This is a genomic window from Bythopirellula goksoeyrii (genome assembly GCF_008065115.1).
In the GTDB taxonomy this organism is placed as follows: domain Bacteria; phylum Planctomycetota; class Planctomycetia; order Pirellulales; family Lacipirellulaceae; genus Bythopirellula; species Bythopirellula goksoeyrii.
Genome location: NZ_CP042913.1, coordinates 4,237,586 through 4,295,256, shown reverse-complemented (window position 1 = coordinate 4,295,256; position 57,671 = coordinate 4,237,586). Strand labels below are relative to the sequence as shown.

45 protein-coding genes (2 of these 45 running past the window's edge) are annotated in these 57,671 nt (G+C 48.0%); 19 read left to right on the top strand and 26 right to left on the bottom strand.

The features are described from left to right. Window positions 1-476: the 3' portion of a hypothetical protein gene (locus tag Pr1d_RS17085; protein ID WP_148074659.1), read on the top strand. It extends 457 nt beyond the left edge of the window; 476 of the gene's 933 nt are visible here — the last part of the coding sequence; the start codon falls outside the window, past its left edge; it ends in the stop codon at window positions 474-476. Window positions 477-707: 231 nt separating this feature from the next. On the opposite strand, the gene Pr1d_RS17080 is transcribed toward Pr1d_RS17085, so the two are convergent. Continuing rightward, the gene (locus tag Pr1d_RS17080; RefSeq protein WP_238476528.1) at window positions 708-2,009 is read right to left on the bottom strand and encodes an IS256 family transposase; all 1,302 of its coding nucleotides are present in this window, start codon (window positions 2,007-2,009) and stop codon (window positions 708-710) included. A gap of 366 nt (window positions 2,010-2,375) precedes the next feature. Between Pr1d_RS17080 and Pr1d_RS17075 the strand changes: the two genes are divergently transcribed. The 4 genes from Pr1d_RS17075 to Pr1d_RS17060 all read left to right on the top strand — a co-directional run bounded on the left by Pr1d_RS17075 (window position 2,376) and on the right by Pr1d_RS17060 (window position 6,950). Then, window positions 2,376-3,422 carry a DUF1611 domain-containing protein gene (locus Pr1d_RS17075; protein WP_148074658.1) on the top strand — a complete coding sequence of 349 codons (1,047 nt, stop codon included), beginning with the start codon at window positions 2,376-2,378 and terminating at the stop codon, window positions 3,420-3,422. 9 nt (window positions 3,423-3,431) lie between these two features. Further along, window positions 3,432-4,463, top strand: coding sequence for a dipeptide epimerase (locus Pr1d_RS17070; protein WP_148074657.1), 1,032 nt, complete (start codon window positions 3,432-3,434; stop codon window positions 4,461-4,463). 189 nt (window positions 4,464-4,652) lie between these two features. Next, a complete protein-coding gene (gene tdh, locus Pr1d_RS17065) occupies window positions 4,653-5,681 on the top strand; it encodes an L-threonine 3-dehydrogenase (RefSeq protein ID WP_148074656.1) in 1,029 nt (342 codons plus the stop codon). A 72-nt stretch (window positions 5,682-5,753) separates the two neighbouring features. After that, window positions 5,754-6,950, top strand: coding sequence for a glycine C-acetyltransferase (locus Pr1d_RS17060; RefSeq protein ID WP_238476527.1), 1,197 nt, complete (start codon window positions 5,754-5,756; stop codon window positions 6,948-6,950). Here Pr1d_RS17060 and Pr1d_RS26110 read toward each other — a convergent pair. The 12 genes from Pr1d_RS26110 to Pr1d_RS17000 all read right to left on the bottom strand — a co-directional run bounded on the left by Pr1d_RS26110 (window position 6,904) and on the right by Pr1d_RS17000 (window position 22,825). Next, window positions 6,904-7,212 (bottom strand): hypothetical protein, encoded by a 309-nt coding sequence (locus Pr1d_RS26110; RefSeq protein WP_148074655.1) that lies wholly within the window; start codon window positions 7,210-7,212, stop codon window positions 6,904-6,906. The genes Pr1d_RS17060 and Pr1d_RS26110 overlap by 47 nt on opposite strands. A 261-nt stretch (window positions 7,213-7,473) precedes the next feature. Next, complete coding sequence (locus tag Pr1d_RS17050) at window positions 7,474-8,607, bottom strand: DUF1559 domain-containing protein (RefSeq protein ID WP_148074654.1); 1,134 nt, start codon at window positions 8,605-8,607, stop codon at window positions 7,474-7,476. A 307-nt stretch (window positions 8,608-8,914) separates the two neighbouring features. After that, window positions 8,915-9,793: a hypothetical protein gene (locus Pr1d_RS17045; protein WP_168205304.1), complete on the bottom strand. Its 879-nt coding sequence runs from the start codon at window positions 9,791-9,793 to the stop codon at window positions 8,915-8,917. Between the two features lie 770 nt (window positions 9,794-10,563). After that, entirely contained in the window at window positions 10,564-12,075 is a 1,512-nt protein-coding gene (locus tag Pr1d_RS17040) for a hypothetical protein (protein WP_210417752.1), read from the bottom strand. A gap of 280 nt (window positions 12,076-12,355) precedes the next feature. Next, a complete protein-coding gene (locus Pr1d_RS17035; RefSeq protein WP_168205303.1) occupies window positions 12,356-13,399 on the bottom strand; it encodes a Gfo/Idh/MocA family protein in 1,044 nt (347 codons plus the stop codon). Beyond that, window positions 13,396-14,721 (bottom strand): MFS transporter, encoded by a 1,326-nt coding sequence (locus Pr1d_RS17030; protein WP_148074650.1) that lies wholly within the window; start codon window positions 14,719-14,721, stop codon window positions 13,396-13,398. Before Pr1d_RS17030 ends, Pr1d_RS17035 begins: the two co-directional genes overlap by 4 nt. 8 nt (window positions 14,722-14,729) lie before the next feature. Continuing rightward, window positions 14,730-15,581 carry a sugar phosphate isomerase/epimerase family protein gene (locus tag Pr1d_RS17025; RefSeq protein WP_148074649.1) on the bottom strand — a complete coding sequence of 284 codons (852 nt, stop codon included), beginning with the start codon at window positions 15,579-15,581 and terminating at the stop codon, window positions 14,730-14,732. 35 nt (window positions 15,582-15,616) lie between these two features. Beyond that, on the bottom strand, window positions 15,617-16,774 hold the full coding sequence (locus Pr1d_RS17020) for a formylglycine-generating enzyme family protein (protein ID WP_148074648.1): 1,158 nt from the start codon (window positions 16,772-16,774) through the stop codon (window positions 15,617-15,619). 395 nt (window positions 16,775-17,169) lie between these two features. Continuing rightward, entirely contained in the window at window positions 17,170-19,728 is a 2,559-nt protein-coding gene (locus tag Pr1d_RS17015; protein WP_148074647.1) for a DUF4962 domain-containing protein, read from the bottom strand. A 35-nt stretch (window positions 19,729-19,763) separates the two neighbouring features. Next, on the bottom strand, window positions 19,764-21,080 hold the full coding sequence (locus Pr1d_RS17010; RefSeq protein ID WP_148074646.1) for a Gfo/Idh/MocA family protein: 1,317 nt from the start codon (window positions 21,078-21,080) through the stop codon (window positions 19,764-19,766). A 30-nt stretch (window positions 21,081-21,110) separates the two neighbouring features. Next, window positions 21,111-22,013 (bottom strand): 3-keto-disaccharide hydrolase, encoded by a 903-nt coding sequence (locus Pr1d_RS17005; protein ID WP_148074645.1) that lies wholly within the window; start codon window positions 22,011-22,013, stop codon window positions 21,111-21,113. Then, entirely contained in the window at window positions 22,010-22,825 is an 816-nt protein-coding gene (locus tag Pr1d_RS17000) for a sugar phosphate isomerase/epimerase family protein (protein ID WP_168205302.1), read from the bottom strand. The genes Pr1d_RS17005 and Pr1d_RS17000 overlap by 4 nt, the downstream gene beginning before the upstream one ends. 318 nt (window positions 22,826-23,143) lie before the next feature. On the opposite strand from Pr1d_RS17000, the gene Pr1d_RS16995 reads away from it, so the two are divergent. After that, the gene (locus Pr1d_RS16995) at window positions 23,144-24,349 is read left to right on the top strand and encodes a LacI family DNA-binding transcriptional regulator (RefSeq protein ID WP_148074643.1); all 1,206 of its coding nucleotides are present in this window, start codon (window positions 23,144-23,146) and stop codon (window positions 24,347-24,349) included. A gap of 295 nt (window positions 24,350-24,644) precedes the next feature. Beyond that, complete coding sequence (locus tag Pr1d_RS16990; RefSeq protein WP_148074642.1) at window positions 24,645-25,349, top strand: leucine-rich repeat domain-containing protein; 705 nt, start codon at window positions 24,645-24,647, stop codon at window positions 25,347-25,349. 80 nt (window positions 25,350-25,429) lie between these two features. Here Pr1d_RS16990 and Pr1d_RS16985 read toward each other — a convergent pair whose 3' ends face one another. From Pr1d_RS16985 to Pr1d_RS16960, 6 genes are all read right to left on the bottom strand, one after another. Beyond that, complete coding sequence (locus Pr1d_RS16985; protein WP_210417750.1) at window positions 25,430-27,043, bottom strand: alanine/glycine:cation symporter family protein; 1,614 nt, start codon at window positions 27,041-27,043, stop codon at window positions 25,430-25,432. 513 nt (window positions 27,044-27,556) lie between these two features. After that, the gene (locus Pr1d_RS16980; RefSeq protein WP_148074640.1) at window positions 27,557-28,063 is read right to left on the bottom strand and encodes an EF-hand domain-containing protein; all 507 of its coding nucleotides are present in this window, start codon (window positions 28,061-28,063) and stop codon (window positions 27,557-27,559) included. 212 nt (window positions 28,064-28,275) lie between these two features. Then, window positions 28,276-29,340: a DUF1559 domain-containing protein gene (locus Pr1d_RS16975; RefSeq protein ID WP_168205300.1), complete on the bottom strand. Its 1,065-nt coding sequence runs from the start codon at window positions 29,338-29,340 to the stop codon at window positions 28,276-28,278. Between the two features lie 378 nt (window positions 29,341-29,718). Beyond that, window positions 29,719-30,669 carry a sialate O-acetylesterase gene (locus tag Pr1d_RS16970; RefSeq protein ID WP_148074638.1) on the bottom strand — a complete coding sequence of 317 codons (951 nt, stop codon included), beginning with the start codon at window positions 30,667-30,669 and terminating at the stop codon, window positions 29,719-29,721. 69 nt (window positions 30,670-30,738) lie between these two features. Further along, a complete protein-coding gene (locus Pr1d_RS16965) occupies window positions 30,739-32,127 on the bottom strand; it encodes a PQQ-dependent sugar dehydrogenase (protein WP_148074637.1) in 1,389 nt (462 codons plus the stop codon). 710 nt (window positions 32,128-32,837) lie between these two features. After that, on the bottom strand, window positions 32,838-33,551 hold the full coding sequence (locus tag Pr1d_RS16960; RefSeq protein WP_168205298.1) for a PEP-CTERM sorting domain-containing protein: 714 nt from the start codon (window positions 33,549-33,551) through the stop codon (window positions 32,838-32,840). Between the two features lie 1,040 nt (window positions 33,552-34,591). Between Pr1d_RS16960 and Pr1d_RS16955 the strand changes: the two genes are divergently transcribed. The 5 genes from Pr1d_RS16955 to Pr1d_RS16935 all read left to right on the top strand — a co-directional run bounded on the left by Pr1d_RS16955 (window position 34,592) and on the right by Pr1d_RS16935 (window position 41,786). Continuing rightward, on the top strand, window positions 34,592-36,112 hold the full coding sequence (locus Pr1d_RS16955; protein WP_148074635.1) for a sialate O-acetylesterase: 1,521 nt from the start codon (window positions 34,592-34,594) through the stop codon (window positions 36,110-36,112). A 943-nt stretch (window positions 36,113-37,055) separates the two neighbouring features. Beyond that, window positions 37,056-38,663, top strand: coding sequence for a DUF7453 family protein (locus Pr1d_RS16950; protein ID WP_148074634.1), 1,608 nt, complete (start codon window positions 37,056-37,058; stop codon window positions 38,661-38,663). Between the two features lie 453 nt (window positions 38,664-39,116). Continuing rightward, a complete protein-coding gene (locus tag Pr1d_RS16945) occupies window positions 39,117-40,178 on the top strand; it encodes a Gfo/Idh/MocA family protein (RefSeq protein ID WP_148074633.1) in 1,062 nt (353 codons plus the stop codon). An 85-nt stretch (window positions 40,179-40,263) separates the two neighbouring features. Continuing rightward, a complete protein-coding gene (locus Pr1d_RS16940; RefSeq protein WP_148074632.1) occupies window positions 40,264-41,010 on the top strand; it encodes a glucosamine-6-phosphate deaminase in 747 nt (248 codons plus the stop codon). Window positions 41,011-41,540: 530 nt separating this feature from the next. Continuing rightward, window positions 41,541-41,786, top strand: a complete 246-nt coding sequence (locus Pr1d_RS16935; protein ID WP_238476526.1) for a ParA family protein — start codon at window positions 41,541-41,543, stop codon at window positions 41,784-41,786. Window positions 41,787-42,638: 852 nt separating this feature from the next. Here the strand turns inward: Pr1d_RS16935 and Pr1d_RS16930 are convergent. Next, the gene (locus Pr1d_RS16930) at window positions 42,639-42,941 is read right to left on the bottom strand and encodes a hypothetical protein (protein ID WP_148074631.1); all 303 of its coding nucleotides are present in this window, start codon (window positions 42,939-42,941) and stop codon (window positions 42,639-42,641) included. Between the two features lie 3 nt (window positions 42,942-42,944). Here Pr1d_RS16930 and Pr1d_RS25825 point away from each other — a divergent pair, with 3 nt between their 5' ends. Then, window positions 42,945-43,118: a hypothetical protein gene (locus Pr1d_RS25825; RefSeq protein WP_168205297.1), complete on the top strand. Its 174-nt coding sequence runs from the start codon at window positions 42,945-42,947 to the stop codon at window positions 43,116-43,118. Window positions 43,119-43,324: 206 nt separating this feature from the next. On the opposite strand, the gene Pr1d_RS16925 is transcribed toward Pr1d_RS25825, so the two are convergent. After that, window positions 43,325-44,122, bottom strand: a complete 798-nt coding sequence (locus Pr1d_RS16925) for a tyrosine-type recombinase/integrase (protein WP_148074630.1) — start codon at window positions 44,120-44,122, stop codon at window positions 43,325-43,327. A 3-nt stretch (window positions 44,123-44,125) separates the two neighbouring features. Further along, on the bottom strand, window positions 44,126-45,328 hold the full coding sequence (locus Pr1d_RS16920) for an ISH3 family transposase (protein WP_148074629.1): 1,203 nt from the start codon (window positions 45,326-45,328) through the stop codon (window positions 44,126-44,128). Window positions 45,329-45,969: 641 nt separating this feature from the next. On the opposite strand from Pr1d_RS16920, the gene Pr1d_RS16910 reads away from it, so the two are divergent. Beyond that, the gene (locus tag Pr1d_RS16910) at window positions 45,970-46,800 is read left to right on the top strand and encodes a hypothetical protein (protein WP_148074627.1); all 831 of its coding nucleotides are present in this window, start codon (window positions 45,970-45,972) and stop codon (window positions 46,798-46,800) included. Between the two features lie 25 nt (window positions 46,801-46,825). Here Pr1d_RS16910 and Pr1d_RS16905 read toward each other — a convergent pair whose 3' ends face one another. Further along, window positions 46,826-47,239: a hypothetical protein gene (locus tag Pr1d_RS16905; protein ID WP_148074626.1), complete on the bottom strand. Its 414-nt coding sequence runs from the start codon at window positions 47,237-47,239 to the stop codon at window positions 46,826-46,828. Between the two features lie 11 nt (window positions 47,240-47,250). Further along, window positions 47,251-47,958, bottom strand: a complete 708-nt coding sequence (locus Pr1d_RS16900) for a ParA family protein (RefSeq protein ID WP_168205296.1) — start codon at window positions 47,956-47,958, stop codon at window positions 47,251-47,253. An 864-nt stretch (window positions 47,959-48,822) separates the two neighbouring features. Here Pr1d_RS16900 and Pr1d_RS16895 point away from each other — a divergent pair. Then, on the top strand, window positions 48,823-50,283 hold the full coding sequence (locus tag Pr1d_RS16895; RefSeq protein ID WP_148074624.1) for a replication initiator protein A: 1,461 nt from the start codon (window positions 48,823-48,825) through the stop codon (window positions 50,281-50,283). 27 nt (window positions 50,284-50,310) lie between these two features. On the opposite strand, the gene Pr1d_RS16890 is transcribed toward Pr1d_RS16895, so the two are convergent. Then, window positions 50,311-50,631 (bottom strand): hypothetical protein, encoded by a 321-nt coding sequence (locus Pr1d_RS16890; RefSeq protein ID WP_148074623.1) that lies wholly within the window; start codon window positions 50,629-50,631, stop codon window positions 50,311-50,313. 2,154 nt (window positions 50,632-52,785) lie between these two features. Here Pr1d_RS16890 and Pr1d_RS16885 point away from each other — a divergent pair. The 4 genes from Pr1d_RS16885 (at window position 52,786) to Pr1d_RS16870 (ending at window position 57,418) form a co-directional block, all read left to right on the top strand. Beyond that, window positions 52,786-53,580, top strand: a complete 795-nt coding sequence (locus tag Pr1d_RS16885) for a hypothetical protein (protein ID WP_148074622.1) — start codon at window positions 52,786-52,788, stop codon at window positions 53,578-53,580. Window positions 53,581-53,908: 328 nt separating this feature from the next. Continuing rightward, window positions 53,909-55,117, top strand: a complete 1,209-nt coding sequence (locus Pr1d_RS16880; RefSeq protein ID WP_210417749.1) for a cyclic GMP-AMP synthase DncV-like nucleotidyltransferase — start codon at window positions 53,909-53,911, stop codon at window positions 55,115-55,117. Between the two features lie 10 nt (window positions 55,118-55,127). Next, window positions 55,128-56,924, top strand: coding sequence for a ThiF family adenylyltransferase (locus tag Pr1d_RS16875; RefSeq protein ID WP_168205295.1), 1,797 nt, complete (start codon window positions 55,128-55,130; stop codon window positions 56,922-56,924). Beyond that, window positions 56,921-57,418: a Mov34/MPN/PAD-1 family protein gene (locus Pr1d_RS16870; protein WP_148074619.1), complete on the top strand. Its 498-nt coding sequence runs from the start codon at window positions 56,921-56,923 to the stop codon at window positions 57,416-57,418. Before Pr1d_RS16875 ends, Pr1d_RS16870 begins: the two co-directional genes overlap by 4 nt. Here the strand turns inward: Pr1d_RS16870 and Pr1d_RS16865 are convergent. Next, window positions 57,415-57,671 carry the 3' end of an S-4TM family putative pore-forming effector gene (locus Pr1d_RS16865; RefSeq protein WP_148074618.1) on the bottom strand. Its footprint extends 712 nt past the window's final position, so the window shows 257 of its 969 coding nt (coding positions 713-969); the start codon falls outside the window, past its right edge — the gene reads right to left on this strand; its stop codon occupies window positions 57,415-57,417. The two genes, Pr1d_RS16870 and Pr1d_RS16865, sit on opposite strands and share 4 nt — an antisense overlap.

The following is a 57,671-nucleotide window of genomic DNA, read 5'->3' as shown; positions in this document are numbered from 1 at the left end:
ATAAACACGCGCAAATGGGAAAGGCAGGAATACTCCCTAATGGCGATGATCGGTTTGGGTCTAGTTTTGAACCGTGGCGTTTTGGAGGACGGTACCAACCTCCTGGAATCATGATGCTATATACCTATTGGATGGACATGAAACCGGGAGAGAGGGGAACGTATTATGGTAATGCCCTCCTCCCTTCGGTAGATCGTGTCGTCCAGCTTGAACGAGATAGATGGTATTGTCTTGAACACATGCTTCAGGCTAATACGATTGGCAAGGCGGACGGTGAAATTGCGGCATGGATTGATGGAGAACTGTACGTTCACTTCCAAGGTGTTCGGTGGCGTAGCTCAGCTGAAGTCTTGCTTAAACGATTTGACCTGGTGCTTTATGTCCATCACAGTCACAAAAAGAATCAGATGTGGTACGACGATGTCGCTCTTTCAACCGGATACATTGGGCCTATCAATGTAAATGTCGGGGAGTAGCTTCTAAAATGATACTAATTTCTTGACTTGGATGTGGCCCACTGGCCTGCCCCCATAGTGGTACCACTCGTTATTAGAGCAGAGGTTGAATAACTTAGCTGCAGTTCTGAAGTGAGACTGTGGGTCGAACGGTATCTATTCTCACGTCCACGACAGGAGGACGTAATGAACAGCTCCCTCCTGAATAAGTTGTCTTGAGCAACTGTCAATTGTTGTGTTTTGAGGAATTTTCTAAGCGGCAGATTCCTGCATGATTCCGTCTTTGAAGGACCGTCCTTCGATGACGAGTGTGATCTTCTCGTAGCTGCGTAGTCGTCTCCATTTCTTCTCGGCCGATTGGGCCAACTTGAACATCATCGCCAAGCTTGCGCGGCGTGTGCCATTGCCTTTGGTTTTGCGATGCCGCAGGCGAATCGTCGCGAATGTAGACTCGATAGGATTGGTTGTGCGCAAGTGGCCCCAGTGTTCAGCGGGGAAGTCATAGAAGGTGAGCAGCTCGCTGCGATCCTTCCTCAGGCATGCACACGCCTGCGGATACTTAGCGTCGTATTTTTCCAGGAAGTGTTTGAAGGCGGTTTCGGCATTCGCTTTCGTTTCCGCCTGCCAGATTTCGTGGAGATCGCCCTTGGCCTTTGGCTGCACGCTCTTGGGCATCTTGTTAAGCACATTGGCCGTCTTGTGGACCCAACAGCGTTGCTCTCGCGTCTCAGGAAAGACTTTTCGTAACGCTGCCCAGAAGCCCAGTGCACCGTCACCCACGGCGATCTTCGGAGCAATAGCAAGCCCACGTTGCTTCAAGTCCAAGAGCAACTCACTCCAACTCTGCTCGCTCTCGCGATAGCCATCGAGCACGGCAATCAATTCCTTCGTGCCATCAGCAGTCGCTCCCATAAGTACCAGAATGCACTGCTTCTTGTTGGCATCGTCTTCCAAACGGACTTTCACGTGGATGCCGTCCGCCCAGACGTAAACGTACTCTTTCTCGGAAAGATCACGTTGATTCCACTGGTCGTATTCCTCGGCCCATTGCTCTTTGAGTCGGACGACCACGTTGGCACTGAGCCCCTTGGCCTGCTCGCCCACCAGGGCATGCAGGGCCTCTCCAAAGTCATTCGTCGAAATGCCTTTGAGGTAGAGCCAGGGAATCAGTTCCTCGATCGATTCGGTCCTGCGAAGGTAAGCCGGCAACACGCTCGGGGAGAAAACAACTCGCCCCTTGGGATCAGACGAATTGTCGCGAACGCGTCCTTGTTTTACTTGGATGGCTCCTGCACCGGTGAGGACCTCCCTCGCGGGCAGGCTGCCATTCTTGACCACCAGACGTCGACCCTCCAAATCGCACCGATCCTGGTGCGTTTCGATGAAAGCATCGACTTCAGCATCAATGGCTGCTTGCAGCATTCTGCGAGCTCCTTCATGGATGATCTCATCCAGTAGGCTACGACTGTCGAAGACTTGTCGGAAGGCGAGTACTTCAGGATCAATCGTCTCGGTGGCTGGAATGTTCGGTTGCTTTGTCGTAGGCTTGCTCATGGCGTGTCCTTGTGCCCACGTCGGGCCGTTGAAGTGGTGATTTACCTCAACAGGATACGCCGCTTTTTATCTACCTTTCAAGAACACGACTTTTGACAATACCTCGTTGTCTTTCAATGAATCGTACAAAGTATTGACATTCTATGACATTAAGATTGTCTAATGGTTTTCGCGGAACAGTTGATGCTAGAGCGGGCATCGGAAATAATCAAACTGTAAGTGGCGATATTGAGTCTGGCAAAAAGTTGGTCATCCACCACAGTTCCAGCAAAAGTATACTTACGATACCGCTTTGTATCGCGCAAGTCGCATAGTCTATCTCTGAGTTTCATACCTCTTATGCCAAAGAAGAATGCGTCCCTTCCAATGCTGAGATCGAGTGAGCCCCGCCTGGTCATTTTGACAGAAGGGTATTCGGATCCGATTAATGCCAAAACTGCGACCTCCGTATTACGTTACGGTCAACACCCCACCGTTGCAATTATTGATTCCCTTCAGGTCGGGAAGACTGCTGAAGAAATATTGGGAGTAGGCGGAAACATTCCATTCGTAGCCAATTTGTCTGATGCCCCTACTGCAAATACGCTGATGATCGGCATCGCTCCTCCCGGCGGCAAGATACCTATGAGCTGGCGATCTGTAATCCGCGGGGCAATCGCTTTAGGAATGGACGTGATCTCAGGCCTCCATGACTTCTTGGTCGACGATGACGATTTTGTCATCGATGCTTCAAGATTTGGAGTGAATTTGATCGACATTCGCAAGAATGATGAACATGATGTCTGTAACCAAAAAGACATTCGAGTCGAATGCTTACGTATTCATACCGTAGGCCAAGACTGCTCGGTCGGCAAAATGGTGGCTTCGATCGAAGTTGCTCGAGCACTACAAGATCAAGGCTACGATGCCAAGTTTATCGCCACAGGCCAAACAGGCATAATGATCGAAGGGGATGGCTGCCCCATCGACTGTGTCGTAGGAGATTTTATTAGCGGTGCTATTGAAAAGCAAATCCTTGCACAACAGCACCATGAGATTTTGGTTATAGAAGGGCAAGGAAGTCTTGCGCACCCTCGATACTCAGCTGTCACTCTTGGACTACTTCATGGCTGCATTCCTCATGGCATGATACTGTGCTACGAAGTTGGGCGTTCTTGGGTTCGCGATATGCCACATGTGAATTTGAAATCGCTTCAAGAGTTGCGGACAATCTATGAAAACACCGCTTCGATTATGTTTCCTTCAAAGATTATTGGTGTTGCGATGAACTCTCGGCTGCTGTCTGAGCGTGAAGCCAATGCAGAACGGAAGAAAGTGCACCTGGAATTAGGTTTGCCTGTCTGTGATGTTCTTCGCGATGGGCCTCATGACTTGGTTAAAGCTGTCCAGAAGCTACACATGGAGTTGAGGTAATTTGGAACCATGAAGCTTTCCCTCTATCCGTTCAACTTGCAACTTAAGCACGTATTTAGGATTTCCCGAGACTCTCAAAGCGAGCAGGCTACACTGGTCATTGAACTCAATGATGGCCGGCATAACGGATTTGGTGAGGCGCCGACCGATCCGTTCTATGAAATAACAATTGAAAACTTAACGAACTCTCTGGAGTCAATCCGCACTCTTTTGGAACCAGTTCGACAAATTGAGCCAGAAATAATCTGGCAGCAAGCTTCCGAACTAATGCCAGATAACTTATTTGCCCTAAGTGCGTTAGACCAAGCAGCGTATGATCTGTGGGGAAAGCAGAAGGGGTTACCCGTGTACCAGCTTTGGGGGTTGGACAATGCGGATAACGTCCCTTCCTCTTTTACCATAGGCATCGATGAGATCTCACAAATGGTAGAGAGAATTGTGGAAGTACCTGATTGGCCAATTTACAAAATCAAACTTGGAACAGAAAACGACATAGAGATTGTCAGGGAACTTCGGGAGCATACGAAGTCTTTATTTCGAGTTGATGCGAACTGCGGATGGAACGCCGAGCAAACCGTTCATAATTCTCGTATATTGAGAACACTTGGAGTTGAGTTCATCGAACAACCTCTTGACCCAGAAGATTGGGATGGAGCGAAGTATGTCTTCGAGAATGCCATGCTGCCTATAATCGCCGACGAAAGTTGTGTTTCCGAAGATGATATTGAACGGTGCCACAAGTATTTTCATGGTGTCAATATTAAACTTTGCAAGTGTGGAGGAATTACACCAGCACGTCGCATGATCAAGGCTGCTCGAGAACTTTGCATGAAAACGATGATTGGCTGCATGGTAGAATCGAGCGTAGGGATTTCGGCAATAGCTCAACTTTTACCAATGTTAGATTATGTAGACATGGATGGCGCCGAACTATTGCGCGAAGACGTCGCCACCGGGGTAATTCTTGAAAAGGGCCACTGTCTTTACCCTGAGGAGAATGGAACTGGTGCTCAGCTTCTGCAGCATTGCTCGATTAGTTGATTAGATACTCTAATTTCTGATTTCCTTTTCAACTTGCTGCCAGAGATCTAGCTTCCACTATCACTAAATTTTTGTTTTTCAATCAAAGCTGAGCATTTCGTAGAGCAAACAATCGATGAATCTGGATTTCAGCTACCGATCTACTGGGGGACATGTGTTTTCAACCGAACCATACACTCAAGTGAGCCCATGCAAGCATTAATAAAAAAATTCCCCTGCGAAGGACTCTGGTTGGAGGAGGTTCCCGAGCCGACCGTAGGCGTAAACGATGTATTAATTCGAGTACATCGGACGGGCATTTGCGGTACGGACATTCATATTTACAACTGGGACAAATGGGCCGAGAAAACTGTACTTACTCCGCTGATAGTTGGTCATGAATTCGTGGGAGAAGTTGTAGAAACTGGCTCAAATGTGTCGGGATTCACATCCGGTGACATCGTCAGCGGAGAAGGTCATGTCGTGTGTGGGCAGTGCCGCAATTGCCTTGCTGGCAGAAGGCACTTATGTTCCGAAACAAGCAGCGTAGGCATCAATCGATCGGGTGCTTTTGCTGAGTATATCTCGATACCGTCTACCAATGTATGGCGACATGCCCCGAAGATCGACCTGGATATTGCCGCTATTTTTGATCCTTTTGGGAACGCTGTTCATTCTGCTTTAGCATTTCCACTAATAGGCGAAGATGTGGTGATTACTGGTGCAGGTCCCATTGGTGTAATGGCCACGGCCGTCGTTCGACATGCCGCGGCGCGGCACATTGTGGTGGTCGATCCCAACTCATACAGAAGGCAATTGGCTAGTATAATGGGAGCCACTCTAGTTATTGACCCACGTGAGCGAGACTTGAAGGAGATTCAAGCCGAATTGGGGATGGTCGAAGGTTTCGATGTTGGAATCGAAATGTCAGGCAGCACAGCTGCACTGCGAAGCATGATCTCGAATATGTGTCACGGAGGAAGTATCGCCATACTTGGTATTCCTGGTGCTGATTCGGAGATCGACTGGAGTACGATAGTGTTGAATATGCTCACGATTCGGGGGATCTGTGGTAGAGAAATGTATGAAACCTGGTACAAAATGACTGTAATGCTAAACAACGGTTTGGATATCAGTTCAGTCATAACTCACCGCTTTCATCACAGAGAGTATCAAAAGGCTTTCGAGGCGATGAAGTCCGGTGAATCAGGTAAGATTGTTCTCGATTGGTCAAAATGAGATACTTTTGATGAGGTGGCTCATCCATCAAGTGCAAGACTTGGCAGGGCAGGTTTTATCATGTACGGATCAATGCAAGAGAAATTAAGGACTTATATTAGCGAGCTGCGGCACGGTGGCTTGTACAAGTCAGAACGTGCGCTTCTTTCCAAGCAAAGTTCCCAAATTCTTGTCGCGGATAACACCCAAACACTTAATTTGTGTGCAAATAATTACTTAGGCCTTGCTAGCCACCCTGAAATCATTCGAGCAGCACATGAAGCACTTGATCGCTGGGGTTACGGCCTTTCTTCAGTACGATTTATTTGTGGTACTCAGGAGATCCATAAGGAGCTTGAAGCAAGATTAAGTCACTTTCTAGGTACCGAAGACACAATTCTTTACGGTTCGTGTTTTGACGCCAATGGAGGACTTTTTGAAACACTACTTTCTGATGAAGATGCGGTAATCTCAGATGCATTGAATCATGCGAGTATTATCGATGGCATTCGTTTGAGCAAAGCAAAGCGATATCGTTATAGAAACAACGACATGTGCGATCTTGAAGCAAAGCTTAAATTGGCGTTATCAGCCAAGCATCGCCTGATCGCGACAGATGGGGTATTCTCAATGGATGGCACCATTGCCAATCTATTTGAGATATGCCAATTAGCTGAACAATATGACGCAATGGTCATGATTGATGATTCACACGCAGTCGGCTTCATTGGCCCTACAGGGAGGGGAACACACGAATATCATAACGTGATAGACCGTGTCGACATTATTACTGGTACACTCGGCAAGGCTCTTGGAGGGGCAGGTGGAGGCTACACGAGCGGGCGCAAAGAGATAATAGATTTCCTCCGTCAACGATCACGTCCATATTTATTCTCTAATTCAGTTGCCCCGCCGGTCGTTGCAGCATCGCTGCGCGCTTTGGAATTAATAACAGAATCGACACAGCTGAGAGACCAACTGGAATTAAACACACGATTCTTTCGTTGTTCGATAGAAAAAATTGGTCTCGAAACAGTTCCTGGTGAACATCCGATTGTGCCTATCATGCTAGGAGATGCTTCCATTGCTTCAGCAATGGCTGATGCTTTGTTGAAAAAAGGTGTTTATGTAGTTGGATTTTCATATCCTGTGGTCCCGCGCGGCATGGCACGAATTAGAACTCAGATATCAGCGGCACATTCCCTAGACGAGTTGTCAAGAGCTGTCGATGCGTTTACTCAGGTCAAGGAGGACTTAATTCAAAACTCAATATATCCTCTTCGCCCGTAATCTTAGCAGTCAGCGGTGTAGTTTCTCTATTTCGATACCTATCCGGAATCCTCTCCTCGCCCGTAAGAACAATTTCAATATCTGACCCTTCTTGGCTTTCAACTTGTTTGTAGTCTCTTAAGGGAGTTACCATGACTTTATAGGCACCAACCGAAAGACCACTTTTAGGTTGAGTAAGTGTGTATGCTCCCCCATTTCCAAGAATCCCTACTGAAACCTCGCCAGTGCCTGGACGAAAGAAGGTAATATTTCCATGAACCACAGGAGTTCCTTGATACGTTACGACTCCCGAAACTGACCCAATATTCTTTCCCTCATTGCAACCGAAAGCACCAAAGCATAATAATAATGATATGCATGTTAGGAATCTTAGGCTGAGTTGATTTATAACCATCGATGTCGAAGTGATTAGTTTCCTTTTGCATCTGCGCATGCTGGAATTATCCAGGCTGTCTTAAATAATAACAATACGTTTTTCCTACAAGAGATATCATGAATGGTAGCGAATTCTAGAGTAGATGCCTTATAGCCCGCTCAGGATATTTCCATCATCACGGTTTGCAAGATTGCTAAATGTCTGTAAATCGGTAGCGTCCTGCAACAAACTGACATGCCCGTCGGCAAATAGTGCCATCGCACCACCGGGATGTGCTGACCGTATAGGCTTATTGCAGCCTAAATAACCCATAGTTTGAGGATCCCACACCTTGCTGTTGATCGGATACAAAACTGTGGTCATGTTGTAACAACGAGCACAATTTTTGCTAGCGCATCCATTAAATCCTTTAAATCGCATCGATTTTGGGCCATTGGGTTCAAAGTGGTGAGAGTTTCCTGTAAAGGCACTGTGCCGATTGGAAGATCTCAGGTCTATCTGCCCGGGGCCTTCCACAACTTGATAGCTTACGACAGCTTCGGTAAGTGCTTGAGTATAATCGGATTCTTCGCCAACCATAATAGTATTTGACGTACCATCGGTGCATTCAGAAATCTTTACATTATGTTGAATTCCGAGCATGCCTCCTGCGGAAACTGGACCATGATTCTCCTGAGGACTTGGATCCGTTTTCGGATGATAAACATTCAAGCTCGGATCATTCTCATCCACCCTAACGTAGGCAGCACCACTAATACCTACATAGCAAGTCTCGGCAAACTCCACGGAGCCTTCAGCTGTCTCTTGCGGATAAGATCTTGGCAGGGCACTACTGGGACAATGTAGTATGCCGGGCACAAAATTCGAGAGCGCACGAATGTTGTGGGAGAGTGCGCCTCCACTTTCAAGCCAGAAGGTGTCATCTTTAAAGTCTAGATTTACGTACGCATTCCCTGCTTCAAAGTATGGAAAGATCAATGCGGTCCACGTTGGTCCATGCTTCCAAATCGGATCCATGGCTGAAGACATTTCAGGGAATTCACCGAGTGCAGAATGATAATTCTGCAATGCCAAGCCTAATTGTTTCATATTGTTTGTACACTGCGAGCGTCGAGCAGCCTCCCTAGCTGCTTGCACCGCCGGTAGCAACAGAGCTACCAAAACACCTATGATGGCAATCACAACCAAGAGCTCTACGAGGGTAAATCCAATCCTTGTAACATACGATTTCCTTTTCGATATGGATCGCAATGTAATATTCCAAGCTTTGCTGTGAACCATGGCATGCTCCTCAGGAAAAGAGGGATACTGCTACTGTTTACCTACGAAAACCAAGCCACCATGCATGGAATGCTGCCAGTTTTTTCCGTATGCAGGATTTCGAGAATAAGGTTTTATGCATATGAGTCAATTATATGCTGTGATAATCAAACAAAATCGCGATATCCCAAATAGCATTTTAAATGTTTAATGGTCAATCCGTATGTGGAAGAGAATTTGAAATAAGCAGCGTGGCTAAGTTTTTGGAGAAGAAGGCCATAGCATTTTCAGCTTCAAATGCATCCCTTCGAATCAATCAATATCAATACTACTTTGTGAGTGGGTTGGGCGTGACTGTGTTTCTTGAATCGGTGTAGAGTCGGGGACGCGACGAACTGGCCCATGTCGGATCGTGTCCTGCCCCACTTTTGTCTGAGATGTCATCAGGTGTCGGATTGATATTCATGTACCAGATATTGGCTTGTCCATCAGCCGAAACTAATGCCTCAGATTGTGCCTCTGCCAAGATGTCCACCTCAGCCAATGACTTCGCAATGATCTTGATATGTCTAATCACACCGGACATACGTTCATGTTGAAAGTCTCGGTACCATGGCGAATCACCGAACGTGATTGCAGGATTTCGTGGTGTACTGTTCCCGTAGTCAGCAGCCGATTGATACTCGATGTAAGCTGATTTAGCCACAGAAGGAAGGGCTATATAGAATTTCGCGGTCTTTGACCCATTTTCGTTACAATTGATTCGAATTGCTTGCGTATACCACACGTTGGTTACCAGCATCCTAGACATTGTATCATTGTCACTTCTGCCCGTTCCAAGCGTGTCACGACCGTCCTGCATCCCAGCCAATTCCCATACGTGGCTAGGATTGTTGGTTCCTCCACGTGGAGGATAGGGATAAGGATGTGCACCATAATAAGCATCATATAAAGGAATACCTTCATTGAAGTGCCCATCAGCGCGCGAATACCACATAGTCGCGTAGTAGCCATTCTGTTGGCGAGGACGATATTTCCAAATGTAAGTAACTCCTTTATTGCTCGGTCCCCACATAGGAAGTCCATTGGCATTCGGATTCAACCATTGGAAGGCAACAAATGCATTTCTTGGCGCGTCACCATTGGATGGAAAATCAAGTCCAGTGTCCGAACGGACCGTGACTGGGGCGAATACGCAAACAAGCATCGGAAAAAGGCATACTACAAACGAGTGACTCAATTTCGTAAACTGGATTCGGAGTCTGGTTCTAGAGGTGTAGGCCAGCGGCATTTTAACTTTGTTCAGATTGAGTTTGGGGTGGGGGTATTAGCTAATTGGCAAAGCAAGGCCACAAGATTTTGAACTAATCAATGCGACAACTATTGACTAAGTATTGATCGTGTTGCGTTTCAGCCTTATCGAACTACCCGTATGTTCAATAAAAGTGCTATGACAGGGTTGTCAATCGGACTTGAAAAACTTCCGACAAACCACTTTCAGTAGTACACATCAAAGAGAAAACCGCTAACAACTTCAGCAAGACTCTCCTTGGCACGATCGTTCGCTGCGACTTCCTGAGCAGTCTCCTCGTTGTCTACGCACGCCTGTCAAAGATCCAGGCCAACGCCAAGTCGCGGCAATATTGCACCACCATCCCCACCGAATTGCCGGCCGAGATTCTCTAGAATCTAAAAAAGCTGACGATAATTCTCAAGGACCTCAGATAAATGCTCCTCATCGTGTCTTGATTTCACCTCATTGATAAAAAAGCTACTTGCTCCCATTCCAGATCGGCAAAATCAATTGCTGCAAAATGTCCAGCTGGCTTCTATCTGTAGTCGGTATCAGAGTTGCTTATTTCGAGCTGTTGCAATGATCATTTCGATTGATTAAATGTGAGAGAGGTTGTCTTGCAGTCAGTCTTGTGTTTGATGATCATGTCCATAGTTCCATACCTGCTTGCATGTTGAAGAATATTAGGGTCCGCATACGGTGCCTGATGCTCGATCACTAAGCTCTGTAACACCGACAGTCTCGTGCTCGTAAGAGACAGAAAGGGCTGGGCCGGGCCAAAGGACTTCAATTGAGTGCGTGTTGAGTCGTTCACCAGATTCTTCATCAAAGAGCGTGCCCGCTTCCGAATAGACAGATACCTTGTTTTCACCCAATTGAATTGTCTCTACAGGAATCTCTCTAATTGAATATGCATAATCGTGATTGGCTCCAGCGATCTTGCCTTGCCAGCGGTTGAATTTGAACCACTCCACTCCATCAACCTCATGATTGCTGTCGTCTCCGTTCCACGTTCGGAAATGAACCAATGCCTTAGTGGCCGTTTCAAGATTGTCGTTCTGTGGAATATAGATTTCGCTACTCCGAATTCGTTTTGCGCGCACCTGATAATCTTCAGGAACACTTCGAGGCTTGTATAGTTTCACAGATCGACCGATTCGTTGCAGACTGAGGTTCTCTACCAATTGAGTAACATACGAGAATCCATTTTTTTCTTTCACACGAGCGACGATCGAAATGCCTCCTTTCACCTGATCTGGTACCCACTGTGTATTCCAGGTGATTCTAAAAGGTGGGGAAGTGGCGCTTCCCAAGTGACCGGTGATGGGAATATCTGCAAGGAGCTCATCTTCACTGTGATAGATGCGATGATAAAAGTGATGCCAGTCTTGGAAATAGCCATCACCATTTTCATCGTAGCCATCGTACCTAGCAAGGAAATCAACTTTTTCGATCTTGGAATTATCGGGTGCTTCAAACACGATCTCAGGGTTATCCAAAACAACATCACCTGCCGCTGGAATGACAATTTCCCCTGGTGATGTAACAAATGAAGAGGGGTAGTAGACCCTGAGAACAATGCCGTAGAGCCCCCATTGGCCCCACCCCCAGTTGTGGCTCACCTGCCCGCCTGATTTTCCGGAAAAGGAATTCGTTCCTTCCTTCAAATGACTCAAAGGAATCTCAATGATTGGATTGTCCTGCGACATGTAACATTCGGGGTGATTATCTTTTGGGGTTGTCGTCAACTCAGGGAGCAAAAGCCATTTGTGTCCATTAAACCGAATCATTTTATCCGAGGTGCAAACATGACCGCCCCAGCGATCAACCAGAACTTCAGCTCGCATGGCTTGATCTAGATTCCCAAGTTCAATAAACGATGGCTTATTAGTCTTTGATAGATATTGTTCTTTGGTCTTGTGTCCAAGAGAGGGATCAATAACTGCCCATTTTGGCCAGGCACCGGTTACTGCTTTGTATTCTTTGTAAACTTCTCCTGGCTTAGGTCCTGTAATAGCAGGCCCATTTTCATTCGTCGCACCCAACGGTTTTGCCATGTCACAAATTGCAAAACAGCAAGACAGTAGAAATACGGTCAAAAACTGATGGAGAGTGAGAACTTGGTTATCTGATCTCAATGTATCTGTGCTTTCTAAAATTACCGTATTCCCATCATGCCTGCAGGCGTCTAACATACCCCTCTTTCTATTGGAATAGGTTGTTATCATATACAAATCATCATTCTCAACAGAGTTAGATTGTTAGTGGCCATCGAAATTCATTGCAGATGTCACGAGCATCTCTGTACTGTCGGCGTGCCATGGGTCTGTATTCCCCAGATGCAATCGATTGCATGGTCTTTCTTGCATCTCGCAATAAAATAAGATTTCTGGCTGCTGCATTCAGTTCAATATGTGATATTGGTGCTACTATAAAAAGCTTGCTATGGAAGTGCCGATGATGTTTGGCGAGCGTTTACGGGAAAGCAAGATTGTCTGATTGCATTTGGCAGATTTGAATCGCATCGCGGGCAAGGTCGCATGCCAGCACGCCAGCTGTGAGCTCACCTGGGATCACCTTCGAAACGTGTTCTAGCTCAGCCGCAAAAGCATGCATAGGATCACCATTACCAAGGCTTGGGTAAGTTGCATGTCCTCGTGAATCGAGGAGTATCGGCTTGCAAAGATAGCGTCCTTGCTCCTCGCCTATGCCAGAATCAATAACTGCAAAATCAAAGGCAAGTGTCGCCTTTTCCATCTGAATTTCAAAACCATGCAGGAAAGGCCGTCCCTGCTGATTGATGACTCCACTAGTAGCAAGCACGTGAACAGTGCCGTCAGAAAACTCGAATAAAGAAGACCAATGTTCTGCTAAACCGTTGCGCTGCGAGCCGCGCGTTGTGACTCTGGAAGGCATGCCAAATAGTAAACGAATGAAGTGGGCGTCATGGACATGCAAATCGAGCATTGGACCGCCTACAACATCAGCCTTCCAGTAATCCGTCAGCCAGGAAGGATCGGAGATAATCCGCTTGAACGATCCACTTAGTATCTTTCCGTACTTGCCAGAATGTACTTCCTGAAGTGCCCATGCATACTCGGGGTTAAAGGGCAACACGTGTCCAATGAGGAGTTTGCGATCGGAATCGATAGCTGCTTGAAGCATTCGGTCACAGTCGCCGACGTCCATAGCCATTGGTTTTTCACAAAAGACGTGCCTTCCTGCCTGAAGTGCCTTGATAGCGATTTCAGCATGCATGGCTGGTGGCAATGTGATATCTATTAAGTCAACATTTGCCTCGGCAATTAGCTCCTCCGCAGATTCATAGGTCAGTATACCTGTCAGATCCATTTTCTGGCCTACTGGGCCAAAGTTTCCTTGAATTTCAGACCAGTCACCATTCAACCGATCTCGATTGCTGTCACAAATGGCAACCACCTCAATGCCCAATAGTTTTAGGTACGTCAGATAATGCACCATCCCCATGAAACCAACGCCAACGATTCCTACACGGATCATGCTGATACCTCTGATAGTTCGATTCTTATTTCTCGGTCGCGAAATAGCAATGTAAAGAGTGTTAGGATTAGCACCGACATCGCGGCAGGCAACATCCAAAAAACCTGCCATTGGTCCATGGTTTCCGCTAGCAGCTTCGTATCGACTCCTTCAGGCTGACTTACTAAGAATACTTGACTCAACGACTCTGTAAACGATTGAGAAGTGGCCGCTGAGACTGAATGGAGCGATTTGTTGAGAGCATCATGACTTCGAACCGTATTACCAAACTGTGTGTCGGCAATCCAATAGCCGAAGAACATGCCCACTCCCTGTGTAAAAAACACAAGCATGCTCTGCGCCTGGCCTCGCATGTCAGCAGGAGCTTCTCGGTCGGTGTACATAAAGCCGGTTACAAAGAAGAAGTCATAGCAAATGCCGTGCAGAATAACTGCCACAAGCACAAGAGATGATTGTTGATGTGCCGCTCCCAAAGCGAAAAGGAGGTAACGCAGGGCCCAGGCTGCCATCCCCATGACTATCATCCACTTGACTCCCATGCGGCGGAAAAAGAACGGAATAAGCAACATAAAGAAGATCTCACTCATTTGTCCTATCGTCATCGTCGATGCTGGCTCAGAGAAACCCAATTGGCCGAGAAACGCTGATGTATAGGCATAGTAGTAAGCTAGTGGAATGCAGATGAGTGTTGAGCAAATCATGAACACTAAGAACGGGATTCTGCGCAGGAGAGCCAACGCATCAAGCATTAACAGTGCTGACAGATCAATTGGCTTACCGCGACCCGGTGGCGGTGTGTGTGGCAATGTAAACGAATATAATCCTAATAGAAGCGAGCAGCCCCCTGCCAACTGAAAAATATCGAACTTGGCAGACCAGCCGAGGAATCCAACGATGAGGCCAGCAACTATCCAGCCAATCGTTCCCCAGACGCGGATTCTTGGAAAATTGTTTTGATCAGGTATGTTGGAAAAGACAATAGTATTGGAAAGGCCTAGTGTCGGCATAAAACGAAGCATGTGTCCCAGGCACAACCATTCGATGGTTTCACTCGACCCTGACTTGGCAAAACCAGGAATTGAGATTAGTATTCCGCCGCCAAGCAGCAACAACACGGCCATTACGATCTGCGAAGAGAAAAACCGGTCTGCAATCAAACCCAAGAACAAAGGGGCAACAATCGCAGCGACAGGCGCACTCTGATAAGCACCACCAATGGCATCACTAAGCCCATTTTTACCAAGGCATAGCCCTAGTGTCGCAAACCATGAACTCCAGGTAAAGAACTGCAGGAACATCATGATTGAGAGTCGTGTTGTTATATATATGGCTAGGTTCCTTGCTTGAATCGATCGAGTATCTTAATTGCATCACTCAATTCTGCCTTCTGACGAACTGGGTCATGAGGAATTTCTCTTTCGATGGTGAGTGGCCCGAAATAGCCGATGGCGTCAAGAGTCCGAAGATATTCGGCTATATTCAAAGCTCCTTCACCTAGCGGCACCTCTAATCCCCAAGTTATGCCGGGGTGAGCTGACCAGAGAGCATCTTTGATATGCACACTCCGAACATAAGGTCCGATCATCTTAAGTGCTGGGATAGGTTCTCCACTTCCGTAAAGAATCATGTTGGCGGGGTCAAAGTTAACATAGAGATTTGATTGATTGACAGCTTTCAAGAAATTCAACAGATCATCGGAAGATTCTTGGCCTGTTTCTAAGTGAATATTGACGCCCTGTTGGGCCGCGTATTCACATACCTCACTAGTCGACTCAACAACCTTTCCAAATGTTATATCTGAGGAGTCTTTCGGTATTACACCGATGTGCAATCCAGTCGCTCCGACATTCAAACAACTCGTGTAATCGATAATCTCCTTCAGCTCATCCATGCGATCTGGACGAGTGCTCTCGGGAACTAAGCCAATTGTTCGCTGCACCGTGGAAATGTTCTTGTAGTCTTCTCCGTCAAATCCTGCGAAGACGACGGTAATCTGCAGTCTGAGATTATCCATTTTCTTGGCGAGTTTATTCGCCGCGATTGGACTACGAAGCTCTCTGCTTGGGACGTGCAGGTGAACCGTAGTTACCCCCAACTCATGCGCTAGATCAACTTCGATCCCCAGACCTCGGTCGACACTCACAAATATTCCTAGCGGCCATTTTGCTTCTTGACTTCCCATCAAATGAGTGTCCTAAATACGGAATGAACGATGATTTAATTGGAAGTTTTCAGTTGTTCAATTGCTTTCGGCAATTGCGGATCAACAATTCCCCAGCTCCCGCGACCTTCTTGATAAACGCGACGATTGACGTCTCGCGTAATCTCCTCTAAATCTGCGTCCCAGAATTTTTTCCATTCACTTCGTGCAGGTGGGTTCTTTGGGCGAACTAAGCGAAATCCGATGGAGAGTCCTTCGTCACTGGCAAACCACCAAGGGCTTTGAGGATGATTGGGATCGGAGCTTCGCCACTGGTCATCGTCGGACGGCAGACGCGATGCAGACCTGCACTCTGATGCCTCACTGGAATACCAAGAGCCCCCGCGTAACACTCGCGGAAAAAGTTTCGTGGGCCAGTTGGTTAGATCATCAGAGACTTCCGTTTGAGATGAGTATTTCGCATATTGCCCAACGTCATATTGATCTAGGGTCCATTCCCAGACGTTCCCGTGCATGTCAAACAATCCCCAATGATTGGGCTTCAGTTGTCCGACTGTTGCTGCAGTGAACCGGTCTTCTGAATTCATATAGTACCAGGCATACTCCCTAAGCATCTCTGGATCGTCACCAAACGAATAAGCTGTTGTCGTGCCAGCACGACAAGCATATTCCCATTCTGCCTCATTAGGTAGCCGATAAAACTCACCGGTGAGTAAGCTAAGCCATTTGGTGTATTGCTTGGCAGCATATTGGCTCATCGAAACAGCAGGTTGACGTGGATCGGGATCGCCATCCGCTCCATAAGTAAAACTAGGCTCATATAGTTTGGAAGGAGCGCTGACGGCATCGATCTTGTTGTCCCGAGTCATTTTACGAATGCCTTCGTCAGCAAACGCATCGAAAACTCCGCACAACTTCATGAATTCATGGTATTCAGACCAAGTGACCTCATATTTCCCAACCCAATTGGAAAGAATTCTCACTTCAACTTGTGGGCTTTCTCCTTTGGAATGTCCTCTCTCTTCAGTAGGACTGCCCATGAGAAGGGTCCCACCTTCTACTGCAACCATTTCAAACTGGACGTCTGTGCCAGGAATCACTCTGGCGTAGTCGACAAATCCTTGTTCCCCTTTCAGTGGACTTTGTGTAAGAACCATAGCAACCATCATCGCCAGATTTGATGGAAATCGGAGCGGAAACTCTGAAGTATTCATTTTGAAGCTTGCACGCTGCTAGTGGTGTTAGATAGATGATGAAATAACAATACATTCTCTAATCGATAAATGAACCTGAGAGGTGAAATAGGGACTTTTTGTACCTTTCAACACTTTGAAGTTTTAAAGAACAATTTCCTGCAAATACAATTCGTAATTAGGCAAGAATTTACCCGATTTGAAGTAGCGAAATATTAGCTTATAGCAAATCTCAAGAGTCAGACTCAAAAACACCAGTTCACAACACGATTGTCTAATGGGTATTCAACCAATCGCAGCCCACAAATTACGGCCTGTATCCATCAACTAGAATATGGCCGGAACATCTCCAGTGTTGTTAGACGTTCACTTCCACTATCGGGATTCCATTTGGTCTGAAGCCTTGATATACACGGTCAAAGCTCACTCGCGGTTTGGACTATGATACGCCCCATATAATGTCTGCCGCACATGTCAATCTCCCCCAGCTCACCGGGCCCCCACCAGACCGCCGTGGAAGTCTTTCCAACCTGAAACCTGACGGTGTTCTTACGCTCAATTACTTTGATGGATGGTGATACTTCACCTTCGCGAAAAGGTACAAAAACGACACAGAATTTTGCTTCTTCCACATTATTCTTCGTATGGGCAGTGAGGTGCCATTGGCGTGGCAAATGACTCGTGGTCCCTCCAGAAGGAATAGTAAACTTGTTTGTTTGTGAGAACGTGATAGGTTGAGAAGCAACAATTCGTACTGCGGCACGGGCCTTGCCTTGTCGAATGACTATTGATCCGGACATAGGCTCAACTTCCATCTTGCTGAGCGTATGCAGTAACCAATCATAGGACGTGGGATGGGCTGATTTTAGATAATCGTACACCACTAATATTGGCCTTTCAGCAGAAGCTACGAAAGCAAGGGTCCGCTCAAACTTTTCAACTTTCGGAAGAATTGGTGGATGAATCTTGCCTAGATGTTCTTGCCACATTTTTGCAATTTCCTCATTCGGGGATTGATTATAAGCCGAAGACGCCTCCCCGCGTACGATCGTTACGTCATTTGATCGTTCATAATGTTCGATCGACCCTATCGCATTCCAGTTCTTGGTTGCCTGCCCGCGGCCGTTAACAAGTATGCCGTTGTGGGCTAGAGTTTGCTGTGTCCACAGCGCGTGATGAGGATCACCATAATAGGGATAGTAACCCGAATCGATTGCAAGTGCTTCGCCAAAAGCGTGGAATTGGAAAGTATTCTGATCAGCGTGGCTATGGCTAAAGGAGCCAAATCGACTCGACTTAAACAATACCCAAACATCGTTATCAGCGTCGCCAAACGCCGAATGCATGGCTGCCCAACCTATGTTGGGCAGCAGCTTTGTGACAACAGTGGGTACTGGCATTTCTGCGTTTGGCTCATAAGTACCAGCTCGCAATAGAGAAAAAAGATCTTCTAAATGTTGTTCATTCCAATTGGTTTCATTTCCCAAATTGGACTTCAAGTGAAGCGATGGCACATTTATCGACTGGGCATGCCACTTTAAAACTGAGTCACAAAAAGTGTTTGCCAAAAAGTCAATCAATGATTTCTCACAGACCGAGCGATCTTTCTCCGCTTGCCCTTTATTACCACCATCTCCAAAAGCGTTCATCGGTGCATAGGGCGGATGAAAGTAGAGAGAAAAGTAGCCATGATTCTTGTAGAAGGGGCGGCGCAGAATATCGACATCTGTTACTCTGCATAGTGCTTCAGCAAACGTACTATGCCTATAAACATAGCTCGATCCGTAACTGGTTCCCTGAGCCCAGCCACCATCATCGCCGCCCCAGCAGGGATAGCTAGTCAAGTAACAGCGTAACACATAATCAAGCCAATCATCAGCTTCTGGAATATCTCCTAGGAACGAGAGCCCTGCATGGCCGAGAAAAGCGAGTGATCGGCCTTCATGATTTGAGAATGGATGGGAAAGAAAATCTTGCTGATGCAACACTGCAAGAACTTGATTGCCTCGTTCAGTCATTACTTCCAAGATTCTTTCACGTTCCTCTGGCAGCAATTCGTCACCAATCCAATCCCAGGCAAATGCCATCCTTTCTAACAAAGCCATCGAAGCTTCGTCGTTGCCCACAGCCCCCCCCGGGAGTGGAATATCGTGGCTGATGATGCCTCGAGGGTCCCAGCTGGCTAGATTCATCATCCACTTTCTTGCAGCGACAAGGTATTTTCTATCGCCAGTGAGTTGATAAGCAAGGGCAGTACGTGCGAGATGCGCACTACCGACCTTGCCCACCTTAAGTATTCGGCGCCAATCTGATTCGTTGAAGCTGTTATTAGCATAACCTTCAGGTTCTGCGTACGGCTTCTCATCTATCGCACCATTAGCAGCGGACAAAAAATACTCCCAATGGTCAACACGACCTTCGTCAATTTCTTTACGAATCGTACTAGGACGATCTCCCACTAGGAAAAGTCGTGGCCTGACGCCCACAATTTCTTTCCGAAGTTTTGCCACGTTGGGCAAAACTAATATCGGTGTCTCTTTACCTATCCTAAAACACCTAGTCTTAGAAAGGCCCCAGGGGCGACCGAATTCATTGAGATAGACCACTTGCCACCGATAGTCGCCAGGCATGAGCAACTTGGTAGGAGGGTAAACGGTAGAAAGTTGCCGATCAGCAACAATGATGAGAGCATCGGGGGCCGTTTTCGAGGACACCTCGATACGATACCGCTTAGCAGCTTCGTGAGGTGTCCAGCAGAAGCCTGGAGGGTTGACTCCTGCAGTATCTCCGTCTATCGGGTAGGCGATAAGCTCCTGATCTAACGCATCTCGTTCGACAATCGGTAGTCCCGTTGTCCAAACCAAGTCAGCACGGGGTATTATCGCACTAGTAGAAATATCTTGAACTTCTGCAAACGCCGAGGCAGAAAGAAAGAAGAAGCCTATGATCTGAAATCGCCACGAAATAAGATACATTCAAACAACATCTCAAATGAAACCCTGACGGTTCTTCAGATGAGTTCTGTCACTCCTGGCACAGCTATCACCACTTCTGGAGCGTCACCCCAAGCATACTCTGGAGGAGACAAGTCCTCTTTCGAGTTCATTGCCTGCTCCCAAGTGACGGCTTCGCCAGTATATGTCGCCATCCGACCCATGATCGCAAGGAGGGTACTGTTAGACATGTATTCACCATCATTTACAGGTCTTCCATTGCGGATACTAGAGAACAACCGATCATGTTCGAGTTGATAAATGCTTTTTTGTCCCCTTTTCTTGCGATACCGCCACTTACCTTCTGCGTCGATGAACGTGTTTCCATCATCAAGATTGGCACATCCATGGCTGCCTTGCACGAAAGAGCGCGTATCGGTGCTGCAACCAGCTTGTTGCCGACAGTTGCTGACTAGTCGTGTGCCATCAAGATACTCGTAGGTAACACTGTGATGATCATAGATATTTCCATACTTCTCCTGTGTTCGTGCTTGCCGTCCGCCAATTCCAATCGCTCGATCAGGATAACTCTGTTTTACCCATGCACACACGTCAAGAAAGTGGATATGTTGTTCTACATTAAAATCTCCTGAAAGCCATGTGTAGTAGTACCAGTTTCGCAATTGGTTTTCCATGTCAGACCAAATGTGTTGACGCGGCTTTTCCCACAGAGTGCCGCGGTAATCATTAGCATAAAGCGTGCGAACTTCACCGATCTCACCATCATGGATTCGATCAATTGCTTCATTGAATCCTGGATCATCTCGATAACAAAGACCAGAAACAATAGATAGCTTTCGTTCATTGGCACGCCGACAAGATTCCAATACAGAACGAACGCCGGGTGCGTCTACCGCAACAGGTTTTTCACAAAACACGTGCTTACCACCCTCAATAGCCGCGCGCAAATGAAGAGGGCGGAAATGAGGAGGCGTAGCCAAAAGAACCACGTCGACACCGCTCTCTATCAGTTCTTGATAGGCATTGAATCCCGAAAACTGTCTCTTCTTCGGGACGTCTATCTTGCCCGCTACGTCCTTCTCTTGAGCCAGCGACTGCAAGCAAAGATCGATACGATCCCCAAACACATCTGCAATAGCAGTCAGTTGTATGTGTGGATCGGCTTGAAGGGCGTCAAGAACTGCACCAGTACCCCGTCCGCCGCAACCAACGACTCCTATTCGGAGTGTGTCACGACCTCCAACATGTGGGGTTGCCGTCTGACTCATCGCGTTGGTCGCAACACCCGAAGCTGCCGCCACAATGGAAGCAGTCTTTAGAAATTGACGGCGTGATGATACGTGTTGATAGTTTGATTTGTCTTTAATCGGCATAGCTCGCCTCCTAGAACCCAAAAAAACATGCTATCTGTTATCAGTATTAGTTTTCTTTATAGGCACCGAAACGGAGTATAGTTCCAGATTTCGGAAAAAGACTTCACTTCCTTCGTTCTCTAGTAGGATTTTTCCTGACGATGGAGAGACCTCATAGCACTCATTTACTGTAACCCCGTTGATCTTAATGGTGATGCGATCCCCGATACAGAGACACTCAACTCGAGTCCACTCTCCAACAGGATTTGCAACGTCATTTTCCCCGCGGTTATCGAGGCGTTCTTCAAAATCGACTTGGTGTCGAGACCACCAAAACTGTCTACCAGAATAGTCCGTTTTCGTGCCTCCGCGATTCCACCTAGTACGTCCATCAGATGCTAGGGTTGTATCGCTCGCGATGAATACTGGAATTGTGTTGCCGGCCAGATCTTGTCCCTGCATAACGATAAGATCTCCTTCACAACCCTGCGCAAGTTGACACTCAATTGAAGCCATCCACCTCCCCTTATAGTTTCCGTGGGCCCCGGTTGCGTGGAGTAATATTCCTGAGTTTCTTACACTTCCAGACCCATCAGTGTTCATGCCCCAACGGTACTCCAGACTTAAATGATAGTCTCTAAAGTTGTCGACTGTTGCGAGGTATCCTATCCCCTCACCACTAATGCGTATCATTCCATCCACGACCGAAAATGCTCTATTGGGATCCTCTTCGCCTACCCCCTGCAACCAATGATCAAAACCAGAAAGGTCTTGTCCATTGAAAAGCTGTGTAACTTTGCCGGATGAGGGAGACACTACTTGAGAGGACTGCCCAGCAGATGACGACAGTTCTACTTCACAGCCGGAAGCCCCTCTTAAAAATATCCCAGCTATCAGAGCCACTTGAGTGCCGAGGAAGGCTAATCGTGACAACTTCTTAGTATTTCCATTCATTCGTTAGGTTGCCTTTGAATACCGGAAATCACTGTTGCCAGGAATTCTCGTGCTCGGCTGGCCAGTTTGTCGACGTCTTCAGGCGTAGAAGGGGGAGAAACAAGAGGGGCAAAGACATTTTCACAACATAATGGCAGATCTCTGCCAGTAAATCCGACTGTGTGCAGTAACCGATAGTGGTCAATCTGTCCAAATCCAGGACCACAATCCTCGTCTTGAGGCCAATTTCGATGATCTTTAATGCAAAAACTCCTTACTAAATCTGCGCAGGCTTGAATGTCTTGAATCGGGTCGATATCCAGATAATCCATCACATTACCAGCGTCATAGTTGATTCTGATATTTGCGTGATCCACTTCTCGGACGATCTGTGCACATGCCTGGCCCGTACCTGTGGCACCGCCATGTTGCTTGATCACAAGAATCACTTGGTGATCGCCGGCAATCGGTGCAAGCTTCCTTAACCGCTCAATCCAAATCCGGAGATTACTTCCTTCGCTGTGCCCAAAAGTTAACACTTGACGAATTCCTGCAGCCCCAGCCTGTCGAATGCGAGAAGCCAGCTTCGATAGAGCGTTCTTATCTTCCGGATAGACTGTTGAAAACATCATCACTGGCTCCAGTCCCAGATCACGACATTGCTGAGCCAATTGTTTCGCGCTATGAGGCGGCGCTTCTATTGGAAGTAGCGGCAAAGGCTCTTCACCTAGTTTCTCGACATGCTTAGTCCCCCACGCCACATATTCAAAGCCAGATTCCTTGATACCTTGCAATGCCCTTTGAAATGGGAACCGCTGATATGGCAACGTCATACAAGCAATCTGGAAGTGCGTAAGCTCAGGAGAACCGCTAGAAGTAACTCCAGGGTTCCCACACTCGAGTTTTGTCTTTAGTTGATCACTTCTTGCATTCCACTGCTCTGCACCTAGCGCAGGTGAACAATTAAAGATCGTCGGACCGAAAGCGCCCGAACAAAAAGCGGCACTCATGACTTGCAGACAGGAACGACGATTTGTAAGTATTTGATCTTGCTTTGCACTGTCTCGCATAGTTAACTATTCTATAGGGAGTAACTCATCGATCCAAGAGTTTTCGCATTTTCACTACTCAATGGTGTATTGGTCATTCAAATGGGAAAACGCAAAAGAAGCACATCTTCTAAGTCTTTAGAGCGGAAGAATTCTGTCGACGACAACGGTGCAGAGAAAGCAATAGACCCCATAGCTTCTGCCGTTCAAAGACCTCTTCCTTTGGTAGCACAAGTCGAACAATCGCTGCGTTCTGCCATTCATGACAATGTTTTTCCTGGTGGTCGACTACCGACATTAATCGACCTGGCTGACCAATTGCGTGTCAGTCGAGAGACAGTTCGGCTGGCACTCAACTCATTGGAAAATGAGGGTTTGATTTCTAAGCGAAGACGGCGAGGAACATTTATCAGTACTCCAGCTATACCGCTAGTTGTTAAAGCCCCCAAGCGGAGGGTATTAGGGTATTTGGTTGAACAAGGGTTTTTGGATGAGTGCGATTTTTCTGATATGAATTCCGAGGTGGTCTCGCAGTCTCAAAGTAGCTTGATCCTGTCGGGAGCCATCAAGGAAGCAGGAAATCAGGGCTACCAGATTTTAACTGCCAGTGCTAAGGCCCAAGAACTTTGCAAAGCATTTGATGAGCTCAATGAACTTGAGCACCTAAGTGGAATGATCCTTGCTTGCGTAGAAGGAGGAAAACTGCACAAGCGAATAGTCGGTAGAGGCATCCCTTCGGTCATCGTTGACCACGATGTAAATGTACCAAAGATTGGATCGGTCCGCCCCGATTCAAACCAGAATGCACGTCTCGCAATACAATATCTTGCCAAATTGGGACATCGCAAGATAGCCTGTGCACAGTGGCAACAAAGTGATCTCAATCCCTGGTTTCTCCGCGGTTATCGTCAAGGACTTCGCGAGAATAACTTAAAGCGTTGCCGTGCTTGGGAGATATTTGTCAAATTGAACGAGAAAGGAGCCAACGAGGCATTGACCCGACTAATGGACCTCTCTCCGCGCCCTACTGCGGTACTCTGCTTCCACAATACATTTGCAAGCCAAATGATTGCTCTAGCGTGGTGTAAAGGATTCAGGATTCCCGAAGATCTAAGCATTATGGGTGGTGGAGGCGAGGAAGTGAGAGACCTCACTTGTGCACAAATCAGTTGGCAAGACTTAGGGAGCGTCGCAGTGAAGTCTTTACTGAGGGCAATTGATGGCGGCAAAAACTACAAAGCTGAGCATATTGTGCTCCCCTACAAACTCCGACCAGGAAAGACCACGGCATCCATAAAAGATGGTTGAGATTTTTTGTAGACGACCTTTAGTGTCCATGAGCAGTATTCATACTGATTGATTTAAGTCAATCAGTTTTTCGGAGAACTATGTAAGGTTTTCTTCCACCCGCATTACTTTCTTTAGCCCGAATGGCGCTAACTTGCTCAAAGGTTTTATCGCATGTTACTTTGTAAACATTGTACCATTCCATTGAAACTAATGCCGGAGCCTTTCTAGTAGCATATTGCATTTCAACGTGCCGTGACAACGGTTGACCAAAAGTTGGATTTCCTCAATTCGTGATTGATAGGATTCTGCGCATATGAAGCTATTTAAGAAACCAATTATTGTGATCACCATCCTGGTTGTAGGTGTTACAAGCGCCATTGGCATAGTCATCGAAAAACGCAGGCAGGTGGCTGCTGAAGCAGCCGTTCGCCAGAAGCTGGAGCAGCTAGGTGCCGTGGTGACAACTACCACCGATCAGCAGCACGTCACGAGTATCGCTCTGCTACCCAATACTCAGCACAAGGACTTAGAAAGCGCGATACAATTGATTTCAAGATTACCATTGCTAGAGTCCCTTAGACTGACCGGTACCAGTATTTCAGACGAACAGTTGGTTCATATTGCCGGAAGCACTTCTCTAACAATGTTGGATCTCAATCGGACAAGTGTCGGCGACATTGGACTCCAGTACTTGCAGGACATTAGCAATTTGCAGGCCCTATATTTATTAGGAACCTCGGTCTCTTCTCGTGGATTGGAAGCCATCAGCAAGCTAAGCAACTTGAAAATCCTCGATTTGTCCGAAACGAGAATCGATGGAACGCTTGCTCCATTGTTAGGTATGGATCAGCTGAATCACTTGCTACTTTCTAATGTCTCATTGAGTGACGATGCTGTCACCAATTTGCTGCAACTCAAATCACTGAATCGTCTAACAATTCGCGGAAGCACTTTAAGCGATGAATCCAATGGTAAATTGGACCAGACGAGTCTAAAGATTGACCGGACAAGTGATTAAGTCGTGTGCTTTCTTGGATAACGTCTTCACGATTGTGTACAGTGTACAGGCCTTTCCAGCTTGTATAGTGTCCTCGTTTATCATGAAATGGAGTTTTTCATCTCTCCAGATCGCAGTCGTCTTACATAGTCTCGACTGCCACGACTAATAGTCCCTGATAGCATAATCAAGCCTAGAATATTGGGAAACGCCATGCTGAACAACATCATGTCGGAGAAATCAATTACCGTTGAGAATGAAAGCATAGGACCGATGACCACACAAATAACGTATGCACATTGATAGGGTTTTATGCCACGTTCGCCAAGTAAGTATTCGATGGCTCGCTCACCGTAGTAACACCACGAAACCATCGTAGAATAGGCAAACACGAATACTGCGATACAAAGAAACTTAGGCGCCCAAACTCCCAGTGTTGAGAAGGCCGCTGCAGTTAATTCAACCCCTTTTTCATTCGAAACTCCTTCAGCATAGGGTAAGCAGGTGACCGGGTCAAAATGAGACTCAGTGACCAGTATCGACAGCGCTGTCATAGTACAAACAACAATTGTGTCGATGAAAGGTTCTATCATTGCGACAATTCCTTCACGAAAGGGCTCGGAAGTCTTGGCAGCAGCGTGAGCGATTGCAGCGGTCCCAAACCCTGCTTCGTTAGAAAAAGATGCACGCCGGGTGCCTTGAAGAATTGCTATTCCAATCAATGCACCGAAACCCGAATCTAGATTAAAAGCATCTGCAAGAATACTCGAAAGCGTCGAACCAAGTCGATCAATATTGCAAACAATAATTGCGATGCAAAGGAAACAGTAAAATGCACACATTGCAGGAACTAGCCTACCGGTTACCTCTCCAATCCGTCGAATTCCGCCTATAATCACCATTCCCACTAAGATAGCCATGATTGCTCCGACTACCCAAGCTTCTTCGGCCGGAACGTCTATTTGTCCAGAGATTATTCTGAACGTCTGATTTCCTTGAAAGATGTTCCCGCCACCCAATGCAGCAAAGACAGTAAAAATCGCATAAAGCTTTCCAAGAACCACACCTAACGAGCTTAGTCTGGGGAAGCGATCCTTAATGCCATCCTCCAAATAAACCATTGGGCCTCCTAAAATGCTGCCGTCTAACTTAACTCGACGGTAGTACTGAGCCATCGAACAGCTTGCGAACTTCATACTCATCCCTAGGAAGGCTGCTACCCACATCCAAAACACGGCTCCAGGACCTCCCATCGCAATCGCCGCGGCAACTCCTGCAATATTACCTAGACCAACGGTGGCGGAAAGAGCAGATGTTAAAGCCTGAAAATGAGATACTTCGCCTTCATCCTCCGATTTATCGAATCGACCACGAATAATCTCAACAGCATGGCAAAACATCCGAATGTTGATAAAACTGAGACGAGCTGTAAAAAAAATCCCGCCAAGAAGCAGGACCAAAAGTACCAAGGGAAACGTAACAGGAGGGCCGTTTGCCATAGGGTAAACCGGTATCTCAAAGAATAGCACGGTACCCAAGCAACAAACTAGTGCCTTAAAAACAAGCCTCACAGATTCTTGAATCTTACCATAATTAGAACTTTTCGGATCGTCCCGAATAACAGACCATTCCTGAATAAAACCTTGTTCCGTTTGCTCTGTTGTCGACTGCGGATGATCTACTTTTGTAACCTCTTGGGCATTGAGGGGTGACACAAAGAGCTGTAAGAGCAATACTCCGGTCGCCCAATTCCGACCACAAAACAGATGCAAGATCGTGATAACCCCTAACACCATCCTATTCACAGCACCAGCCTTCTGTAAGGAATACTCTTGAGTGATTGTTACTCGTGACCTTGGAAAGTGGGGTTCTATGGCTCGATCAAATCAAGTGGCCTGGTCTCAAAAGTGATTATCTACTTCGACGGAGCGATTTCCCTGAGAAGCAAAAGAATGCTGCAAGGAGTAAATGTCCTCGCAAACAACTTCGGATGTACTCTGAGATTCATGAAGAGCACTAACCAGCACAGCTACAATCCTCAGAATATGTCAGAAATGCGAGCTCTAGGCCAACACTTTATCGAGCTGTCCAGTTTTTGGGGAACAACTCAGCCAACACGGTCTCTGAAAAAAGATAAAGAGTAAATTATTCACTCGTTCCCTACAATTTCCCTCTAGAAACTCTCTAAAGACCGGAAACATCAAACCAGACCTCACATTGATATCTACTTACCTCTTCAAGAAAAATGTGACTTGACCTTCGTGATAAGAATCAGGTATCGAAGATACTTCGACTCCAAGAGTCGTCTTTACATTGTACTCTTCTGGGATTTCAAGTTCTGACGAAGTAACTTCAACCCGGTACATTCCAGGAGGAACGACCGACATATTGATGTCTTCAGGCGTGAACTGAACTAACCCACCTTCATTCGACGTACCTTCCAGCGAATCTAGGGCCTCTACAAGGAAAGATTCGGGAATCAAACGGACTTTCGCCCCCACTAAAGGCCGCTTATTCAGTAGTATCTTGCAGTCGAATGGGGTAAGGCCAACTCGCATTTTCACGTATTGGCTTATGCGCGAAGCGATCTCTTCACTGTTCAGACTGCCGTCCCCATCCCCTTCGCTATCAAGCTGTTTAGAGCAATACTTCAGCCCAGGAGCCGAACTCAACTCCTCCTCAGAAAGCTTGCTGTCTCCATTCTTATCAAACTCCGATATAGCCTTATTGGCCATGCTGACAGGATCCCATGTGGGAGCTGCGACTCGTTCCGAATAACTGCCAGAACACCCTGGCCAAACTAGGAAAGAAAGCAAAAAGACATTCTCTAACTTCGCTAAACTTAGAGGGGAAACCACTACTTTGCCAACAGATTCCAATCTAGCATGGCAAACTGATTTGAACTTTATAATCACCGCAACTCCAACTTTATGTGACTGTCTGATTGCTAGAAACTGCTCCTGTCGACGGTTTGACCATCATCCCGTGCCCCTAGATTCTTGTGGACTCGCGGATCGATGTCGAATGGGATCGCCTTAACGGAACCATCGCAAAAAGCCATGTGAAAGGTACTGGGATGGGCACTACCGAAATTAAACGTGCCGTCCAAGCCAGGTCGATCACGAAGTGGAATGAGATAATTATCGTCGTAGGGATCAAAACTAGATCCGGTGTATCCGTTCACATCACTATCGTACCCCAATAGGATATGTTGATCGTCAGCAGAACTTTCCCCTGTGAGATAATGATCTGAGTTTAAATACTTCTCTCCAACACAATAGGTGTTGCTCGTACCATCCGTAATACGAGACATGTCGATCATACTCCGCTGATGGGTTATTCCATTGATTGGTTCCTGTTTAACACCCTCCTCATCGAAACGAAAATCATAAATCTTAGCCACTGTTGCGTTTGCTGGTCCAGTATGCTCGTGCCTATTGATGCTACCAGAATTGGCCCGATAGTCGCTTCGCGCAGTGGTACAATTCCCTTCAGTACACGCCGTCGCGTTGTACGCAAGGACGCCGTTCTTCACCACTGGGTATGCAATAGCACTGCGACGCGAAGGGCAAGTAAAAGCGGAAATTGGCGTACCCACCTGAATCAAGATGGCGGCTGACCGTTCAGGACTCCCTTCGGCCATTCCGCTTCCCAGCTCCCTTAGGTTGGCCATTTCTATGTATGGGAGAATGTTGAATCCCCAGCCTCCGGGTTGTTCTATGCCAAACCCTAGATCAGGGTCTCCCGACCACCTCCATCCCCACCCTGAACTAGGAAAGTATCCATGAGCATCGTGATGGTTCATAAAACCCAAGCTAAGTTGCTTAAGATTATTGGAACATTGCGTGCGACGAGCGGCTTCGCGAGCTGCCTGAACAGCAGGTAATAGCAAAGCCACCAATACTCCGATAATGGCAATGACCACCAACAATTCCACCAACGTAAAACCTCGGTTTCTTTTTGAGAGCGGTAAGAACAACTCATGCCGCGAACAAAACTTTGAATCACCCATAAACATAGTTCGTGTCCTCAAAATAATACTGTGATGCTAGTGAATCTCACTTGCACTGTGAGAAGTGTATTCGGACTGCTGATGGCCAATCTGATACCGAAAAGCCATTTGCAAACTCAGGACTCAATAAGCCCTATTGTAGCCGATACTAAAGCTAAACGAACAAGAAAGACCGAATAGCATGTCATATGTTTAATGGTTTATTCTTACGGAAATGTCTCTCTATTCCTTCAAAGTAACTCATCTTCGCAGCAAGCTTCTTTCCCTCAGCTAGACTCTATTTGTTCTCGGAAAAACTATCAGACGCGAGCACTATTAGCGAATAATCGAATTCAAGATAGGCTGCAGGTTCAATCACTTTCAGGTTGTGTACGGTTATTAATGCGGTCGCTTGCGAGGACAAAGCAAAGACATTATCCCGGAGAGAAACAAGGCACACGCTGAAGGTTCAGGAACAATGATAGATTGGTACTTATCCGCGTACATCTTCCCCATTTGGATCTGAGCCGTGCCATTAAAGTGGGTATCATCGTCATCTCGGAAACCATCAATCGAGTCCTTATGAGTTGGCAAGTTCCGAAAATCAAGAACATGAGCTCCCTCGGTCGCAAATGCGGTGGCTGATGATTCGTCAGTCCGTAATTGAGCATCAATTATTGTATTTACTCCAGATGAAGTACGTTGCCGAATCGTGCCATAAATGAACGGCAAGTCTGGTGTCATAAGATCTTCTCGGATGCGCCCAATGAAATTCACGAAGTTCTCTTGGTAGCCATTCGCAAAGGTTAAATTCGCCGCATCGCTTTCGCCCTGATGCCAAAACATCGCTTTAAGTTGAATCTCTTTGCCTGGATTCTCTGCTTGCAGAGCTGCTAAGCCATTCTTTACTGTAGAATGAAACTCTTTGTACTTAACTCCTTGACTGAATAGGTCACCAGCGTTTCCAGGGTTCCAATCGACGGCAAGATTAGATCCACCTCGCGAGTGTTTTATCAGGGCAATATCGACACCCGGTCGTAGTTCGCTCAACCGCTTGCCAAGGCTAATTTCAGGACCAAACGTGTCGACTCCAAAACTGCTGAATCCACTAGGTGCGTTAGGTATCCACTGGCGAGGTATTCCTCCGACAGCGTCCGAATGATAAATCATCACATTTAGCTGAGGTAGACAACCAGCTGGAAGGTTTTCAATCAAACCGACACCTGACATATTTGACTGTCCTCCGAGAAGATATACCTCGATAACATCGCTGGCCGAAACCGGATTGATCGACAAGCAATAAAAACATGCTAGCAAGCAGGTCGACTGTACATGAAATCTGCAAAACATTAATGTCTCCTGATTATTTGTAGTTGATAAGTATGATTTAAAGGCTGATTAAGTCAGTCGCTTCCCTAACTATGAGAAGGCCGTATTTATTCGTCTGAATGCAATGATTGATCCTGAGACAAGGAGTAAAAGAATAGATGCTGGCTCAGGCACAATTTTGTAAATTGCTCCCTGATTACTTCCCAAGCCACCATTGCCAATTGAAACGATATAAAGATTGCCGTTCGCGTCTTCCGCAAAGGAAACGATACTGTCGATTACTCCTTCGGATTGTGCAAAGTTATTGGTCCAGTCAGTGAACTTCTTAAAGTTAGCGCCATCATACTGGTCTGGTGTCAAGCCAGAGACATCGGCCTCTATCGACCAAATTCGCGGATTAACGAAATCCGCAAAGAAATACTGTCCTTGAAGTTCTTCGATCGGCCCTCGGTATACGTAACCACCAGTGATCGAGCACCCGTCACCTTCGCCGAAGTTTCCGTAAGGGCATTCCTGGGGTGTCGTTCCATTGCCATGTGTGTATTGAAAAACTGGATCAACATTTCCAAAAGGCTTGGGGCCACCGGTATTTTCACGAGGTGTCGCTACCGTACCTTCGCGGAGACGCCAACCATAATTGGCACCACCGGAACTCCCTGCCGGCTGGAAATTGATTTCTTCAAGAATCTCTTGCCCAACGTCACCGATGTAAAAATCTCCAGTTTTGCGATCAAAACTGGCTCGCCAGGGATTTCGTAGGCCAGTCGCCCAGATTTCATCAAGTCCATCTCGACCCACATAGGGATTCGATAGGGGAATGGCGTAATTGCGATTAGTATCTGAGGGGAAATCATCAGCCAAACCATCCGTACCTACGTCCAAGCGCAAGATGGCACCATGAATATCGTTGATGTTTTGCGCATTGTTCGGTCTGTCGTGACTTGTCCCTCCCCCATCTCCATTAGTGACATAGAGATATCCATCAGGGCCAAATCCAATCCAATTGTTGTTGTGGCTTGGTAGCTGAGGGTACTCCAAGAGTGTTGTATAATCTGGCTTAGCCACATTTGGATTGTCGGGGGAAACTGTGTATCGCCGGATCGTCGATGTGCGACTGCTATCCATAGCATTGACATAAAAAAACCCGTTTTGTTCGTAATTTGGATGAAAGGCAATCGAGAATAGACCTTCAGACAAACTTGAATTAGATAAATTTGGAATGGTTAAGAAAGGAGTTGGGTCTACTGTGTTTGTGTTCAGATCGAGGATCTTAATATTGCCCGTTCGACTACTGCCTTCGTCACTTCCTCGCTCGACAATAAAAAGACGACTTGGGTCATTCGGAGGCGCTGTAGCATAAATTGGATCGTCCAATCCATAAGCAATGCGGACGGCTGAAATCCCGTTAGCCGTTTGGACCATTCCAAAGTAAAGTAGTATTGCAATAAGCGATGGGAAATCGCATAAATGTTTCTTCATATTTCTGCTCCTCTACACGACAAATTAAATGATTTGTAACTCAATCTCATCGATTAACTAAATGACAATCGGCACCGCAAACCTTGAATGTTCCGACTGAATGTGCACCTAACAAAGCTTGCTAAGAAAAAGAAACAGGCAAGCAAAGCAAACAGTCGTTGCAAGGTTTATTAGCAACCGTCAAGTGCTATGGCAATCTCCGGCCATAGACATCCGAAGAATCGATGATCGACTCAACCCAGAGAATGTTGTGAAACCTAGCTATCCATTTCGCCAGCATGTACGGTGAATTAGTCTGCGCGACTCAATACCGTTTTCATGTCCATGAAGATCACAACCAAGTCGAAAGAAAAGTAATGTCGAATACCCAAAAGAAAATGATAGGAATCGAAGACAGTTTCTTTTCTGCTTTCATATCTATATTGATACTAATCGACAGTCGATTAACAATCTACGCAAATTCAAAAATGACCAGTGGATTGCTTTTTGGTGTATTTATAGGAGTCGTATCTAGACATTAGATTGCAACTATCGCCCTAGACACCAGTAGAATCGTCATCCTGATTGGGAAATCAAATTTCACTCATAAACATTCTTATGGTGAAACAACAAATCAGGAGAGGAACGCCCCCTCCCGATTCGAAGCATTGCCATAGCCTACGTTCTCTCAACGCAAGACCAGCGAATTGTTAATAAAACATCGTAACAAATTACCGATGCCATCGGCGTACAGCAATTGCGCCAAGAGTACTCACCAGCAAAAGTAAGGAACTCGGCTCAGGGATCGCCTCTATCTGCATGGCTTGTATATACCAGAACTCGCTATCTGGCGCCGGTGCTACTTCTAATCCATTTCCCATGAATAAAATCGATGAGCCGGTTGCATCCGACAAGGCCGTCAGGTGGGCGACCTCGCTAGAATTCTCAATCGCATCCAAAGTAACTCCAGGGCCACCGTCTACGCTAAAGAGAGTGTTTCGACTCGGCGATGTCGTAGCCTTTCTCGAAGCATAGAAAGTGTAATAGTAAGCTGTATTTGGCGTCAAACCTTCAAGTTTGAAATGGACACCAGGGTCGCCGATATCCCCCCATAAAGAATCATAGGTAATGCTATTCGTGCCGGCACCGAAATAAGAAGCGGCTTCGCCACTCACTGCGGTCTCACCACTTTCATTATGAAATCTAAAATCGTCTCCACCAGGGAAAAGCTCGAATCCGGGAGTGATCGGAGTGCCACCACTATCTACTAACGTGAAACTGATGCCCGTCGAAGCTCCAGTAGTATCTACTAGATCGGCAATGACAGCAGTTGATTGCAATACTACATTGACACCTGTTACCGGGGCATCATCATTGCCGAAATCAAATAAAACAGCTCCAGTTGAAGTGGTCACCGCAAAAAAACCCATAATCGCAACAGTCATTATTGTTTCCGAAAATCGTCTCATGAAGTCAGTCTCCAAATAGTTGGTGATCAAAAATGGTAAATCAAACAAAAAATACACTGATATCGGTTGCTTTTAAGATGTGATTCTGCTGCCCAATATCACCTCTTAACTTCCTCTGGCACGATCCTTACTCCCCCCTCCAAGGGATAAGGGTATCCGGCGTAATGAATAGTGATTCGATACGGCATTTCGAACAATATTGATCCGTCCTACAAGGGCTCGCTCCTTAAACCAACCGATGGCACGTTTGCACTAACCGGAAAAGAACCTCACCAATCGAAACAAAGGAAGATGAGAGCAACTGCCAGTAGTAAACTAGAACCACCGAGTAGCCTTGCCTTACTTGACTCTAGTCGAGCACTACATCACAAGACAACTAATTTGTTGGTTTAACAGGCTTATTGTGTAATGGTGTAATTAGCAGTTGTGTGTTGATTCAGCGCGAATTGGAATTTCAAGCGTAGTCTGTTTGCGAGTAAAGGATGAATTGTTGACGGCTGCGCCGCATGTTTATTTGCGTTCACGCAGACCAGGAGACATTCATTGTCATCCTCTTAGACTTTCCTGGCTTACCAATCGATATGAGCTACGCCTTGGATAAAAAGTGCTCTTCTTCCAATTCGGTCCGTTCTGACAAGAGAACCCTTTGGTTGACAGATGCGAAGGGATATTCTTTTGGGCAATACGCCACGGCGTCCACATGAGTTTCACAATCGCGGCTTCAGTTCGGCAATAGCATGAATTCACTCAACAACCAAAGGAATGCATCAATCGGAGAAAGCTCAGCCTGGAAGTTGCCAAGATGGAATTTGGCGAGATCACCGATCTCGAAGGGCTCGGGCCGCTGTACAATTCTCCAGGCGAATCCATGAACTACACGTGGCGTGTTCTGGCCTGCGATTTGAATTCACTGCCAGGATATGCTCCAATTCTTCGAATTGGTCAGGGGGTTGCTACTGTTATCATCGGGCATCTATGTGTTTGACAGAATCTATTTGAAGCTACGAGGTAATCTAATGAAGTTTTTTCAAACGTTTTCGGCTATTTGCATTCTTGTTGTTTCCGCCTGCTATACAGTACCCGTAAGTCATGCAGTAGTTTCGATTCCTAACATCTTCAGCGACCACATGGTATTACAACAAAAGCAAGCCAACATTGTCTGGGGCAAATCGAGTCCAGGCGAGAAAGTGACCGTTAGGATCAAAGACCATGAGAAACAGACGACGGCAGATGAAGACGGCAATTGGAGCGTTAAATTGGATCCGCTTGATGCAGGTGGGCCTTATGAACTACTCGTTGTCGGGTCGAATACTATTACGATCACCGACGTTCTCGTCGGTGAAGTGTGGATCTGCTCTGGGCAGTCGAACATGGAATGGTCGGTCAATAAGTGCTCCGACTCCGATCTAGTGAAGGCAACAGCAAACTATCCATTTATTCGTATGGTGAACTATCCCAATAAGGGCAGCCAGGAACCAGCGTGGACTCATCTTGACGCGCACTGGCGAGTTTGTTCGTCGGAAACAGTGGGAAACTATTCGGCTGTCGGCTATTTCTTTGGGAGAGAACTTCATCAGGCTCTCAATGTGCCGATTGGTTTGATCAACAATTCTTGGGGTGGATCCGCCGCGGAAGCTTGGGTAAACCGTGAGGTGCTGGAGGAGACCAAGAAATATCATTCGCTCCTGGAACCCTGGCAAACTCTTGAGGATAAATATAAATTGCTTTCAAACAAGGCAGACAAAGGCGAAGAGGAGCAGAAGCAACTTGCGAGCCTTAGCAGTCAGATGATCGGCAATTCACGGCCGGGAAACCTCTACAACGGGATTCTCAAATCGCATTTGGGATATGGGATTCAAGGTGTGATCTGGTACCAAGGGGAATCTAACGTCGACCGGGCGCATCAATACCGTGACCTGTTTCCCTTGATGATTACAAACTGGCGAGACGAATGGAATCAAGGAGATTTCCCCTTCTATTGGGTCCAACTGGCAAATTATCTGGACGAACAGCCAGAACCGGGTGAAAGCGCATGGGCAGAACTCCGCGAAGCTCAGACGCTGACAATGTCTAAACTCTCCAACACAGGTGAAGCCGTCATCATCGACGTGGGCGAAGGGAAAGACATTCACCCTCGCAATAAACTCACCGTTGGACAACGGCTGGCGCGTTGGGCCCTTGCGAATCAATACGGCAAGGATATCGCCTACCACAGCCCCAGCTACAATTCATTTGAAATGAAAGACGGCAAGATCATCTTAACGTTCGACCAAGTTCATAACGGCTGGCGCACTTTTGATGTAAACAAACCAATTGGTTTTGCCATCGCTGGAGCTGACGAGAAGTTTGTCTGGGCCGATGCTAAGATTGTCGAAGAGAATCGCATCGAGGTCTCAAGCAGCAAGGTAGTCAACCCTGTAGCTGTACGCTATGCCTGGGCAGACAATCCGGTCTGCAATATGTTTGACGGCGTCGGATTGCCCTTGACACCGTTTCGGACTGACGATTGGCCGGGCGTAACGGTTGACAATCAGTAGGACACTACTGGAATCTTGCTTACCCGGTTCGACACAGCTTCCGATTTCTGAATCGCATCCGAAGGGTTAGTATAAAACCGATCGCTGCAAGGACGTCACCCAGCATCACATTGTTGGTTCAAATGTTGATATGCTAATTCTATTTTTCCATCATTCACAGTTCGTTCTCTGGCTAAAGAGCAAAATCGCCTATCACACCTTCAAGAACTGAGATGATTTCGAATATGTCGAAAATCGTGGGAGTAAACTATACGCAGGCGAAGTGCCTAGACCCCGCCGAAGCTTGCGATACTGGTGCCGAGGATGTAGCTGGCATGATCAAATTGCCCCAGAAACACTCGGCTTATTGTGGCCGACGCGTTTTCCGAAAGTGAAATGCTGAAGTGTTGTGTCATCTGTGAAGCTGAAAAAGATGGCAAATTTGATTTCTCCAACCCTGTTGATTTAGAGCACTCCATGGGAAACCTCGTCATTGTCCTTCATGTTCTCTCAACCGCGTAGCTGCTTCGCCTTCAATCAATACCAGGTCGTTTAACAAACAAGCTTTTTCGTCCAGACCCAGATTTAAGTAGACTCTTATGCAAGAAGATTGTCTAACAGTCTAATGGGTACTGTTTAGCAAGTGCCAACCATGAATCAAAATGGCTTCTCAAGGGCAGTTAAAGGCGAAAATGTCGGAATTCGTAGGCAAACAACAGTTTGTCCAACAGTTAATGAGTAAGAATTAAAGAGTCCTAATTCGACAATAATAGTGAATAACTACTCGCCATAGATGGTAGATACCAACTCACAAGGTGCCTGTAATTACCACTCTTATTGCATGAGTTTTAGACTGGGTTTAGTATGAAAGTATCTATTGACTATTGTGAATTCTGCAATGGATAGATGTACATCTGCCTTTTATTTTTTTCTCACATTCTTGTCGAACCGGTGAATTTCATTTATGAATATTATAAGATGCACTGTTCTTTATTTAGCTTTCGTTGGCATTGGCTTGCTGGAGAGTTTGGGGACAAATGCCGAAGCGGAAGGACTAAGAACGGTAGCGGTCTCAAGTAATGTTGCCCCTGATTCCGGCGATATTTTTTCCAGTTTCGGACTCCCTGTCCTAAACGATCATGGGCAAACTGCATTTCCTGGAACTCTCGCAGGCCCAGGAGTAGACCCCAGTAATGATCTCGGTCTCTGGTCCGAAGGAACTGGCACACTTGGTTTGGTGGCGCGTGAGAGTAGTGCAGCCCCAGGCACTAGTGCAAATTTTTCCAGCCTTAGCGACCCTGTTTTGAACAACGCGGGTCAAATAGCATTCTTGGGGGGGCTCGCAGGTTTGGGAGTAGACCCCAACAACGACCGCGGTATTTGGTCTGAGGGAGGTGGCCCAATTGCCTTAGTGGCACGCGAAGGTGATGCGGCGCCGGATACCACCGTGATTTTTTCTAGAATAGCCCTTCCCCCAGTCTTCAATAATTCAGGCCAAACAGCATTTCACGGTCAGCTCTCCGGAATCGATGTAGATCATGGCAACGACCGCGGTATTTGGTCCGAGGGAAGTGGTTCGCTCACTCTGGTAGTTCGCGATGGGAACGCAGCACCCGGCACGGGAGCAATTTTTTCTGGCTCCGAGTTTCCCGTTCTTAACGGCCTGGGTAAGATCGCTTTTCGAGGTATTCTCTCCGGAACAGGTGTGATCAGCAACAACAACAGTGGTATTTGGTACGGCTCAGATGGCTCTCTAGTATTGGTTGTGCGTGAGGGCGAGGTAGCTCCTGGCACGAACGCAAGCTTCTCTGGTTTTGGACTTCCCGTGGTGAATAATGCGAGTCAAACAGCGTTCTTGGGAAACCTGTTAGGGACCGAAGTGGATAGCAACAATGATAGTGGTGTTTGGTCGGGTGGTAGTGGCTCGATCATATTGATTGCCCGTGAGGGTAGTGTTGCTCCAGGTGTTGACGGTAATTTTGCTAGTTTCAGCGACCCTGTAATGAATGGTGCAGGACAAGTGTTATTCCGTGCCACTCTCGAAGGCGAACAAGTAAGTGCCAGCAATAATCATGGTATATGGTCTGAAGGAAATGGCTCGCTCGCGCTATTGGCTCGTTCGGGTCATCCAGCTTCGGGCACGAGTGCTACCTTTTCTAGCTTCGAAGACCCAATCATCAATGCAATGGGGCAAGCAGCGTTTTTAGGCTATCTCACTGGCTTAGGTGTTGGCTCCAACAACAATAGTGGTATTTGGGCGCAAAATTCATCGGGAGTGCTGACCTTGATAGTCCGAGAAGGTGATCTGCTTGACATCGACAACGGATTGGGTACCGATTTTCGACAGATTAGCGAATTGGGTTTTGTCGGGGGCAGTGGGAATGAGGATGGTCGAGCAAGCGGCTTCAACGATTTGGGGCAGGTGGCATTTAGGGCACGATTCACAGATGGTTCTAGTGGAATCTTTGTCTCCGATCTTGTCGCTATCCCTGAGCCGAGTTCATCGCTATTACTTTGCATAGCTGTTGTGGGCTTGTTGTTTCGATGCACAAAGAATCGCACCTTCTTTTAGTCATGGTTAATTACATTTCAGCTGAATAAAGACTAAAAGCCTATCCAATAACCCCGGCAGTTCTTCCACGGCCATTCATGATGCTAGCGGAAATCGATTCGATGGTAATTGGAGATTACTCAACGGTCTTTCTGACACGTCTCCGACGTCGTTTCCATCAGTCAATGGTTCAACTGGCGGGTATTTCTTCTTCACTTTTGTTATCCTCCCCCGCGATCACGACTTGGACAATGATGTCGACGGCTCGAGTTTCCTCTGGTGACAGTCTCACTATGCTCCCAACGCTACCGACAAGACTTTTGAAGAGGGAGATTTTGATGGAGATGGGGACGTGGATGCGGATGATCTCGCTCTCTGGCAGGATAACTACGGGTTGGATCTCTCATCGTGGTCGTAGTACGCTAATCACATCATTGGATGTCGAACCTCCAATACGAGAGAAAGAATCAATTTATGACTATGTTCAATCGGATTGTTCCCTATTCGACTTCCATAATGCTTTTGCCACTATTTCTCAGCTTTCTGGTAAATGTTGTACTTAGCACTGCTCGGGCAGGAGAGCCCCTAAAGGTTGCTATCATTGGTACAGATACAAGCCACGCAATTGCCTTCACGACGTTGATGAATTCGGAGAACGCCATAGGGCCACTTGCCGACGTACAAGTAGTGGTTGCCTACCCGGGTGGGAGTTCCGATATTCCAAGTAGTAGAGATCGGGTAATGGACTTTTCCAAGCAACTTGCGGAGGCCGGCATTGCGATTGTTGACTCTCCCGAAGAGGCAGTCGCCGATGTCGACGCAATTCTGCTGGAAAGCGTCGACGGACGCGCACACCTTGATCAATTTCGCAGGATCGCGATGGGCAAGCCGGTCTTTATCGACAAGCCCGCAGCTGCCTCTGTGGCCGACTTTCTCGAAATCATGCGGATCGCTGAAGAGACAAATACCCCCTTCTTCTCCTCATCAGCACTTAGATTTTGCCCGGAGGTGGACCTTGTAACTAAATCCAATAAAACTGGTAACGTACTCGGAGCGGCAACTTCGACACCTTTTCAATTGGAACCCCATCATCCAGACTTGTTCTGGTACGGAATCCATGGGATCGAGGCCCTCTCTGCACTCTTAGGACCTGGCTGTGAAACTGTCGCACGCCACGACTCCAAGATTGGGGCGCTAATCGTCGGCTGTTGGTCAGACGGACGGCAGGGGGCGACCTGGGCTTTGTCTACCAAGGGTGCAGTCTATTCGTTTACGGTCTATGGCGACAAGACTGTGGCTTCCAAAACGGGGTTCTCTGGGTACGACAATCTTGTCAATGAAATATGCAAGTTCTTTGTCAGTCGCATTCCGCCAATTAGCCCTCGAATCACGCTGGAAATCTTGGCCATTATGGAAGCAGCAGACGAAAGTCGCGATCAAGAGGGAATACCGATCTCAATTAGCAGCATCATAAATCGTGCCCGTAAGAAAAACTTGGACGACCCAAATACTATAACGTCAGCCCCAACAAAGTAAAGCTACCTCTTAATTGCAACTCTACTCGCTTCCATCGAGAGAATCGAACGCGTAACTTGTCGTACCATGACTCAAGGAGATATCCGTGGAAATCCAGATTTTCCAAGATTTAGCTACAGTTGCTGAGCATGCGGCTTCGGCCGGGGCTAGAGAAATTCGTGCTGCTATTGAAGCAAGAGGTCGAGCAACAGTTGTCATGGCTTCGGCAGCTTCCCAAATTCAAATGGTCGAAGCACTTTTGAAAGAACCGGACATCAAATGGCAAACAGTTAGACTCTTTCACTTGGATGAGTACGTAGGACTTCCCATCGAACACCCAGCATCTTTTCGCCGTTTTCTCTGGGAGCGGTTTATAAGGCATCTCGCATTACCCCCACGAGAAGTCAACTTTCTCAATGCAGAGTCCAATGCCGAGGAAGAATGCCTTCGCGTTGGCAACTTAATTCGCCAGGAACCCGTCGATGTCGCTTTCATTGGAATCGGCGAGAACTGCCACATCGCCTTCAACGACCCCCCCGCCAATTTCGAAACAGAGTCTCCATTTATTGTAGTGCGTCTAGACGAACAATGCCGGAAGCAGCAAGTTGGCGAGGGCTGGTTCCGCTCACTCGACGGCGTGCCTCACCAAGCAATCAGTATGTCGGTTCGACAAATCATGAAATCAAAGCATGTCATATGTACTGTACCCGACGAACGAAAAGCTCAGGCAGTCCGTAATTCGGTGGAAGGTCCTGTCAGTAATCAAGTACCAGCTTCTATTCTTCAAGAGCACCCACATACATCGCTATTTCTCGACTCTCATTCTGCTGCTTTGCTCTCGAAGCACGAATGACCGCTACACTTACACAAAATTGCTTGAGCCGATTCGTTGACATACAAGTCAATGCATACGCTGGTGGCGACTTCAACAGCCAGCGCTTGTCGGCGCAAGTAATTCATAATGCCTGCCATTTTCGCTTTTTCAAATGTTGTTCAGAAAACTCACAACTCTTAATTTCTCAGTCGACTCACGCTTCCATATCGCTGGCCTCTAAACATACATGATCTCTGCAATCAAAGCTCGCACACAAGCAATTGGATTGATCTCGACTTAGAATCGGGAATACGGCAATACTTGTGGGTAATTGAAAGGATCGTGAAACGGTTACGTCGTACCCACTGAACACTTCCGTGCATATCAGTAAGTGTGTTTTCAAGTAAGTTTGCAAGTCCGCACTAAAACCTGCCGAATTTCAGGAAAGCGTGGTACACTGTATATAAAAAAACCAACTGGCTGACTTGATTACATACCATCACCATTAGTGGCTTGTCCATAAGCAACTCATTCGTTTTCCCAACTAACAGGTTTTCAACGATACATACTTGTCATACCGCTCGCAGACGCGCTACTCTGGGCACATGTTAATCGCGTTTGCAAATAGTAAAGGCGGAGTAGGGAAGTCAACGCTGGCCGTGCATCTTGCCGTATTGCTATTCGACCTTGGGAAGACTGTGGCTCTGCTTGATACTGACAAACAGCGTTCCAGTTCAACCTGGATCGCCGAAGCTCGTCGAGTTCGCCATTTCGGCGACGACCTCGAGGTTATGAGAATCATCGGGCGAATTTAGCGAGACCACTTGAAAACAAGCGTGAAACGCGATCTTACTACACTTCTCACTGCTGACAAGACTTAGCAAGTTTTAGCATCTTTTAGCAGGTTTTAGCATTTTTCTTCCTGCCAACGGTGTAGTCGATTTTGAAGAACAATTGTCATCGAATCAGTCCACAGGAATACTTGCCAAAGATAGTTCGCGTGAGAGAATCGTCATACACCAGGGTTCAGAAGGCTTGTCACTCCTGATTCTCGACTACTCGCAAGGAATGTTGGTCCGATGCGCGACTGGTTCTCACCCCTGTTCTTTCTATTTGCCAGAACTGATGAAGAGCTCTTGAGGCGGCAGATTCTTTTCTTGAAGGCCGAGCTAGAAATGACCCTCAAGCGGGTCCGAAAGTAGCGTATCTTCCTTACCAACGAAGAGAGGCAACAGCTACTCGAATTGGGTGACAGTATCGGCTCGGAGGTGCTGAAGTTGATTTCCATTGTGCACCCGCGAACTTATCGCAGATGGCTCGAGAGGAGAAGCCAGGGCAAGAAGCCGACGAAGAAAATGGGAAGAAAAGGTACCTCCGAAACCATCCGTCAGATCGTGGTTCGCTTAGCGAGAGAGAATCAATGGGGATACGGGCGAATTGTGGGCGAACTACGCAAATAGCGAATTCGCTGCTGTGGCCGAACAACCGTACGTACCATCCTCAAAGAAGAAGGTCTTCATCCGGGACCGAAACGTGGCCCTGGTACGTGGGACGACTTCGCGAAGATTCACGCTGACACTCTCTGGCAATGTGACTTCTTCTCGAAGATGGTGATGACCAGCACCGGGCTTAGGCAGGCCTATGTCCTGGCCTTCCTGCATGTCAGATCACGGCGGGTGATCTGCTCTCCTGCGACGATCAAGCCCGATAATAAGTGGGTAACAGCTCAAGCCGGATTGATGCTTGAGCAAGCCCGTGGAATGGAGCTTCCGGTTTAATACCTCGTCCGCGAGCTCGATTTCAAGTACTCCAACCGATTCGATCAGGTCTTCACTGACAACGGTGTCAGGATAGAGCCCACCGCTCCCCGAGCCCCGAATCAGAACGCGTTCGTCGAGCGCTGGGGTGGGTAGATCGGCGGTGAGTGCCTTAACCGATTCATCGCCTTCGGCTTGGGGCACCTCGATCATCTCGTGTCTGCTTATCTCGAATACTATCACCAGGCTCGTCCTCATCAGCGGAAGGAGAACAAGCCGTTACTCGGGGTTTGGCCTGAGGTTGACGACCCGTTGGACGGGAGCGATGAGATCGTCTGCCGACAGTGGCTTGGCGGCGTATTGAAGCACTACGAACGCAAAACCGCCTGACGAGCAGTTCTAGAATGTGCTCTGACGCATCGTGGGTGCCTGCAATGCGTCGTCATTCGCTTATGACAAATCAATCAAGATTTGTGACAATCATGTGCGTTTGATCGAGTGCCTGGGCAGCCACTTCAACCGCGTATTACCGGTCGATATTGTGTGACAAACTTGTTGAACAGCACGATTGCGGAAAAACATCCTATATTCTCACATCAGATCTGAATCTTCTCAATCTCATCGAGGTTAATCGTGTCCGAAGTTCGGTCATAGAGTTTAGTGCTTCGTACAGACTCATGGGCGGCCATTCTTTGGGCGTATTCCAGCAACCCACCGCATTGCAGATAGGCGGTGATTCCCGTTGCCCGGAAAATATGACAACAGACTCGGGAAGAAAGCCCTACCTGTCGCGCTCGCCGCTTAATCATTCGTAGCACATCAACCCGGTGCATTCGGACCACAGTCAGATTGCTCCTAGGATCAATGGTGCGAAAAATAGGGCCTTGAGAATCAACACGAATTCCAGCACATTGCATGTAAGCCTCTACGTATTCCTCAGCTTTATGGTGAGCTGGCACTTCATGATGCTTGCCCCCTTTTTCATGGAGTCGAAACCACATCCGTCTTCCTTGCGAAAAGTAGTCGCCAACATCCATTCCAACGGCTGCCGAGACCCTCGCAAAACTATACACAAGCAGTCCAATTAAAGCGCGGTCTCGCACGCCGGCAATCGTCCGTAAATCGATGCCATCCAACAGTTGCCGCGCCTCTTCTGCTGTAAGCACAGGAGTTTTGCCCTTTTTGACCACGTGCCTGGGACCTCGCACGGCCGCTGCTGGATTGAGCGGTACAACCTGTCCCGTGACCAGGTAATCGAATAAGGAGCGAATCGCTGCCAGATGAAGTTTGACGGTGGGAGCACTCAACTCGCCTGTCAGTTGTTCTATATAACTGGCAACCGCTAGCGGTGAGATTTGAGCCAATTCGATAGTCAGTAGTTCCCAATACGACATGCTTCAGTAGTTTTCTGTAAGTCTTTGATAGGCTTCATATTCGATGCCTTGCTTGCGGTCGGCTCCGAGGTGCTTTCCAACGACTTGGCTGATCCAGAGCAGCATTTCTCGGAAGCGGAGTAACTTTAGGAATAGTTGCGGTTGGTCGCTCCATTTTCCTTTGGCCATCTTGAAATGCAGCCAGACCCAAACGTTTCGCAGCACCAAGGCGATGCCGACAAAAAGCAGCCGCAAGGCGGGGTCCCGGGTACAGGTCTTGATCCGCGCTTCGTTCATCTGGCGATAGCTGGTCTCGATGCCAAAGCGAGTGCGGTAGGTTTCGCGTATCTCTTTGGGGGTCAGGCGAACTTTCCAAACCGCGTACATCAGCTTCTTGGTGCGACGCTTGCCAGACTTCTTGTGCGTATACCTCTTGCTGGCAACGCAGATCGTGAGCTGGGTACGGCGAGTTTTGCCGTCGATCTTGCCTTGATGACGATAACGATAGTAACCGTTCTTCTTCTTTTGGATCGCACGCAGACCCGTCGCCTGCTTGCCACGCTTCGGTTTGCGACCCCGCACGACCGCTGGAATAATGAAACCGTGCCCAGCACGCTTCAAGTAAGACATCACCTCGACGTTGAAAAACTCCTTGTCTAGCAGGAGAAATCGTATTTTCACCTGCCGACGACGAACGATGACCAGCAGTCGCTGGAGCACTGCCTTGAGCTTTTCGCCATGCTCCACAGGGGTCAAAGCGAGTGTATAACGATGGCCTTTGTGGACCACCGCCACGGTCGCGTAGGCATGAAAGTGTGTTGTGCCACTCTTGGGTGCGCTGCGATAGATTTCCTTTTCGTGCTCCAGTGGCTGACCATGATAGGGAATCAACGTTAGATCGACGGCTATTCTCCGCCGCTTGCGAAACAGGGCTTTGGGAAGTTCGGTTACCAGCGAGCGATTCAGTCGACGCTCCAGTTCGGAGATATCGGGGAGCGATGAGTCGAGCGCATTGCGAATCGTTTGGTCGCACGGTGCATCGGCCAAGTCGCGACACACAGCGAAAACGCTGGTCATCCGCGCCGCTGCGATCAACAGAATCTCGAATAACGTGCTGGCAGTGCATTTAGTCCTTTTGTACTCCAACTTCAAAGACCTAGCCAGCCAATCGTTGGCATAGCCGTGTACTTCATTCTTGGTAACGATATAATCCTGTTGTGAACGCATGGCTCCCTCCTTGGAGAATGATTTGATTTGACAAAAACCATTGTCCTGAGGGACCTTGCGTTCACCTAGAGAAATCTCCCGTATTGGGAACTACTGATAGTGTATTGATCACACCAGTCGAAGAATCGTGCAGCATCACGGGCATACGCCTCGCGAGTCCCAGGGTTACGAATTTGTGCTGCGAAGAATTCCAAAAATCTTCTCCTTGAGATGGGACCTGCTCGCTGGATGAGGGGCGGGAGAGAACGATGAGCAAGAAGGACTTCGCTGGCACTTGCCTCACTTTCTGGAATGATTAAACCATCTTTGACCATCACTCGCATCATGCCACAGCGAGGGAGTTTCAAAAACGACATTTTGAAACCCACCGCGCACTTCACGATTTCTAAAGAACAGCGTTTTTGATTGCTGATTGTCAGTGCTAAGCTATCTGAAAGATTGAAGAATCCTGTCGGCACTCCGACCTCAAGTGGAGTCCAACAGTCGAAATCGCTAAAAACAATTTCGACGATCACTGTGTTCTCCATTGAATGCTAGGTCAGGATTGATAGAGAATAATTCGGATTGTCGTGAAAGGAGAGTCTAAGTGTCTACAAAAAACCAGGGTGCGTTATATAGGATGCCCGTGTTAGCCTTAACGTATGACGCATGCCTCACGTCAAAAAAGAAAGTCCGTTCCCAGAAACGCCCTCATTCTCACTACTTACGAGGAACTCGAAAACTTTGTGAGGGCCTTTGCTGGCGGGCACCTCAATCTGGTGATACGCGTAGGTGCCCGGGGACTCGCCAAAAGCAGGATTGTGCAAAAAACTCTCTCGAAGGATATCTGCTGGATTGAAGGAAACGCCAGTCCGTTTCGGATCTATGTGGAACTTTACAAACACCGTGACCAGTTTATTGTGATTGACGATGTCGATTCTCTCCATGCAGATAAGAACGGAGTCAGACTCCTGAAGAATCTGTGCCAGACGGAACCAGAAAAACGGGTCACCTGGTATACGGCTGCCAAGGGCTTAGAAAGAGAAGGAATTCCTCGTGAATTTACGACCAGTAGTCGAGTGGTGATTATCAGTAACGACTGGAAGAGCACAAATCACAATACCGCAGCTGTCGAAGATCGCAGTCAGGTGCTCTTGTTTCAGCCAACTGCATTAGAGGTTCATCTAAGAGCTAAAAAATGGTTTGATGACCCGGAAATCTTTGACTGGATCGGCGAACGACTCGCTCAAATACCCTCCCCGTCGATGCGACTTTATTACCGGGCCCGGGAGCTAAAGAATGCCGGCCTCGACTGGAAGCGGGTAATTCCTGACTCGGTTGGGAATAAGCGTACTCGGCTGGCACTTGAGCTTTTGAGAGACGAAACGTACGCAACCCAAGAAGCAAGGGCCCAGCAGTTTATTCTCCAGGGTGGTGGTTGTCGGGCCACGTATTTTAATTATGTCAGGCGTTTGAGATCGGTGAGTTCCTAAAGGAAGAATCCGATTAATTGTTTTCTTAGGGATCGTATCCCAATTGCTTGAGAGCTAGGGTAATTCCCAGATCAGCAATTTCCTGTTCATTAGCCGGCTCTCCTACCCCAAGTTGCCCATGCCGCTCTTTTCGTTTCTGACCATCGGCTGCATCTCGGAGTCTCAGGCTGGTGGTATCTCTAAGACCGATTGTATGTCGTACCCAAACAGGTTTTGTGCTTGCCACGAATTCGGTTGACTGTTCGCTCTTTGCTGAACTGATAGTTTCTAGATCAGGATCAGATTCCTCCCGATGCGGGTATTCCGAATTTCTCTTTGAATCGATGACTTTCAGGTGCGAGTCAGACTCCGGCTGCGGCGAACTTGAAGTTGTGACGAGATTCTTGCGTAATTCTTTAGCAGCAGTAAGGGCTTCATCCATCGTCCGATTCTGTTTCATGTATATTCTCCCTAACTGTTCGCTGCTGCCATTTGTTGACTGTGCTGACTGATGGTAACGATCATGTCACTCAAGAGTTCGGCAAAAAGAGCGTTAAGGTCTTCCTGAGCAGGAGACCTTCCTCCCTGAATGACGACCGACCCATTTATTCTGGCAGTTTGAAAGGCAGAGCTATCAATCCGTACTTTTTGATTCATGACTCGCAAGTTAGGACTGATTATATGAACAAGATCGACAACGCTCTGAGGGTCTCGGCCTGTCCGGGTCCGACCATCGAGACAGTTGATAATTACCCGTGCCTCCAAAAGTGGATTCTGGATGCGAGCTTCAGCGATTATCTGTTCTACGACAGAAAGAGGCTCAATCGCATCGAACTCGGGCTTTACCGGTATCAGCACAAAATCGCTGTGCTTTAACAGTTCGATATTGGTCTTTGCCGTACTCTGAAAGCCTCCCGGGGCATCGGCCACCGTGAAATGAAACTGTTCTGCCAGTTGAGGTAACAGGTCTCGTAGCTCTTCAGGGCTGGCGGGTTGATAGATGGGAATCTCTGGAGCCGCCTGCCCTACGCTGGTAGTGAGTGATTTATTGCCATATTCGCCAGCATCGAGATCGATGGCTGCCACCTGATGGCCTTTTCTATGGAGCCAAACACTCAAATTACTGGCCAGGGCGGATTTAGTGACCCCACCCTTACTGTGTGCAAAGGTAATATTCATGATTTTACCCTGACACAGAAATCTCATATCTCGCAAGAGGCTTTTTGAACGGTTGCTCGTCCGGTCGTGCGACCGCGTGAGAAATCGCGCGGTCGCACGTGAGACAGAACGCTGTAAGTATCGCTGAATCCCTAATGCGGTGTTTCGCCATAGCGAAAAGTCACCGCACTGATACGGCGATTGCTGGAACGATAGCTCGTGATAACGAATCGGTAATCGCTAGGTGCCTCGGGTGAACGTTCAGTCGGAAAACCGGGAGTTGACTGCAGTGGTCGCATACTCGTTTGGGCGATAAAGCTGCAGAACGATGGCTGCAACATTCGCCTGATAGCCAGTTGGACAAGAAGTAACAGAACGTCTTTTCATCTTGCTATGAGAGTTACTTCTGAGCTAGCGTAACTTCAAGTTGCTTGAAGTGGACAGGAACTTCGAAAAACTCTGATTCTTGTAAACTTTCAGGCACAAAAAAACCCGCCTGGAAGAGCGGGTGTTTTTGAAAGCGTGCACTTGGTTCTGGCGACCGAACCGAGCAGGCCAGGAGTTGTGTGGTGCTTCTCCAATAAACTGCTCAGGTCCGTCTGGTCAAGATCTTTTTTGTTGTGGTTTCTCAATGGCGAGGAGATTAGCTGAATCGCACTTTGGTCGAAATAGCATCACACCAACTACCGTAAGCTGGTACAGGAACTACCGTAATCCCGTACAGGATCTACCGGCATCCCGTACAGAGACTACCGTAATCTGATACAGGATTGTCGGCGGATCGCAAATGAAACCAAGGACTTAGAAGGAGACAATCTTGTTAAATAGATCAATCAAAACAACAACACTGCTTTCTGTTGATGTTTTTTTCTGTTTGGGTTGGTAATGGGACAGGCGAAACGTAAATCTGATTCAGGGAAAACAACTTCAAGAGGTGTCGATGGGCTGAATCTGGTCGAGTTCCCTTTGTCGGTCCTCTCGACCACAGTTCCTAAAAATATCAAAACGCTTGAATTCAATGAAACGAAGCTCATCGACGGCAAGCCGCTTCACCAAAAACTCACCATCACGGGTTCTGACAAATACGGCCTCCCCACGATCACGCACCACAAGCTCCTGGTAGCCCTCCTGCAGGTATTTAATGAACGAGGGGACTACAACAATCCCCGGATAGAATTCACCCGCTACGAGCTGCTGAAGAAGGTTGGCTGGCCAGACGATGCCCACTACTACCGGGTAACCCGAGAGGCCTTAAAAATCTGGAAAGGGGTCACCCTCTACTATGAAAACGCCTGGTGGGTGGACGGAAAGTTCAAGACCAAGGGATTTTCACTGATTGACGATTTTGAGTTGTTTGAGAAGAAACGAGGAACCGGTAGACGCACTAAAGGAGAACAAATCCAAGACCCCTCCTACGTGGTACTGGGGAGTGTGGTCGTCGAAGAATTCCGCAAGGAACGCACCAAGGGGCTCGACTATGAGTTCTACCAGCGACTCAAGTATCCAGTCTCCAAACAACTTTACCGCTATCTCGATAAGTGGTTCTGGTATTCCCCTGTGTTCAGGCATCCTGACGTGCTGGTATTTGCCCAGGAAAAAATTGGCCTCAGCAGAAACTACGATACTGCCAACTTGAAACGCCTACTCGACAAAGGAATCAAAGAGTTGACTACTATGGGTTACTTGCGAAAAGACGCGTTTCCTAACAGGTACACGAAAACAGGTGGTCTTGAACTAAGGAGAAACCTCGCCAAAGAATTACCGGAGCAAGTAAAATGTGAAAACAAACTCGAACTGGAACTTCAAAAGCGTGGGGTGAGCCAAGGGCGCAGGAAACCCACCTGCGCCGGGAGTCTAATCGATACATGTCCCGAATCGCTCATTGCGGAAAAAATAGCAGTCCATGACTGGCTTGTCGAAAAGTCAGACCCTGGCATCCAGAAGAATCCAGCAGGTTATCTGGTCGATTCCATCCGACACGACTGGCCAAACCCCAGTGGCTACAAATCAAAAGAATTGCTCCAAGCTGAAGCTGAGTCCAAACAGGCTGCTGAGCGCCGAGTTGCCAAGCGGCAGCAAAAACAACAAGCGGCTGAAAAACAACAACAAACTGCAGAAGAGGCCCAATTCCAAGAATTTGTTACCCAATTACAAGTTGACGGATCATTCGATGACTATGCTGAACAGTCCCTTCGCTACGGCCTGTTCAAACGATACTTCGATCAGAGCCATGAGGCGGGAGACATCGAAGCGGCCCAAGATTGGCAACTGAGAGCAGTCCGTGCCCACTGGAACAAAACCCACAGGAATAGCCAAAAGGGTAAAAAAGGTCTAGCAGGAGTGTGAGCGGCTAGAGCATCGACCTTTACTTGGTTAGAAGTTATCGGATTCAGCAGCACCAGCCCCTACGGGTACCTGGGCCTCTGAATCGCCATTTGTCGAGCGAGTCGCATAATCGACTTGCATCTGCTCATACGCTTTGGTTTCCATTTCCTGCAAAACGGCGATCACCCGAGGGATATCGTCGAGGGGAACATGGAGCACCTCGTTTTGCCACTGGTCATTCTGGTCTTTGTAAGACCGGGTGACACTGGGCGTGTAAAACGGATTGCCATTGCCATCGAAATTCTGCCAGAGTGCCCCCTGGATATTTCGGCGACGTACTGCTTCTGAGAACGGTCTTTTCTTAGCCATAGTAGAACCTCACTTTCAAAAATAAAAAAAGTTACCTTCGCTCTGACTCCGCTCATTCACTCCGCTAGCCTGATTCAAATATTGGCACGATTGAGCCGGCTAAGCAAATCTTTTCAACTACTGTTTGATTTTTATTGGCGGGGTCTGATATGTTCTCTTTCGTCAGAGCGACCATTGATCAGGAGTGGTTCGCTCGTGTTGTCAAGAACTGCAGAGAGGGCAATTCCCCCTCTCGACAGAAGATTGCACATCATCCAGACCGAGAACACGACCCGGTAAACTGGCCTTACCAACCAGCTAAGGGAGATGGGGAGTCATGACCCCACAACTAGTGTTCATGGTGGAGCTGCCTACTCGGAGACGGGTTTGGGCAAGGGCGGTGAAACAAAGAATTGATTCTTTTGTGTTTCACCCGTTTCAGTAAAACGACAGGCAGGAAGCCTGGCTCGTGAAGCGTTGACCCTACAGTGACTCGCTCTTTACCGGAAAGGATTCCAGGGAGAGTTTTTGAGTCCAGCTCGAAGGAGGCTTGCGTGAAGTAATCCTTAAAGAGCAAAGACTTCTTTGTACTGAAGTCGTTGAAGTTTGAGAGTAATCTCCGCATTCGATCCTGTGAATTGGGGGGGTGTTTCGTAAGAAACACCGATCCTCTAGGGAAGTACGGCGACCGTGAAATATTGCTTGCACTGTCTATCAATAGAGTGCAGGTGGTCGTTACAGTGAGCCTTTGGATAACAAAGGATCAAACAACAAGGAAGTTGTTCCAAAGCAGGTACCATTGCCAAAGCGGCGTGAATCCTGCACACGGGGTTCGCTGTGCTGAGTCTTGTTTCTCAGTACGGCCTTGTGGACCATCCAATGTGATGGCCTGTTCAACGTGTCACCCAATGCGGAGTTGTCATGGTGGCGTCTTAGTGGCGATCTAGGCCCCTGTTAGGGGGCTGAACACCAGGCATCGCGTACCGAACTGTACGCGGGGGTTGCCAGAAAAGGGCAATCGGCAGAAGAGCTGAAGCATTACATGGGAGTAATCCCTATGGGTGTAGAACCTAGCAGAGCTGGGCAGTCAAACTGGAACAATTCAAGTGCGTGGGGTAAGCGGAGCCTACTACTCCGTATGCTGAAAGGTTTATCAGGTCGAAAGACCTGGACAGAGAGAGTCTCTGGTCGCAACTATGGCCTGGGTTTAACCAGGTACATAGCGCATTTGAACCGTGGGTCATACCACTTACCGACAGGACTACTAGGTAGGGCGAAGAGAAAGTTTCGCTCGCAATCTGGCTGTAACTAAACGGGGAAGCTTAAGCCGTAGTGTGTCGAGTTCATGACTCGGACTACTTGGGGGCTGGATACCTCTCTTCATAGAGGTCCAGTCGGTTACTACTCAAGTTGGAAACTGCGGTACGGGAGTGTGGGTCAAGTAGAGGTTGCTAAGAGGAAGCGATGGCTTTAACCCATCGTGGACTCGGCAAGAGGCAGTGAAACCTCTTGGGTAAGGAGCGGGCCGGGAGAGATACCCGGGCACTGGGAGTTGGAATCTTCTCGTGTGGCGACAGTCCGATGCTCTTGGCAGGTAACGCGTGGTGGCGACCAATTAGATGCCTACTCGAAAGACCCGACCATGAGAGCGTATCTCTTAGGGGATCTGCTCTGCAAACTTGGTCTGGATGATGGCCTTCTCCCAGACAAGTGACTGCCAAAGGATTGGCGTCACTTGGAAGGGGAGGAGATTCGGTTTAACGGATGCTTCGCTATCGGACGAGATTTTCGGGTTTAACCGGGAATGTTTTCTGACGGTGACGAGACAGCATACAGGTGAGTTGCGCCTTGCGCCCGACAAATCTGTTGCTGGAGGTTTTGAGATGTTTTTTCAGACGACCCGTCATTACATGCCGGGGCGTATTTCTGGAGTAGACGCACCGGCATAAATCGGTGCTCTGGGGCTCTACATAAAGGCTTATGAAGAGGTTTTAACGGTTTGGTCTGTGAGTGGCCAGAGGTTAAATCGTGGTGCTCAGGTTCAATAGGACGCTTCAGGAGGAGAAGAACATATTCAGAGGTTTTTCATGGAAGGAGTGTGGCTTTTTTAGCAGTGGTTTGAGCCCTAATCAAACCGCTGCATCTTTTTTAAGTTGAAGTGAGGAGTAGTAAAGTATGGCAAGAGAAGAGTATCGGTACCTGATTGATAATAGTGCGGGCCTGGTTCGTATCATTGAAAAAACCATTCACTACAAGCCGTGGTATGCCACGGGAGTTGTTTCAGAGCGATTTCGGGATTGTCCTCTGGAGCATGACCGGCGGATGATCAAACTCTACCAAACAGATGCCCCTAAGTGGGATACTTGGCGGCGAAAAAAACAGGGACTTGCTCGCTATAAGTATGTGCGATTTGAGAATAGGTGGTGGCTGTTTGCCAGTTCTGGGGAGCGATCCTTGATGGAAGAGCGCAATCAGGTGCATCACATTCGAGATGTGCCCATTAAATTCGAGGGCTATTCGATTAGCCTTAAGCAGGGGGGCTATGAGCGGAGAAGCCGCGAGGAGAGAATCCGAGTGAATCGGGAGTGGGATGCTTACAAAGAAGCCAAGGCACGAGGCAAACAAGCGGCCAAGCCTCCAAGAGCCAAGCGGCACCAACGACAAGTTGCCAGTGTGCGGATCGAACGTGGGGCACTCAAAGGGTTAGAGCTGGAAGCCATAACACTTGCCCGCAAGGGGAAGCGTCATCAGGTAGCCACCTGGTTTTTTCAACTGGAGTTTAGTCCCTACCGGCCTGTCTATGAACAGCAAAAAACAATCCTGCGGAAAGTCAACAAGGTGCTCGGAGCACGGAGTATCGTAAAGCTTCCTACCAGTATCATTCGCTGGAAACGCGAAAACACCCCGGCTTATGTCGCGATCGAGACCGCTACGGAATCAGAATTTGACCAGCCCATAGTCAGAAGATGAGAATGTTGATGAGCAGTGATAACTCATCTAAGAGGTGACTGGTTTCGCAGTTCGGCAGTGGAAAAGAGTAGTAAATTAGAAGAAGGACTGCCCTCAAGAGGGCTTGAGGCCATCCGCAAAAAATACGTCGGCGTGTCGGGCTGAGGCAGTTTCGACATGCCCTCGAGTGACATCACGCTGGCACTCTGTAGACGGCGCGTCGACCGACTGGGGCAACAGTGGGCTAATCTCAGTATTCTTCGGAAGCAAGTGACCAACTGCCTGGTAAATCAAATTGAAAACCCCCTAGATCACCACTACTTATGCAGCCTTCCAACAATGTGGTAAAATGATCGCAATCAATTGCCATGCTGCGAGCTTGAATAACAGCCAACGACAATGCTTCGCATTTAGTTCGGAGCTACCTGGATTTCCGTTGACTTTGCAGACCGATGTCCGTGATGTGAATAGGATTGATGAAGTATTTATAGGAGATGACCAAATGTATGACTGTGCCAAAGATTTGGTGGCGTACCACAACGAGAAAGTCGCTCTCTCGAAGCTTCAGCAAGACGAGATGAGAGATCGCAGAGATTCCAACCGCAAACGACTGAAGAAGGGACTCGTTAAAGAAGACAAGCCGGAACCCAAGACCTTCCAAACACAAGGTTCCTATGCTATGCACACCATGACACAACACGATGAGTCGAACTACGACATCGACGACGCTGCGATTTTCCGCAAAGCAGACCTAAAGGGCTCGCAGGGGGCCGACATGACATCTCTAGACGCAAGGAAGATGGTCCGAGATGCTCTTGACGATGGTTCCTTCAAGACTGCACCCAAGCTGCACACGAACTGTGTGCGAGTTCATTATAACGTGGGTTACCAAGTCGACATCCCGGTATACCGGGATGTCATTATCAGTGGGGAGGGTACGGACAACGAGAATGTTACTAGAGAGCTCGCAAGTTCTGATTGGAAGTCCTCTGACGCCGACCAGGTCACCAATTGGTTTAGGCGGCAGGTAATTGAAAAAAGCCAAGATAGCACGAACGGCCGGCAGCTTCGCCGGATTACGAAATTAATCAAGAAGTTTGCAAATAGTCGATCTAGCTGGGAGTCGAAGACGCCCTCTGGCTTTGTAATCACAACGCTAGTTGATGAGCGGTATTCCGGCTACAGCGACCGTGAAGACAAATCACTTCACACAACCATGAAGGCGATTCGCGATCGTTTAAACAACAGTTTGACTGTTTACAATCCGGTTACGCCCTCTGAAACTATCGCGGGGGCCGATGATGCTGGCTGCAAGTTCTTGCGGGATCGGCTAACCGATGCTCTTGACTGGATGGAGCCCCTCTTCGATGACGAGTGCGATCGAACCCAGGCCCTCAAGTGTTGGGACAAGGTTTATAACATAACGTACTTTAGTGACCGGGACAACAGCGGTGCAACTTCGGAAGACGCATCGGCAAAAAGTAGTGTAAGCGATTTCCTAGCGTCCCATGTCGCTCCCAATGTTGTAAGAAAAGAGGGGGGCGGCAGATTTGCATGAGGCGTCCAACTTGGTTCTTGAACGTCGATTTAGTTCCGCGATCGCCGAAGTTCACGCCAAACTCTTGACTGGTCCGTGGCAGGTATCAATCCTGACGACTCCGCAACTGCGGCGCTATCGGAATAGAGGCTTCCAACATGGTTGGCGGCTGGTGATACCTCACGGCGAAGGGACACTCGACTTCGATGTGCTCGTAACCGAGCACTTCCCTCACCAGCCACCCCGGATCTCTCTGGCAACGCTCCAACGATTCCTCGTTTGGCCGCACGTTGAAGAAGACGGGGTGCTTTGCCTGCTCTCCTCCGAAGCGACAATTAACTCTGCCCGCCCAGGTGAAGTGACACTGTCGCTGTTGCAGGACGCTTTGCAGCTCGTCTTAGAGAGCGAAATTGGCAATAATCAGCAAGACTTTCGCAATGAGTTCACGACATACTGGGGACGCAAGTGTCCTGAGCAATGCATCCCCGTCTGGAGCCTGCTGAGCCCAGATCAAGAGAGCCGCCTGATCCCATTCTGGTCAGGCAAAGAGTTTTGTCTAATCGGCGAATCGACGGAGCAGTTGGAACACTGGCTGAACAACGCTACAAAGAAACGCATCTCAGGATCACGGGAGTACCGACAGGGGATCTTGCTGCCATTGCCTCAACTCCCCTGCCCAAAAGATTTTCCTAAGAATGGCCGTGATTTGATCGCATGCATCGAACAATCTAACGCAAAGCATCTCATTGAATCGATCCACCAGGAAGGCTTAGAAGGCTATCTGGCAGTGCTCGCTGGAAAAACTCCAACTGGCACGGCGTTCGGGGGCGTTATTGCGAGGGTCCAGGAGAAGTTGCGATACCCCGCAGAGAGGCGTGGTGGTTCGATCATCGACGGTTTTCGCCCCGGGAAGGCCCCCAAAGAAGTGGTCCAATCTCAAATTAAGAGTAGCCTATCGATCTCGTTGACCACCGTTGAGCGGGCCGACGCGCTCTGGATACATGGCAGAGGCAGCGATCCGAAGGTCAAGACGTTGCAGTCATCAACTATAGCGATTCTGGGGTGCGGCTCAATCGGCAGCCACCTCGCGTTTCTCCTTGCCGAGGCGGGAGTGGGTAAATTAGTCCTGTGCGATCCGGAACCTCTAAAGTGGGCAAATGTCGGCCGACACGCTTTGGCAAGTGATTCGGTAGGCACAAGCAAAGCAAAATCACTTGCAACTACACTTAAGAACAGTTATCCGTCATCAGTCGGGTTCGATGGATACTGTAAAACTTGGGAGGGTTTGGCATCGAGCATGCCCGAGAAGCTGCTCACATGTGACCTCCTGATCGCCGCAACAGGTAACTGGACTACCGAGGCATCCCTGAACGCTTGGCGAAAAACTGCTGATTTTCGACAGCCCCTGCTGTATTGTTGGGCCGAAGCCTTTGCCGCGGCGGGGCACGCTATCGCTATCTTCCCTGATGATGGTTGCTTGCAATGCGGTTTCTCACCTCTCGGTCTTCCCAAGTTGTCGGTGACTTCTTGGTCCGAGAAAACAATCCTGCAAGAAGCCGGCTGTGACACGTCATTCCAGCCCTACGGCCCGATTGCCTTGTCTCACATTGTCAGCCTGGCGGCAGAATTAGCACTGGATTGCCTCCTCGGCAGCGTGTGCGAATCCACAGAGCGAATCTGGTGTGGCAATAAACGCCTAGCGAAGGACAATGGTGGGACATGGTCAGAAGAGTGGAAGTCACTCGTGGGCGATCGTGAGCAGGGCAGTTTTACCCAAGAACTACCATGGGTTCCCGATAAGAACTGTCTGGAGTGCTCCTTCATATGAAGCCACTTGAATACCATGTTAGCCCGATTGACCGCCACCTACGGCTCAGCATTGAAGTGCTAGAGCACTTCCGCCGCCACCGTCAGCGTCGCTGCTGGGATGCCGAAGCAGGCGGCCAGTTGTTCGGCGAGATTGGTGAAGTTACCATCACGGTCGTCCGCGTCACTGGCCCACGCGACGCGGATACGCGAGGACGATTCTACTATCACCCCGATCGAGTTGCCGAACAGCGCGAAATCGATGAGCAAAAACGAGCTGGCCTCCACTTTCTCGGCGACTGGCACACACACTTTCAAAAATGCCCCCGGCCTTCCAAGGTCGACCTCAAAAGCATGAACGAGTGCGTGAGGAAATCGAAACCGTTATTGACCGGCCTGTTCCTAGTCCTAGTCGGTCGCAGTGCCTTTCCTGACGGCTTGCACTTGTCATTTCACGGCCAGATTGACAATTACTCGTTGAAGTCCGGCAGCTTTCCGATTGAGGACAAAGGTTAGGAAGAAGAGGAAAGACTCGCCTTCGCTCTGGCGACCATTTCCTCGGCTCCTTGTTTCATATTGTCTTCAAACCCTTTGCGGAAAAAATGATAGAACCATTCGGGAACCAACGGGGATGTACGCCGTCGGTCGTACAGTTCGTCCTGCACCCGCCTTGACGCATCGGTCATGTCAAATTCGGTGAGACTTGATGAGTCTTTGATAATCTTACCCCAGACCGATTCTAAGAGTGATTTGGCCCGATCACTAAAGT

What these genes read in the sequence shown, in the direction of transcription:
- Pr1d_RS17070 (WP_148074657.1), top strand. Translation starts at nt 3,432, where the DNA reads ATGAAGCTTTCCCTCTATCCGTTCAACTTGCAACTTAAGCACGTATTT.
- Pr1d_RS17005 (WP_148074645.1), bottom strand. Translation starts at nt 22,013, where the DNA reads ATGAATGGAAATACTAAGAAGTTGTCACGATTAGCCTTCCTCGGCACT.
- Pr1d_RS17040 (WP_210417752.1), bottom strand. Translation starts at nt 12,075, where the DNA reads ATGTTAGACGCCTGCAGGCATGATGGGAATACGGTAATTTTAGAAAGC.
- Pr1d_RS16925 (WP_148074630.1), bottom strand. Translation starts at nt 44,122, where the DNA reads ATGTCGTATTGGGAACTACTGACTATCGAATTGGCTCAAATCTCACCG.
- Pr1d_RS16880 (WP_210417749.1), top strand. Translation starts at nt 53,909, where the DNA reads ATGATCGCAATCAATTGCCATGCTGCGAGCTTGAATAACAGCCAACGA.
- Pr1d_RS17000 (WP_168205302.1), bottom strand. Translation starts at nt 22,825, where the DNA reads ATGACGTTGCCATATCAGCGGTTCCCATTTCAAAGGGCATTGCAAGGT.
- Pr1d_RS17020 (WP_148074648.1), bottom strand. Translation starts at nt 16,774, where the DNA reads ATGAATACTTCAGAGTTTCCGCTCCGATTTCCATCAAATCTGGCGATG.
- Pr1d_RS16980 (WP_148074640.1), bottom strand. Translation starts at nt 28,063, where the DNA reads ATGGCCAATAAGGCTATATCGGAGTTTGATAAGAATGGAGACAGCAAG.
- tdh (WP_148074656.1), top strand. Translation starts at nt 4,653, where the DNA reads ATGCAAGCATTAATAAAAAAATTCCCCTGCGAAGGACTCTGGTTGGAG.
- Pr1d_RS16960 (WP_168205298.1), bottom strand. Translation starts at nt 33,551, where the DNA reads ATGACTGTTGCGATTATGGGTTTTTTTGCGGTGACCACTTCAACTGGA.
- Pr1d_RS17035 (WP_168205303.1), bottom strand. Translation starts at nt 13,399, where the DNA reads ATGATCCGTGTAGGAATCGTTGGCGTTGGTTTCATGGGGATGGTGCAT.
- Pr1d_RS16950 (WP_148074634.1), top strand. Translation starts at nt 37,056, where the DNA reads ATGAATATTATAAGATGCACTGTTCTTTATTTAGCTTTCGTTGGCATT.
- Pr1d_RS17060 (WP_238476527.1), top strand. Translation starts at nt 5,754, where the DNA reads ATGCAAGAGAAATTAAGGACTTATATTAGCGAGCTGCGGCACGGTGGC.
- Pr1d_RS17015 (WP_148074647.1), bottom strand. Translation starts at nt 19,728, where the DNA reads ATGTATCTTATTTCGTGGCGATTTCAGATCATAGGCTTCTTCTTTCTT.
- Pr1d_RS16910 (WP_148074627.1), top strand. Translation starts at nt 45,970, where the DNA reads ATGACGCATGCCTCACGTCAAAAAAGAAAGTCCGTTCCCAGAAACGCC.
- Pr1d_RS16990 (WP_148074642.1), top strand. Translation starts at nt 24,645, where the DNA reads ATGAAGCTATTTAAGAAACCAATTATTGTGATCACCATCCTGGTTGTA.
- Pr1d_RS16930 (WP_148074631.1), bottom strand. Translation starts at nt 42,941, where the DNA reads ATGATCGAGGTGCCCCAAGCCGAAGGCGATGAATCGGTTAAGGCACTC.
- Pr1d_RS16975 (WP_168205300.1), bottom strand. Translation starts at nt 29,340, where the DNA reads ATGGGTGATTCAAAGTTTTGTTCGCGGCATGAGTTGTTCTTACCGCTC.
- Pr1d_RS17080 (WP_238476528.1), bottom strand. Translation starts at nt 2,009, where the DNA reads ATGAGCAAGCCTACGACAAAGCAACCGAACATTCCAGCCACCGAGACG.
- Pr1d_RS16900 (WP_168205296.1), bottom strand. Translation starts at nt 47,958, where the DNA reads ATGAATATTACCTTTGCACACAGTAAGGGTGGGGTCACTAAATCCGCC.
- Pr1d_RS17050 (WP_148074654.1), bottom strand. Translation starts at nt 8,607, where the DNA reads ATGGTTCACAGCAAAGCTTGGAATATTACATTGCGATCCATATCGAAA.
- Pr1d_RS16920 (WP_148074629.1), bottom strand. Translation starts at nt 45,328, where the DNA reads ATGCGTTCACAACAGGATTATATCGTTACCAAGAATGAAGTACACGGC.
- Pr1d_RS16895 (WP_148074624.1), top strand. Translation starts at nt 48,823, where the DNA reads ATGGGACAGGCGAAACGTAAATCTGATTCAGGGAAAACAACTTCAAGA.
- Pr1d_RS16955 (WP_148074635.1), top strand. Translation starts at nt 34,592, where the DNA reads ATGAAGTTTTTTCAAACGTTTTCGGCTATTTGCATTCTTGTTGTTTCC.
- Pr1d_RS17075 (WP_148074658.1), top strand. Translation starts at nt 2,376, where the DNA reads ATGCTGAGATCGAGTGAGCCCCGCCTGGTCATTTTGACAGAAGGGTAT.
- Pr1d_RS16945 (WP_148074633.1), top strand. Translation starts at nt 39,117, where the DNA reads ATGACTATGTTCAATCGGATTGTTCCCTATTCGACTTCCATAATGCTT.
- Pr1d_RS16995 (WP_148074643.1), top strand. Translation starts at nt 23,144, where the DNA reads ATGGGAAAACGCAAAAGAAGCACATCTTCTAAGTCTTTAGAGCGGAAG.
- Pr1d_RS16870 (WP_148074619.1), top strand. Translation starts at nt 56,921, where the DNA reads ATGAAGCCACTTGAATACCATGTTAGCCCGATTGACCGCCACCTACGG.
- Pr1d_RS16890 (WP_148074623.1), bottom strand. Translation starts at nt 50,631, where the DNA reads ATGGCTAAGAAAAGACCGTTCTCAGAAGCAGTACGTCGCCGAAATATC.
- Pr1d_RS16965 (WP_148074637.1), bottom strand. Translation starts at nt 32,127, where the DNA reads ATGAAGAAACATTTATGCGATTTCCCATCGCTTATTGCAATACTACTT.
- Pr1d_RS17010 (WP_148074646.1), bottom strand. Translation starts at nt 21,080, where the DNA reads ATGCCGATTAAAGACAAATCAAACTATCAACACGTATCATCACGCCGT.
- Pr1d_RS17025 (WP_148074649.1), bottom strand. Translation starts at nt 15,581, where the DNA reads ATGGGAAGTCAAGAAGCAAAATGGCCGCTAGGAATATTTGTGAGTGTC.
- Pr1d_RS17045 (WP_168205304.1), bottom strand. Translation starts at nt 9,793, where the DNA reads ATGCTTGTTTGCGTATTCGCCCCAGTCACGGTCCGTTCGGACACTGGA.
- Pr1d_RS16970 (WP_148074638.1), bottom strand. Translation starts at nt 30,669, where the DNA reads ATGTTTTGCAGATTTCATGTACAGTCGACCTGCTTGCTAGCATGTTTT.
- Pr1d_RS16905 (WP_148074626.1), bottom strand. Translation starts at nt 47,239, where the DNA reads ATGAAACAGAATCGGACGATGGATGAAGCCCTTACTGCTGCTAAAGAA.
- Pr1d_RS16885 (WP_148074622.1), top strand. Translation starts at nt 52,786, where the DNA reads ATGGCAAGAGAAGAGTATCGGTACCTGATTGATAATAGTGCGGGCCTG.